This is a genomic window from uncultured Litoreibacter sp., from assembly GCF_947487515.1.
In the GTDB taxonomy this organism is placed as follows: domain Bacteria; phylum Pseudomonadota; class Alphaproteobacteria; order Rhodobacterales; family Rhodobacteraceae; genus Litoreibacter.
In genome coordinates, this window is sequence record NZ_CANKWO010000003.1 from 619,938 (window position 1) to 676,623 (window position 56,686).

At 55.1% G+C, this 56,686-nt stretch carries 54 protein-coding genes, 1 tRNA gene and 2 pseudogenes (2 of these 57 only partly in view); 26 read left to right on the forward strand and 31 right to left on the reverse strand.

What is annotated here, in order from left to right:
- Positions 1–179, forward strand: the 3' portion of a protein-coding gene (locus Q0746_RS12980; protein WP_298260915.1) for a sensor histidine kinase. It extends 1,189 nt beyond the left edge of the window; 179 of the gene's 1,368 nt are visible here — the last part of the coding sequence; its start codon lies beyond the left edge, outside the window; the stop codon is at positions 177–179.
- Positions 158–1,168, forward strand: coding sequence for an ABC transporter substrate-binding protein (locus tag Q0746_RS12985; RefSeq protein WP_298260917.1), 1,011 nt, complete (start codon positions 158–160; stop codon positions 1,166–1,168). Before Q0746_RS12980 ends, Q0746_RS12985 begins: the two co-directional genes overlap by 22 nt.
- Positions 1,169–1,357: 189 nt before the next feature.
- Here Q0746_RS12985 and Q0746_RS12990 read toward each other — a convergent pair whose 3' ends face one another.
- The 5 genes and pseudogenes from Q0746_RS12990 to Q0746_RS13010 form a co-directional block, all read right to left on the reverse strand.
- On the reverse strand, positions 1,358–1,684 hold the full coding sequence (locus Q0746_RS12990) for a thioredoxin domain-containing protein (RefSeq protein WP_298261277.1): 327 nt from the start codon (positions 1,682–1,684) through the stop codon (positions 1,358–1,360).
- Positions 1,685–1,897, reverse strand: a pseudogene (locus Q0746_RS12995) (transposase); the annotation flags it as partial. It lies immediately after the preceding gene.
- 418 nt (positions 1,898–2,315) lie between these two features.
- Positions 2,316–2,636 (reverse strand): hypothetical protein, encoded by a 321-nt coding sequence (locus Q0746_RS13000; protein WP_298260919.1) that lies wholly within the window; start codon positions 2,634–2,636, stop codon positions 2,316–2,318.
- Complete coding sequence (locus Q0746_RS13005; protein WP_298260921.1) at positions 2,633–4,408, reverse strand: hypothetical protein; 1,776 nt, start codon at positions 4,406–4,408, stop codon at positions 2,633–2,635. The genes Q0746_RS13000 and Q0746_RS13005 overlap by 4 nt, the downstream gene beginning before the upstream one ends.
- Positions 4,405–5,484 carry a DUF4123 domain-containing protein gene (locus Q0746_RS13010; RefSeq protein ID WP_298260923.1) on the reverse strand — a complete coding sequence of 360 codons (1,080 nt, stop codon included), beginning with the start codon at positions 5,482–5,484 and terminating at the stop codon, positions 4,405–4,407. Before Q0746_RS13010 ends, Q0746_RS13005 begins: the two co-directional genes overlap by 4 nt.
- A 514-nt stretch (positions 5,485–5,998) precedes the next feature.
- Here Q0746_RS13010 and Q0746_RS16745 point away from each other — a divergent pair.
- From Q0746_RS16745 to Q0746_RS13040, 7 genes are all read left to right on the forward strand, one after another.
- Positions 5,999–6,517, forward strand: a complete 519-nt coding sequence (locus tag Q0746_RS16745) for a transposase (protein ID WP_363322772.1) — start codon at positions 5,999–6,001, stop codon at positions 6,515–6,517.
- Positions 6,518–6,645: 128 nt separating this feature from the next.
- Complete coding sequence (locus Q0746_RS13015; protein WP_298260925.1) at positions 6,646–6,867, forward strand: hypothetical protein; 222 nt, start codon at positions 6,646–6,648, stop codon at positions 6,865–6,867.
- 7 nt (positions 6,868–6,874) lie between these two features.
- The gene (locus Q0746_RS13020) at positions 6,875–7,687 is read left to right on the forward strand and encodes a hypothetical protein (RefSeq protein ID WP_298260927.1); all 813 of its coding nucleotides are present in this window, start codon (positions 6,875–6,877) and stop codon (positions 7,685–7,687) included.
- Positions 7,684–8,592, forward strand: a complete 909-nt coding sequence (locus tag Q0746_RS13025; RefSeq protein ID WP_298260929.1) for a hypothetical protein — start codon at positions 7,684–7,686, stop codon at positions 8,590–8,592. Before Q0746_RS13020 ends, Q0746_RS13025 begins: the two co-directional genes overlap by 4 nt.
- Positions 8,480–9,538, forward strand: coding sequence for a hypothetical protein (locus Q0746_RS13030; RefSeq protein ID WP_298260931.1), 1,059 nt, complete (start codon positions 8,480–8,482; stop codon positions 9,536–9,538). Before Q0746_RS13025 ends, Q0746_RS13030 begins: the two co-directional genes overlap by 113 nt.
- A complete protein-coding gene (locus tag Q0746_RS13035; protein WP_298260933.1) occupies positions 9,519–10,031 on the forward strand; it encodes a hypothetical protein in 513 nt (170 codons plus the stop codon). The genes Q0746_RS13030 and Q0746_RS13035 overlap by 20 nt, the downstream gene beginning before the upstream one ends.
- Positions 10,028–11,170, forward strand: coding sequence for a TniB family NTP-binding protein (locus tag Q0746_RS13040; RefSeq protein WP_298260935.1), 1,143 nt, complete (start codon positions 10,028–10,030; stop codon positions 11,168–11,170). The genes Q0746_RS13035 and Q0746_RS13040 overlap by 4 nt, the downstream gene beginning before the upstream one ends.
- Here Q0746_RS13040 and Q0746_RS13045 read toward each other — a convergent pair.
- Complete coding sequence (locus tag Q0746_RS13045; RefSeq protein WP_298260937.1) at positions 11,167–11,688, reverse strand: hypothetical protein; 522 nt, start codon at positions 11,686–11,688, stop codon at positions 11,167–11,169. The genes Q0746_RS13040 and Q0746_RS13045 overlap by 4 nt on opposite strands.
- Before the next feature lie 118 nt (positions 11,689–11,806).
- Here Q0746_RS13045 and Q0746_RS13050 point away from each other — a divergent pair, with 118 nt between their 5' ends.
- The gene (locus tag Q0746_RS13050) at positions 11,807–12,319 is read left to right on the forward strand and encodes a Crp/Fnr family transcriptional regulator (RefSeq protein WP_298260939.1); all 513 of its coding nucleotides are present in this window, start codon (positions 11,807–11,809) and stop codon (positions 12,317–12,319) included.
- 28 nt (positions 12,320–12,347) lie between these two features.
- Here Q0746_RS13050 and Q0746_RS13055 read toward each other — a convergent pair whose 3' ends face one another.
- Positions 12,348–12,755: a helix-turn-helix domain-containing protein gene (locus tag Q0746_RS13055; protein WP_298260941.1), complete on the reverse strand. Its 408-nt coding sequence runs from the start codon at positions 12,753–12,755 to the stop codon at positions 12,348–12,350.
- Positions 12,756–12,862: 107 nt separating this feature from the next.
- Between Q0746_RS13055 and merF the strand changes: the two genes are divergently transcribed.
- Both merF and Q0746_RS13065 read left to right on the forward strand, forming a co-directional pair.
- Positions 12,863–13,069 carry a mercury resistance system transport protein MerF gene (merF, locus tag Q0746_RS13060; protein ID WP_298260943.1) on the forward strand — a complete coding sequence of 69 codons (207 nt, stop codon included), beginning with the start codon at positions 12,863–12,865 and terminating at the stop codon, positions 13,067–13,069.
- On the forward strand, positions 13,048–13,272 hold the full coding sequence (locus tag Q0746_RS13065) for a GDCCVxC domain-containing (seleno)protein (protein WP_298260945.1): 225 nt from the start codon (positions 13,048–13,050) through the stop codon (positions 13,270–13,272). The genes merF and Q0746_RS13065 overlap by 22 nt, the downstream gene beginning before the upstream one ends.
- Positions 13,273–13,290: 18 nt before the next feature.
- Here the strand turns inward: Q0746_RS13065 and Q0746_RS13070 are convergent, their stop codons facing one another.
- The 6 genes and pseudogenes from Q0746_RS13070 to Q0746_RS13095 all read right to left on the reverse strand — a co-directional run bounded on the left by Q0746_RS13070 (position 13,291) and on the right by Q0746_RS13095 (position 17,499).
- Entirely contained in the window at positions 13,291–13,716 is a 426-nt protein-coding gene (locus Q0746_RS13070; RefSeq protein WP_298260947.1) for a cytochrome c, read from the reverse strand.
- On the reverse strand, positions 13,713–15,011 hold the full coding sequence (locus Q0746_RS13075; RefSeq protein WP_298260949.1) for a multicopper oxidase family protein: 1,299 nt from the start codon (positions 15,009–15,011) through the stop codon (positions 13,713–13,715). The genes Q0746_RS13070 and Q0746_RS13075 overlap by 4 nt, the downstream gene beginning before the upstream one ends.
- A gap of 8 nt (positions 15,012–15,019) precedes the next feature.
- A complete protein-coding gene (locus Q0746_RS13080; RefSeq protein ID WP_298260951.1) occupies positions 15,020–15,868 on the reverse strand; it encodes a CopD family protein in 849 nt (282 codons plus the stop codon).
- A gap of 2 nt (positions 15,869–15,870) precedes the next feature.
- Positions 15,871–16,212 (reverse strand): copper resistance CopC family protein, encoded by a 342-nt coding sequence (locus Q0746_RS13085; protein ID WP_298260953.1) that lies wholly within the window; start codon positions 16,210–16,212, stop codon positions 15,871–15,873.
- Between the two features lie 27 nt (positions 16,213–16,239).
- Positions 16,240–16,674 (reverse strand): cytochrome c, encoded by a 435-nt coding sequence (locus Q0746_RS13090; RefSeq protein ID WP_298260955.1) that lies wholly within the window; start codon positions 16,672–16,674, stop codon positions 16,240–16,242.
- A 73-nt stretch (positions 16,675–16,747) separates the two neighbouring features.
- Positions 16,748–17,499: pseudogene (locus Q0746_RS13095) on the reverse strand (glutaredoxin).
- Positions 17,500–17,609: 110 nt separating this feature from the next.
- Here Q0746_RS13095 and cueR point away from each other — a divergent pair.
- The 4 genes from cueR (at position 17,610) to Q0746_RS13115 (ending at position 21,645) form a co-directional block, all read left to right on the forward strand.
- Positions 17,610–17,993, forward strand: a complete 384-nt coding sequence (gene cueR, locus Q0746_RS13100) for a Cu(I)-responsive transcriptional regulator (protein WP_298260957.1) — start codon at positions 17,610–17,612, stop codon at positions 17,991–17,993.
- Positions 17,994–18,798: 805 nt separating this feature from the next.
- The gene (locus tag Q0746_RS13105; RefSeq protein ID WP_298260959.1) at positions 18,799–19,977 is read left to right on the forward strand and encodes an aspartate aminotransferase family protein; all 1,179 of its coding nucleotides are present in this window, start codon (positions 18,799–18,801) and stop codon (positions 19,975–19,977) included.
- Positions 19,974–20,879 carry an ornithine carbamoyltransferase gene (gene argF / locus Q0746_RS13110; protein ID WP_298260961.1) on the forward strand — a complete coding sequence of 302 codons (906 nt, stop codon included), beginning with the start codon at positions 19,974–19,976 and terminating at the stop codon, positions 20,877–20,879. Before Q0746_RS13105 ends, argF begins: the two co-directional genes overlap by 4 nt.
- Before the next feature lie 244 nt (positions 20,880–21,123).
- A complete protein-coding gene (locus Q0746_RS13115; RefSeq protein WP_298260962.1) occupies positions 21,124–21,645 on the forward strand; it encodes a winged helix DNA-binding protein in 522 nt (173 codons plus the stop codon).
- Here Q0746_RS13115 and Q0746_RS13120 read toward each other — a convergent pair.
- The 3 genes from Q0746_RS13120 to Q0746_RS13130 form a co-directional block, all read right to left on the reverse strand.
- Positions 21,642–22,943 (reverse strand): TRAP transporter large permease subunit, encoded by a 1,302-nt coding sequence (locus tag Q0746_RS13120; protein WP_298260963.1) that lies wholly within the window; start codon positions 22,941–22,943, stop codon positions 21,642–21,644. The genes Q0746_RS13115 and Q0746_RS13120 overlap by 4 nt on opposite strands.
- 3 nt (positions 22,944–22,946) lie before the next feature.
- Positions 22,947–23,471: a TRAP transporter small permease gene (locus tag Q0746_RS13125; RefSeq protein WP_298260964.1), complete on the reverse strand. Its 525-nt coding sequence runs from the start codon at positions 23,469–23,471 to the stop codon at positions 22,947–22,949.
- A gap of 68 nt (positions 23,472–23,539) precedes the next feature.
- Positions 23,540–24,502, reverse strand: coding sequence for a TRAP transporter substrate-binding protein (locus tag Q0746_RS13130; protein WP_298260966.1), 963 nt, complete (start codon positions 24,500–24,502; stop codon positions 23,540–23,542).
- Positions 24,503–24,617: 115 nt separating this feature from the next.
- Here Q0746_RS13130 and Q0746_RS13135 point away from each other — a divergent pair, with 115 nt between their 5' ends.
- Positions 24,618–28,220: a hydantoinase B/oxoprolinase family protein gene (locus Q0746_RS13135; protein WP_298260968.1), complete on the forward strand. Its 3,603-nt coding sequence runs from the start codon at positions 24,618–24,620 to the stop codon at positions 28,218–28,220.
- Between the two features lie 181 nt (positions 28,221–28,401).
- Here the strand turns inward: Q0746_RS13135 and Q0746_RS13140 are convergent, their stop codons facing one another.
- Entirely contained in the window at positions 28,402–29,010 is a 609-nt protein-coding gene (locus Q0746_RS13140) for a glutathione S-transferase family protein (protein WP_298260970.1), read from the reverse strand.
- Positions 29,011–29,077: 67 nt separating this feature from the next.
- On the opposite strand from Q0746_RS13140, the gene Q0746_RS13145 reads away from it, so the two are divergent.
- Positions 29,078–29,761, forward strand: coding sequence for a WYL domain-containing protein (locus Q0746_RS13145; protein ID WP_298260972.1), 684 nt, complete (start codon positions 29,078–29,080; stop codon positions 29,759–29,761).
- Between the two features lie 35 nt (positions 29,762–29,796).
- On the opposite strand, the gene Q0746_RS13150 is transcribed toward Q0746_RS13145, so the two are convergent.
- From Q0746_RS13150 to Q0746_RS13190, 9 genes are all read right to left on the reverse strand, one after another.
- On the reverse strand, positions 29,797–30,870 hold the full coding sequence (locus Q0746_RS13150; RefSeq protein WP_298260974.1) for an NAD(P)-dependent oxidoreductase: 1,074 nt from the start codon (positions 30,868–30,870) through the stop codon (positions 29,797–29,799).
- Complete coding sequence (locus Q0746_RS13155; protein ID WP_298260976.1) at positions 30,867–31,805, reverse strand: glycosyl transferase family protein; 939 nt, start codon at positions 31,803–31,805, stop codon at positions 30,867–30,869. The genes Q0746_RS13150 and Q0746_RS13155 overlap by 4 nt, the downstream gene beginning before the upstream one ends.
- Positions 31,802–34,381 carry a nitrate reductase gene (locus Q0746_RS13160; RefSeq protein WP_298260978.1) on the reverse strand — a complete coding sequence of 860 codons (2,580 nt, stop codon included), beginning with the start codon at positions 34,379–34,381 and terminating at the stop codon, positions 31,802–31,804. The genes Q0746_RS13155 and Q0746_RS13160 overlap by 4 nt, the downstream gene beginning before the upstream one ends.
- A complete protein-coding gene (nirD, locus tag Q0746_RS13165; RefSeq protein WP_298260980.1) occupies positions 34,378–34,713 on the reverse strand; it encodes a nitrite reductase small subunit NirD in 336 nt (111 codons plus the stop codon). The genes Q0746_RS13160 and nirD overlap by 4 nt, the downstream gene beginning before the upstream one ends.
- On the reverse strand, positions 34,710–37,139 hold the full coding sequence (nirB, locus tag Q0746_RS13170) for a nitrite reductase large subunit NirB (protein WP_298260982.1): 2,430 nt from the start codon (positions 37,137–37,139) through the stop codon (positions 34,710–34,712). Before nirB ends, nirD begins: the two co-directional genes overlap by 4 nt.
- A complete protein-coding gene (locus Q0746_RS13175) occupies positions 37,139–38,812 on the reverse strand; it encodes an ABC transporter ATP-binding protein (protein WP_298260984.1) in 1,674 nt (557 codons plus the stop codon). The genes nirB and Q0746_RS13175 overlap by 1 nt, the downstream gene beginning before the upstream one ends.
- A 6-nt stretch (positions 38,813–38,818) precedes the next feature.
- Positions 38,819–39,892: an ABC transporter permease gene (locus Q0746_RS13180; RefSeq protein WP_298260987.1), complete on the reverse strand. Its 1,074-nt coding sequence runs from the start codon at positions 39,890–39,892 to the stop codon at positions 38,819–38,821.
- A gap of 77 nt (positions 39,893–39,969) precedes the next feature.
- Positions 39,970–41,337 (reverse strand): CmpA/NrtA family ABC transporter substrate-binding protein, encoded by a 1,368-nt coding sequence (locus Q0746_RS13185; RefSeq protein WP_298260989.1) that lies wholly within the window; start codon positions 41,335–41,337, stop codon positions 39,970–39,972.
- Between the two features lie 343 nt (positions 41,338–41,680).
- Positions 41,681–42,265 carry an ANTAR domain-containing protein gene (locus Q0746_RS13190; protein ID WP_298260990.1) on the reverse strand — a complete coding sequence of 195 codons (585 nt, stop codon included), beginning with the start codon at positions 42,263–42,265 and terminating at the stop codon, positions 41,681–41,683.
- Between the two features lie 190 nt (positions 42,266–42,455).
- Between Q0746_RS13190 and Q0746_RS13195 the strand changes: the two genes are divergently transcribed.
- Positions 42,456–43,223 (forward strand): SDR family NAD(P)-dependent oxidoreductase, encoded by a 768-nt coding sequence (locus tag Q0746_RS13195; protein ID WP_298260992.1) that lies wholly within the window; start codon positions 42,456–42,458, stop codon positions 43,221–43,223.
- 48 nt (positions 43,224–43,271) lie between these two features.
- On the opposite strand, the gene Q0746_RS13200 is transcribed toward Q0746_RS13195, so the two are convergent.
- Complete coding sequence (locus tag Q0746_RS13200) at positions 43,272–44,354, reverse strand: zinc ABC transporter substrate-binding protein (protein ID WP_298260994.1); 1,083 nt, start codon at positions 44,352–44,354, stop codon at positions 43,272–43,274.
- Positions 44,355–44,440: 86 nt separating this feature from the next.
- Here Q0746_RS13200 and Q0746_RS13205 point away from each other — a divergent pair, with 86 nt between their 5' ends.
- Genes Q0746_RS13205 through Q0746_RS13215 form a run of 3 tightly spaced genes read left to right on the forward strand, consistent with a single transcriptional unit; the run spans position 44,441 to position 46,469 of the window.
- Positions 44,441–44,920, forward strand: coding sequence for a transcriptional repressor (locus Q0746_RS13205; protein WP_298260996.1), 480 nt, complete (start codon positions 44,441–44,443; stop codon positions 44,918–44,920).
- On the forward strand, positions 44,917–45,681 hold the full coding sequence (locus Q0746_RS13210; protein WP_298260998.1) for an ATP-binding cassette domain-containing protein: 765 nt from the start codon (positions 44,917–44,919) through the stop codon (positions 45,679–45,681). The genes Q0746_RS13205 and Q0746_RS13210 overlap by 4 nt, the downstream gene beginning before the upstream one ends.
- A complete protein-coding gene (locus Q0746_RS13215; protein WP_298261000.1) occupies positions 45,681–46,469 on the forward strand; it encodes a metal ABC transporter permease in 789 nt (262 codons plus the stop codon). The genes Q0746_RS13210 and Q0746_RS13215 overlap by 1 nt, the downstream gene beginning before the upstream one ends.
- Positions 46,470–46,492: 23 nt before the next feature.
- Here Q0746_RS13215 and Q0746_RS13220 read toward each other — a convergent pair whose 3' ends face one another.
- Positions 46,493–49,675 (reverse strand): reductive dehalogenase, encoded by a 3,183-nt coding sequence (locus Q0746_RS13220; RefSeq protein WP_298261002.1) that lies wholly within the window; start codon positions 49,673–49,675, stop codon positions 46,493–46,495.
- Here Q0746_RS13220 and Q0746_RS13225 point away from each other — a divergent pair.
- The 4 genes from Q0746_RS13225 (at position 49,669) to Q0746_RS13240 (ending at position 53,941) form a co-directional block, all read left to right on the forward strand.
- The gene (locus Q0746_RS13225; RefSeq protein WP_298261004.1) at positions 49,669–50,511 is read left to right on the forward strand and encodes an HAD family hydrolase; all 843 of its coding nucleotides are present in this window, start codon (positions 49,669–49,671) and stop codon (positions 50,509–50,511) included. The two genes, Q0746_RS13220 and Q0746_RS13225, sit on opposite strands and share 7 nt — an antisense overlap.
- A gap of 77 nt (positions 50,512–50,588) precedes the next feature.
- The gene (locus tag Q0746_RS13230) at positions 50,589–52,145 is read left to right on the forward strand and encodes a trimethylamine methyltransferase family protein (protein ID WP_298261006.1); all 1,557 of its coding nucleotides are present in this window, start codon (positions 50,589–50,591) and stop codon (positions 52,143–52,145) included.
- A gap of 75 nt (positions 52,146–52,220) precedes the next feature.
- Positions 52,221–52,823 (forward strand): heme NO-binding domain-containing protein, encoded by a 603-nt coding sequence (locus Q0746_RS13235; protein ID WP_298261008.1) that lies wholly within the window; start codon positions 52,221–52,223, stop codon positions 52,821–52,823.
- Positions 52,820–53,941 carry a GGDEF domain-containing protein gene (locus tag Q0746_RS13240; protein WP_298261010.1) on the forward strand — a complete coding sequence of 374 codons (1,122 nt, stop codon included), beginning with the start codon at positions 52,820–52,822 and terminating at the stop codon, positions 53,939–53,941. The genes Q0746_RS13235 and Q0746_RS13240 overlap by 4 nt, the downstream gene beginning before the upstream one ends.
- Before the next feature lie 64 nt (positions 53,942–54,005).
- On the opposite strand, the gene Q0746_RS13245 is transcribed toward Q0746_RS13240, so the two are convergent.
- From Q0746_RS13245 to glpX, 3 genes are all read right to left on the reverse strand, one after another.
- Positions 54,006–54,080, reverse strand: a tRNA-Glu gene (locus Q0746_RS13245).
- 102 nt (positions 54,081–54,182) lie between these two features.
- Positions 54,183–55,937 carry a single-stranded-DNA-specific exonuclease RecJ gene (gene recJ / locus Q0746_RS13250; protein WP_298261012.1) on the reverse strand — a complete coding sequence of 585 codons (1,755 nt, stop codon included), beginning with the start codon at positions 55,935–55,937 and terminating at the stop codon, positions 54,183–54,185.
- On the reverse strand, positions 55,937–56,686 hold the 3' portion of the coding sequence (gene glpX / locus Q0746_RS13255; RefSeq protein ID WP_298261014.1) for a class II fructose-bisphosphatase. It continues 219 nt past the right edge of the window; 750 of the gene's 969 nt are visible here — the last part of the coding sequence; its start codon lies beyond the right edge, outside the window — the gene reads right to left on this strand; the stop codon is at positions 55,937–55,939. Before glpX ends, recJ begins: the two co-directional genes overlap by 1 nt.

A 56,686-nucleotide genomic window follows, 5' to 3' on the forward strand; every position in this document is an offset into this window, starting at 1 on the left:
TCTTGGTCAATGAGATGGACATGCTCGCCGGGCGGTTTGTTCGTGGCGGTGATACCCAAGGTCACATCGGTTCCGGACTTGGGCTGACAATTGTGCAAGACGTGGCGATGGCCCACGACGGAACCATGGTATTGTCCAATAGATCTGAAGGCGGCGCATGCGTTACTTTGCAATTTTAATCCTTTCCTTTTTGCCGTTGTTCGCCCTTGCGCAAGAATGGGAGGATCAGCGCGTATTCGGGTCCGAAGATGCCCCTCATTCCATGCGGATATTATCAAGCACAGACACGTCGTTCTTTGTCCCGATTATCGAGAGTTTCATAACTCAGCGTCCGGATGTCTCCGTTGAATATCTTGTCACCGGCACAGCCGACCTCGACGATCTGTTCCGCCAAAGCCCCGATCAGTTCGACGTTGTCATCTCAAGCGCGATGGATCTACAACTCAAGCTGACCAACGACGGCTTTGCGCAGCGGTTGGACGGCCTGACCCACCCGGACTGGGCACAATGGCGGAGCAGCTTGTTTGCCTTCACCACCGAACCGGCGGCCATCGTTATAAACACAGCCGCGTTTGAAGGTCTGACGATACCATCCACACGGCAGGACTTGATCGAAGTCCTACGTGGAAACACCGAGCTCTTTCAGGGAACCGTCGGCACTTATGACGTGCGCTTATCGGGGCTGGGGTATTTGTTTGCCACGCAAGACGCCCGCGCATCCGAAACCTTTTGGCGGTTGTTGGAGGTGATCGGCAGTCTGGATGCGCAGCTTTACTGTTGTTCGGGTGAGATGATTGACGATCTCGCGGAAGGGCGCATTTTGGTGGCCTACAACGTATTGGGCAGTTACGCGTTGGCCCGCGCCGACATCGAAGATGTACTCACTGTAATCTTGCCATCGGATTTCCCAACGACGATGATGCGAACCGCCCTCGTTTCGAAATCCACCTCAGATCCAGCCTTGGCTGAATCGTTTGTAAGCCACCTCATTCGCCTGCAATCTCAAGGATCGGTTGAAAATTTGCTGTTGCCATCACTTGACGCTTTTCAAAACACAAATGGCCGCTCGTCCATTCGCCTCGAACCCGCCCTGATGACCTATCTTGATCAACTCAAGCGGCAGGTATTTATTCGTGAATGGGAAAACGCGATCATCCAAAACCAGTAAATGTATTGCCGTTTTGGGAAGATTCCGGACGGTTGCCTTCGCAAGGTTCTCAACGAAGAGTCGCAAAAGTTCGCCGAACCAGACATTCGTGCGAACCCAAGCTTCAAGCAGTTTGGGCTCTTTGCAGTCATTAGCTGCAACACGCGCGGATGACTGCTATCGCTCCACCGCAATTCAATCGATACCATTCTACGAAGAAATTGATGCCTCGAGCCAAGTTTGAAGAATTTGCTTTGAAGCGGCTCCTGTCCTGTGTGCTGACACCTTACCATCACGAAATACAAACAGTGCCGAGATACCGCGTACACCTAGATTCATTGCGACATTGGGTGTCGTATCGACGTCGACCTTGAAAACTTTCAATCTGTCTTTGAGTTCGCATTCAAGTGCGATCAACGAAGGTTCGATTTGCTTACATGGTGCGCACCATTCGCTCCCAAAATCGACCCAAACGGGTATGTCGGATTGGTATACTTCAGTGTCAAATGAACTGTCGGTCACGGTAGGTAAGGGCATACCTGCTTCAAGGAACTCTTTTGACCAGCTGTAATACAGGCTCTCCGCTATGCCTTCGCGACGGCACAGAACGGCGATACTCTCCTCGCGACGCAGGCCAGCCAAAACAATCCGGATCTTCTCTTCAGATGAATAAGTTTGGCGCGCCTTACGCCGGATGTTCTTAACCACCTTGTCGGCGGCCTCTTTCGATGTGGTCGACTTCTTCGTCATCTCGATCTCCTAATCGATAAGATGAACCAGAAACTCTCTTTTATTCAAATCCTCAAATCTGTCCAACGGGTGCTGACGTCAGACACTTCTCGAGTCTTTGCCTCCATATTCTTGTGGGTAGAAACTTGCGTTGAGTTTCGTCAACCAAACCCTCGACTTTTTCAGCTATACTTTTCCTGAGTTTTTTCCCTAAGTCTTTGACCTTTGATATGATCTCAGCGAGATCATCCATGACCCGCAATAGTTTGCCGACGGCCTCGCTACCGTTGATAGCCTTACGAATAGAGGCTGCAATGCGTAAGCACCGTGCCGCTAGTATTCCTGATGTTGAGCCAGCACTCAGGGCCGCAATTATAGATACTATGGCCCAGATGATAAGCTCGGGCGCAATGAAACCAACACCTTCGCTCAAAGACTTTTATAATAAAATTTCGCCGACGTCGGGCTGCGATCTATTCGGATCAACCACAAAAAGTGCTAGTGACCTAAGGAAGTCTCGTGCGGCAACTTCATCGCGTACATCGTCACCGATACGTTGACCTAACCACTCTGCAACCTTGCTCTCCGAACTGACTAAAGCATGCAACTCTTGTTCGACGTTCTGCCTATCGAAGTCAGTCCATCCGTTCATGCATACCCTGGCATCAGGCTCTCCCTGATCAGGCTCAAGAGTTTCGGGATGAAAGGCACCCAATAGAGTGCGCAAACGAGTAGATATCAGGAACGTGTCTTTGATCATGGCTCTGGATACATTGTTATAAGTTTGATGATACCATTTTCGCGCTTGAATCGCACAACTACTTTGGCATTTTCGGAGAACACTGTACGAATTATAGTCGGTTGCCTTCCAGTCCGTCCAGATGCACGAGTAAATCCCCTTACTCGAGCTTGGAATTTAGGGCCGAAAATATCTGACATTGGTATTTCAACTTGTTGGCGATCAAGAGCAGAATTGCTCTTAAAAGACTTAAAGTCTGGGTGCTTCAGAGCTTTCTCATAGGCGCGGACGTAGTCAGCAGGGGTGTGAAACTTAGTCGAGTGCTTACCGACACCTCGAATACGTCCTCTTCTGTCTGTCGGGTGCATGCGACCTGTCGCTGGGTCTTTGCCTCGATAAACTCGGTCAAAAAGAGCCTTATCTGTAACGTCGCCTTCGTGCCTCTGCGGTCCATGCCCTTGTCTGGCAAGATCATCAAGCTTGCCTCTGTAATATCGGCTCCGACGAAACAGCTTCTGAGTGGTATCGACAATCCCAGTTCGAATTTCATTGATGCTCTGTCTCAGTTTCTTGGCTAAGTCAGCGATCAAATTAATAATGGGCATTAATTCATCAAGAAATGACAACAGCCTTGATACGTGCTGCGATCCTTTGATCAAAGAACGTATTTTGGAAGCGATCCCAGCACACCTTTGTGCTAATAAAAAAGATCCCGCTCCCGTGCTCAATGCTCCAATGAGTATTGTAATCACCCAGATCAAAATCTCTGGAATCACAAAACCAACACCTTCGCCAATTACTTTTGCCCAATAATTTGGCGTCATCAGCATTATGCATCGCATTGCTGTATTCGCTATAAGGCCCAATACTGGTGTCCGCCGGATCATTTCGATCATATCTCGGATCCAGTCGATACCATCGGCCATTGCATCTTTCAGCATTTTGCCAAAGTCACCGATAGCGCCCGGAATATCCTCTAAGCCTGTTAGAGTTTCCAACTCATTAATTACTCCATCAATATCACCAATTAATAGAGCACGCATCAATACGGTGAGGTTAGCGAGAAAGTCACCGACACTTTCAGAATTCTCACTAAACCACTCTGCAAGCGATTGGCCCGCACGCATCCCTAATTTTTGGGCATGGATCATGTAACCCACCGGGCCCAACAATAGTTCAGGGTTCGACCTAGTGTACTGTTCGACTGCTGCAGCGGAACTTTTTAGGGCTCCCCAAGCTGATCCCCAAAAGTCTTTCTCGCCATTCCACCAGCTCGTAATTCCTTTCCCAACTCCTCTATAATAGTCCGCACCAGCTCCGAGCAGCCCGTCACGTTCCCACTCATCAACATAAGGCTGGAACTTAGTGAGCATCGACTGCTCAAATCTCCAAAGCTTGCCAACAATGTCTTGTTCGATAACCCATGCATCATCTGCAGCAGACTCAATGTCTTGAGATGGATTAGTTGTTGCGGTAACCGCTCCAACCGAGAACGGAACTTCGCCATGCAAAACTCCACCGAGTTCCGAACGCACCGCCCTGACACCAGAAGTGGCATCTTGCAGTCCGCGAGAGACAGGAGCTTCCGTCGTGATCGCCTCTACAAGCGTCCCGCCTGACATATCGGCGAGCTTTACCTCTAAGTCGGTTATGGGCGTATTCAGCGGGTCGTCATAGAAAAACTGCACCCCAACAGCTCGAGCGCAGATTTGGCACTCAGACCCCATCTCTCCCGCATTTTTCATCCCACTGTGTTCCGAGCGTGCGGTCACTTCTCCCGGCTCGAGGCTCATACCTGCTCCTTTCGCGTTCCAAGCTCGTCCATACGCAATTTGAGCGCTTTGAAACGGCTAACCTCTGGCTCTTGAGAGGCACAAATGGATTGCAAGCGACCGTCAGGGTCTTTCTCGTCAAACTCCGGACCAAAGAACAAAGCCCACGCGGCGATGACGTGTAGGTGCTCGCGGCGTTTGAAGCCAAAACGCATGAACCTTGAGATTGCTGGTCGCACATGACGTTTAATCACTTCTGGTCTGTAGGCGCTTAGTTCAGGAGCAAAGTCAGACTTCAATGTCTGTGCCATCTCTTCGATGTGACGATCAAGAGCGCTCGCTTTGAAGGGTTCAAGCTCCCACTCAGTGAGGACAACCGGAGGTAAATGGGCATTGCTATCCAGCCGACTTGCAGCCACGCCATCAAAAACACTTGCTTGCTTGCCGAGTTCTTCTTCAATCACGATAGTCTGTACGAGACCTTGTCCAAACCATTGCGCGGCCCGGACCGGATCATGCTCGATCGCACGGAAATACACCGACGCAATCGCGGGATCCCAAAACCGGAAAAGAAACCAACGTTCGTCCCGTTCGCGTTTGAGTCTTGTAAACTTGCGGAAGTGTCGCTTAAGTTGATCGAGATTAACCGAGGACGTAATGAGTATGCCCGTCCCTTGCCCCCAATGCTTAGCAAAAAACTCTCGATGGAAACGTGGGATCACGTCTCCGATCAGAGTTAAATCTACCAGATAGGGAGCAACTTCTTTTTGCTCACCTGCCGCATCGCCGTTGAAAAGACATGCAACTGGTACGTCCAGAACATCCAAGTCAAACAACCCGACTATCGAAGTTCGAAGAGTAGAATCGACTAACAGGTATGTTCGTATAGGCTCTGCCCCGTCAGGGAAAAGAAGAGTTTTCAATGCCGTTGGAATCCAGTCGTCTGTGGTTGCTCGATCATCATGCACCTCAAAGACTGTTGAAGTGGATATCGGAGGTTCATTGTCGCGTGGATTGGTCCCATCCAACAACCAAATTTCATCACTGACGCCTTGCACTGTATAACCTTTGAAAGAACTGCCGTGGATGTCTGGCATCAATTTAATTTAGCGACTGCTTCAAAATACCTAACCGTCATAGTTAATGTATCGCCCATATGCCCGCAAAGCTTAAGGCAGGAATTCCTTACTTGATCCAATCCCGGAAATCAGAGGCCTTCAATTCGATTGTGTATATTGGGCTTTCTATGCCGACTAACCGTACAAGGTTTTGAAACCGCAAGAATTCCTGCACATCCCTCAATCGGAATTTGCAATTGATACTATGTGTGAGCGGCAAGATATTGTGAGGAGCAATGGCAAACGTATCGCTCAGATTAATTGCTCCGTCGGGTAGCAACAGGTAGTGGATCGGAGGCTGGGCACTGAAAAAAATGTACTGCGAATGGCCGCTCTCCAGAGCGATCCTAGGTGCCCTCGCACTTACAGCGAATGACCGGCATCCGCCCCCCTTGCAGCATAATCCATGTTGTGGACGGACACTTCTCTCCTTATCGATTGTCTTATGACGGCAAGCATCAGACCTGCAGCAAACACTCTGCGTATTCACTGGATGACGCTATTTCTTCAAGTCCCGGAGCCTGGAGTCGCCTCTACTTTTCCAAGCGTAGTATCCTGCAACCAACGACTCGCCAAAGTCAGATGGCCCGAGGGGCCGGTTTGTGTGGGATGCCAAGGCGGCGAAGTTGGTTTTCTTGAAAGTCGGCAAATTTACTATTGCCGGAGCTGCAATTACCAGTGTTCTGTGAAAGCTAAGACGTTTCTGCACCGTTCCCGTCTGGATCTTCGGACCTGCTTTCTTGCTGGAGAAGACATAATTCGTTGTCATGCACACGGGAACGAATGGTCTGAGCTTACAGGTCATGCGTTCGCAGAGCGGCTGGGTGTTTCATACGTGGCCGCCCGTCGGATCAAGAAATCATTAATCGAAGACTTAAGTCAGGTTGGCGGCGGATTGATGGGAAAGTGCATTTGTACCAACCCAATTCCGAAGCCCGAAGATATCAACAAAAACAGCCGGGAACATTACTTTTGGCTATACGATCAGTTACCGCCACCACAGCAACGATAAAACTAGCTTATTGAGTTAGCGATACAGCCAATCCCCACCGTAGTACGCGCTATCTGTGTAAATCCATTTTTTGGGGTCCTAGATCTGTTTTGAGGCACCGCACCGATTTGATCTGGAGATACGAGAAAATGAAAGAAATCATGCTTGAAGAACTGTGTGGTTGCGAAATTAGAGACTGCAATAATTTTCGCAAAGCATTGAGATTTAACAATAATTTGACTCGAATCGATTTCTCGCAAATCAATGCCGTTAAGGGAAATTTAAGAGACATCGCAGTGCGCAAAGCTATCAGCGCGCGCAGAGTTTGGATGAGAGAGGCGGGCGAGATGACAACCGCACTGTTTACATGACATGACGATGGAAGTTCAGACACACTCAGGCAGCGCCTCATCGGACGTCCTAATCCAGATGGATGTTGACCTGATGGAAACGGACGGAGGATATTTAAGGGTGCTGGTCGGCCGCCCTGAATATCTGGGGTACGAGAACCTCGATGAGTTATTACCATATGACGGTACGCGCGGTGTCGTGGGGCGCAGTGCGTCTGCAAAAACGGGTGCATTTGTCGCGAGGACCGAAGAGGATGGGTATATTCCCAGGGTCGTAGGCCATGAATCGAGCCTTGAGCGTGCGACAGCTATCCGATCGCTATTACACCCAAATGTTTTCGGCTTAAAATGCCAGCCCAGAAAGGTGTATTTCTCAAAGCCGATCGCAAAGTTGAAGTCCAATACACTAGACTACCTCGTCACGCTTAAGACGGGTCAGAAATACTATCTATATGTGAAAAACGAAGAGTCGTTGAGTAAGCCAAAACATGCGCTGATCTGTGAAGAAATCCGTAAGCAGCTACCGGCTGGCTATGGCTTCGCAGCAGTTTCCGAGGCTGAGTTCCCACCATATGTGCGTGGCAACAATGACCGAATGTTCTTGGCCAAGAGGTTTCCAGATCCTGACGCGGATCAGCGCCTGTTGGCGGTCTTGTCTGACCTGATCGACGTTGACAGGTTCACAGTTGAGGAGCTGGTTTTTCGGTGCGAATTGGGGCCTAAAAACACTGACAAGGGACGTGCTTTTGACGCAGTGCTGCGGGCGATTGCTGACCATAAACTTGTCGCAAACCGGCGAGAATTGATCGATTATCCGACTGTCTTAGGTTTGCCGGGATGAATGTTTGCGTCCAGAGATTCCACTTTGAGCCTGGAACGCTCATTGAATATGATGGCTATTCAGTCATTGTGGCGGGCTCTGGAAAAGCTGGGCTGATTATTCGTGATCGTTTCGTCGGCGACGATGAAGTCGTAAAGTACCATGTTCTGACCGACGGAAAGATCCAAGAGATCCTGAACCGTTTTGACGTCGTTATCGATACTGATTTCAGCAAGAATGATCCGAATGATCCTGGTTTTGATGTCGCTGAGGGCGGCGAAATACCTTGGGAGAACCGGTCCGAGGCTGACAAGAAGACAGCTTTCCAACGAGAGGCTTGGTGCCTTGCCGCAAGGAGTGTCCTGGGGCTGCCGCCGTATACTGAAACCCTGGTCGAGAACCACTACCGTGATATCAAAGAAGCGGCACATGATCGACAGCGCCTAAATGCGCTCGGTGAGGACAAAAATGGTGAGTTCTTGGCGCGTTCATGGGGCGCGAAATCGGTTTCCAATTTTTGCACAACATATTTTACCGCAAAAGTCCCGCACCCAAAGCTACTGTTGTCCAAAAAGCTGAAAGGTAACACTTTCTCTGATCTTACCAGTGCTCAAAATGCACTTCTCGACAAATGTTGCCAAGCGTACCTTAGCAAGGCACAGCGCTTCAAAAGCGTCGATCGTCAGGTTCGTCGAAAGAGCTTTCCGGCAGGCGACCAGAGAACGACTTGCAAACGGCGATGCGCGTCCCCTAAAGGCACCTCACACGAATACAGTCTATCGGAGACTGAAAAGGTTTACGCGGCTTCAGTTGGTGATCAGTCGCGAAGGATACCGCGCTGCACAAAAGGAGTTTTCGCCGACACAGCATGGTGTCCGTGCTCTGAAACCTGGCGAGCTCATCGAACTGGATTTCTGGAAAGGTGATGTTTTCACCTTGAGCAAGAAGGGCGAGTTTTGGGACCTTCTCGCCCCCGATCTGCAAAAGAAGTTGAAGGAAGGCGAGGGCAAGGGAAAAAAGAAAACTCGTCAACGGTTGTGGGTTTGTGCTGCCATCGATGTTGCCACAAGAATGATCCTCGGTGTCGGTCTGGCTGCGACACCAAATGCGCGCACCGTCATCGAAGTGCTAGATATGGTGACCCGCGATAAGAGCGACGTCAGCCGGATCGCGGATTGCAAAATGCCGTGGAGCCAGCGTACCGGACTCGGGACAATCGTCGTGGATACCGGTGCTGAGTTCTTCAATGAAGAGGTGCAAGCCGCTATCCTCGCGATGGGGGGTGCAATCGTCTTTGGACGTGCGGGGGTGCCGATGGACAAGCCATTCATCGAACGTTTCTTTGGCGGCCTCCGTACCATGTTTGCAGACGAGCTCCCCGGCAAGACGGGTTACTCGATTGACTGTTTGATTGACTATGACTCACAAGGAATGGCTGCATTTAATTCTGATGAGCTCCGCCACCTTTTAATCAAGTACATAGTCGACTCTTATCCGCTGGAAGAACATGGAGGTCTGCTAGGACAGCGTCCCATCGAAGCCTGGAAAAAGGCGCAGAAATACGGTGCGGTGCCAACACCATTGCCGCGCGTGCGCCGGAATGCGACGGTCCTCAAGGTCAAGAGGCTGATGTCTAAAGAAGGCATCCGCATCCTTGGAATCCCCTTTGGTGATGCCGATCTCTTCCCAAAACATACATCGAACGGAAAGTTCGAAGTCGAAGTGCGCATTGATCCTAATGATCTGCAAGAAGTCACCGTCTTGATTGAAGGCAAACAGGTTCACCTGGAAAACCAACGTAAAGACCTAGCCCACCATTCGCTCAGAACCCTGATGGCCGCTATCAAAAAAAATGAGATCGACGAAACCTAAAGACCAGATTTTCTATGAATACGTTCTTTCAGATTACGCAGACTGGTTCGCGGACAAAATTGCAATTGGGATTGACGCGCATGGGCTCCCATCGACCGAGATTTCTGCGGAAACGCTGGAATATTTCGAGCAAAGCTTTTGCATGAAATTGCATATCGACAAAAACCCAGATCAGGTGACGTCAGTCGACTTTGACCAACTGCTTGGTGGTGGAACAGGGCAAGGTATCTATTCCGCAGACGATATTGCTGAAGAGCAAGAAGAAAATGCGCAGTTGTGTCGGGAGGGGGACGGCAGCCCCGATGAGATGGAGGCCGCCGAACGGATTGATGAAACCCTTCGGGATGAAAAGCTAGACGTTGGCGGCTCTCTTCGGCGGTCATCAAGCGATCCGCCTAAGAAGAAAAAGCCTAAGACCACAATAGCCAAGTCAGGAAGTGCTCCTACCGGGCGTTATTCCGGAAAACCCAAAGGAAAAGGACGCTTCACTTGAAGATCATTGATATACCTAGGCACCTCAGCAAGGTGCGCCGTCTCTCAATGTTGAAGTCAATGTACTTTTACATGTCCCGGGCCGAAGAACTCGATGAGGTCCTCGCATCGGTGGTAGATGAGTACGATGCTGGCGCTTTGACCAGCCAGCACTTTGAAGGTTGTGGTTTGGTTGTGGTTGGCGAAAGCCATTCAGGGAAAACCTGGGAGATTGATCATGCGCTTGCCCGTATGGCTGAAGGAGGTGATCTTCTTGAGTGTGGGCGTGAAAAGCGCTTCACGCAATTTGCTTTGAACGGGGAAACAACGTGGAAGGCGATGGGACTGCAGATCACCAAAGAACTTGGCTATGAGATGTCACCACGCTGTACTGAGCACGTCATATGGTCCGAGATTCGCAAGCGTTTACAGCAGGATGGGGTTTGGCTTCTGCATATTGATGAATGCCAACACATGTTCCAGACCCTCGGGGAAAACGAGACCAGGAAGGTTCTGAATTCAATCAAGACTTTCATGAAGCACAGAGATTGGCCGATTGTCGTGGTTCTCAGCGGGATTCCCGAACTTATGGATAAAGTTAACCTTGATCCTCAGCTTCGGAATTTGATCACGCCTTGTTTCTTGCCCCCTCTGGACCCGCTGGCAGAGGATGCATTTGATGAAGTGGATACCGTCCTTTGTGGCTTCTCGCAGGCGACAGGTATCGGTGTGAGCGACGTCCGCAACGAAGATGTGTATGCGCGCCTGTGCCATGGGCACGGCAACTTGTACGGCCGTATTTTTCGATTTTTGATGGACGTCTTCGCTGCGCTACCGGCTGATCAATCAGAGCTATCAGTGGAGTTCCTAGCCGACCGCTATGCATCAAGAACCGGCTGCGTTCCTTGCCACAACGTTTTTTTAGGGATGACTATTTGGGATGCGATGTCGAGGTTTTGTTGGCGGGAACTTAGTTGGGCTGTGTTGGAGTTGAACGAGGTCATATTTGGCGTTGTGGGTCACCAAACAGGTCGAGACCGCGCAAAAGGCCTTCCGCCGCAAGAAGGAGACGTTCGCTGCGTCGCGTGGCGAGGTCAATTCTGCGGACGAAGCAACCTTTCCGTATTTGTCCACGAACGCCTGCTTTTCACTGTTTTTTAATGCGGTGATTGTCCTGCTGCTATCATAAGATGGTGCTGTTGATGATGCGCACCGACGGTCATCAACCCAAAGAAACCCAGTCCCAGCACTTGGTTCAACTCTTCCTCCGAAGCTGTCTGAACCAACATTGATGCGCCGCCTCCCACTTCTTCCGCGATGAATGTCCAATCCGATGATCGCTGCAGCATTGGGCTATGTGCCAAGACCATACGCCTGATGGATTCTGCGACTACTTCATCTCCCGTGACTTTGAATGTCACTCCCAAGCCATCGACCCTTCGTTCAACCAACACTTTGGTCGTCACGTTGTCCATATCCACGAGGTGATCACGCAGTGCTTTGATATCTACCTGCGTCCAGTCCGTGTCTGTGTCGTCACGCAGCAATGTCACGATCTCAGAAATCGCTGCGAACTGGGACTGTCCCGCTTCGTTTGGTGACCCCGACGTATGCGCATGTTGTGCCATGGCGTTCGATGCGGCAAACATCAGGGCTGCTGAAAAAAGTCCTAGCTTCATTGAATCCTCCTGTTTCTTGATAACCCTATCCAACTTCACTTTGGCCGCTTATGATCTCGATCATATGATTACTGATCCTTTCTCCCATCTACCCAAGACTGCGTGTCGCGCAATTGACATGCAAAAAGGTGACGTGCTGTTTCGCCAGGATCAGACAACATCGGGGCTTTACCGTGTCGTTTCTGGCTGCGTGACGCTGCAACGCACTGGACTGGGTGGCGACACCTTGACCCTTCATAGAGCGGTGTCGGGCGGGCTGTTTGCGGAGGCATCAGTCTTCTCAGAGACCTACCATTGCAATGCGATTTGCACTGCGGCTGGCAGCGTCACAAAGATCGCAAAGGCAGATGTCGTTGCAGCGATCCAATCCAATCCTGCGTTCTCCGAAGGCTTCACAAGGTTGCTGGCTGTTCAGGTCCAACAGTACCGCGCACATATCGAGTTGCTGGCAATCCCGTCGGCCAAGGACCGCATCTTGGCTGCGGTTCAGGCAGGGTACTTCGATGCTACGGTGACCGAGTTGGCCACCCGCATCAATCTCAGTCAAGAAGCCTGCTATCGCGCACTGCGGGCCTTGTGTGATGACGGTCGTGTGGTTCAAACAGGACGTGGACAGTACAGCCTAACGTAATCATTCAGATCAATTGGCTGATAGTCAGCTAAAGTGGCACCGTTGGAGCCTCGCTCATCAAGCTGTCCAGCATCGGGCATGAAGATGTTCCCTCATCACAACTCGCAGACAGGCTCTGTAAGGCTGCACGAAGTCGTTCAAGACTTTCAATCTTGGCATTGATCGCAACTAGTTGGTCTTCGGCCATGCTCTTCACTTCCTTACAAGAACGGCCTTGCTCGTCGTTCAGTGAAAGCAACGTTTGGATGATCGACATCGGAAACCCAAGATCACGGCAACGCTTTACGAAACGCAACTTTGCGATTTCATCAGCGGTATACAGGTGTCGCCCTGCCGCCGAGCGATCAGGTTTCGGAACAAGCCCCTCACGTTCGTAATATCGGATCGTCTCAATGTGGACGCCGCTCTTCTGCGAAGCTTTCCCGATGGCAAACATTTCTTTTGCTCCTGTAGTCGCTACAAGAGCTATGATTGGATGACGGGTGCCAATGCAAATCAAACTTTGGCGATAACCGCACAGTCAGGACGACAAGGGATAGTAATATGAAAAATAAACTGCTGGCATTTGGCATTGGGGGAACGCTGCTTGCTGCGCTGTGTTGCTTTACGCCGTTGCTGCCAATCGTTTTGACCGCACTCGGTCTTACTGGGTTGTTGGGTGTGCTGTATAACGACGCAGTTTTGCTGCCAATTTTGGCAGGGTTTCTTATTCTTACGGGGTACGCGATATGGCAACGACGGAAACAGTAGTTGCTCTTGAGTCCACACTGACCTGTCCCGACTGTGGGCATGTCGAAACTGAAATGATGCCAACAGATGCGTGTCAGTGGTTTTATGAATGCAAGTCATGCCAAACTGTACTCAAGCCACTGAGCGGTGACTGCTGCGTTTACTGTTCATATGCGACGGTTCCTTGCCCGCCGATACAAGAGGGCAAGTCCTGTTGTGGATGAAGCGACTCCACTGAATTGTTAGTGGGGAGGGTTCCTGCTGGCTTGGACTTCGCGTTCCCGCTCAGACCAAGTTGATCTGATGTAGGCGAGGATATCCCATATCTCATCATCTGTGAGTGTTCCGCCTAAGCCTGGCATCCCGCTGTTGAACCCAGTGACACCCCTAACCTCCAATGCAGCAGTGCCACCGAGCTTGGTATATTCGAACAGCAGTTCATCATCATGGTGCCACGTGTGACCTGTCCCGTCATGAGGCGGTGCTGGAAGCACACCATCAGCGTTTGAGGATTGCCAGTTCGGCTGTCCCTCAAGGTTGGCACCGTGGCACGATGCGCAGTTGTCTGAATAAAGGCTTTGACCCGCAACGATGTCGCGGTGATCCCAGTTGTGATCAGCGGCGATTGGGGATGCCAAAGACAGCAAGATTGTGATCACCCACCTCATGCCACATTCACCCATGTACGCATTCCACCAACGGCGTGGCTGAGCATGTGGCAATGGATCAACCAGCGACCAGGGTTATCGAAGACACAGATGACATCACGGCTTTCACCTGCGTTTACCAAAGTTGTGTCGCGCAGGTCGCCCAAGGCACCATTCTCATCGACTTCATAGAAGTGGTGACCGTGCAGGTGGATGCCATGCGGGAACAAGGTATCGTTTGCAAATGTAATCCGTACCGTCTCGCCATTCTGAAATGATCCAAACGGGTCGCCTTGTAGGTCCGAGACGTTGTTGAACGCCCAGATATTGTCGCCATCGTGGCGACCGCCCATTGCCCCCCCCATCATCGTCAACGTCAGATGTTGCGTGGGATCAGCAGGTGTTGGCAGATTAGGCGGCGACAGGGCCATGATCGGCCCACCCAACCTATCCGTATTTGTGCCACTCACAGCCAGATCAGCCAACCGATATGATCCCTGACGGGTCAGCATATCAAACCCAACGGGGCCAGCGACATCAACGATCAAGTCTGCCCGTTGTGCAGGTGCGAGGGTAAGCTCGGCCATAAGACGTGGCTCCGATAGAGCCATGCCATCCAAGGCCACAAGCAACCCGCTGACGCCGCTTACCGCTACAGGAAAAATGCGATTCGTTGCTGCATTAATCAACCGAAACCTAACACGATCTCCAGTCTTCACCTGACCTTGGGACAAGAAAGCACGGGCGAAATTCCCCATGTAACCGCCATGGGCGACACTGTGCATATCGGTAAACTCTTTGGACAGGCTACCATCTTCCTGCATCTGCCAATCTGCCATCAACACGGTGATGTCATGGTCAATATCAGGAGGAGTTTCATCCTCAACAATCAGTGGTCCCATCATGCCACGTGCGACTTGTTCATGAGAAATGTAATGCGAATGATACCAATAAGTGCCTTCGTCTGGCGGGACAAAGCTATAGGTTTTGGTATCGGAGGGTTCAATCAACTCCTGTGTCAGCATCGGCACTCCATCCATCTGGTTTTCCAGCCTGATGCCGTGCCAATGCACTGCGGTGCCTTCTTCAAGACCGTTCTCAACATCGATGTTCACACGCTCACCACGACGCACCCGCAGTTCAGGACCTGGCATTGATCCGTTGAAGCCCAGCATGGATGTCACGCCATTTCCATCTGGTAGGATTTGTTGCGTCACCGCTTCTGCCTTCAATCGTAACGTATCTTCGGCTGCGAATGTGGGCATAGGCAAGATCGCGGTGGCTGAAACGGAGGCCAAGAAGTGTCGTCTATTCATGTGGTGTCTCATGCTGGCAGAGTTAGGTGTGTTGTCAAAACAGCGGTCGTGCCAAGCACAACAAGGATGACCAGCCATTCAAACGATATAGATTTGGATAGGTGGCTTGCAGCGGCTGGATCACCTGCTCGGAGCGCGGGAACGAACCAAAGTTTGTTGGCCGCAGCCAACCCCAGCAGGCCACCTACGAGAAGAACCTTGATGATCAATGCCTGTCCGTATCCAGTCCCGATAAGTGCGGTGAACGATCCAACAAGCTGGTAGCCCATGTAACCACCAACGATGATCAGCACGGGGACTGTAGCGGACGCAACAACGCCAAATCGATGCCCCACGTTCGCAGCCATGTTAAAGGTGTCGGGTAACGATGCCAGGCGCTTCAATGGCGTGAGAACACCGATCCACAACGCGACAGTCAGCAAATGCAACGTCAAAGCGATGTCGAGCAGCGTCGTGTCTCGGCTAGAGATGTGTCCGACGTGATCGAATGACCAGATCGCCACGACTCCACCCAGAGCCGAGACCCAAGCTCCAACACGCCCCATGAACAAGCCAACGAACAACAGGCCGAGACCCACCAAACGCAATAGCAATGCCGTACCGACAGGCGTCGTCCATAGCAGACCCAGCATCTCTGGATCTGTCATACCGCTGAGATCACCCGTCAGGTTGGCTCCGCGTAATGAGAAGGCAAGGATGGTCGCCGCCATCCCTAGAACAGCGAATGCTGCGGCCAAACCATGTGTGCGATCTAGCCGAAACATCAGCGTCGCCATGACAGTGCCAGCCGCAGTCATCACGCCAAGGTATAGGGCAAATTTTGTGACGATGGCCGCCAGACCGAACGCATCAGGCATCGTTATTCGACTGTGAAGCTAAAGGTGCCGTTCAGGGCATGGCCATCTACACCAAGCCCACGCCATTCAACCACATAGGTTCCTACTCCCATGTCGTGCATTGGCAAGGCAAACTCCTGCGTGAAAGCCGTTTGTTCGCCAAGGTCCATGTCCATGCTGTGTGTGCCGGCATGTGTGATCGCGACCCGCGTCAGACGGATGTCACCTTTGAAGTTCATCAAAACTTCGGTCGGCATCTCTGTGACGATGGCCTCGTTAGCTGGTATCGTTGTATCGAGGGGGGAATGCGCCATCGCACCCGTGCCCCAAATCCCCATCATGCCTGCAAGTAGAATAGCTTTCATTGTTGTTTCCAGTCTTGTTGTAGGAGATCAATTGATCCCGTTGGCCCGTTGCAGTTCCCGAATGTAGGCGATGATCATCGTGACATCGCCTCGTGTTACCCCCTCAACAGGGGGCATGTCGCCAAACGGCCAATGGTGTCCCCGAACGCCCACAGCAGCGGCCCGTTGGAACGCCTCATCGCCGTGATGGCTTGGCTCATAGATAACGTGGACCAGCGGCGGTGCAACGCCATCTTGGCCCGCAGCGTTCCCCCCGTGGCAAGCCACGCATTTGGCCTCGTAGGCGAGTTGCCCGATCTGGGCATTCTGGGACAGCGTGTCAGGCAGCAGGACATTTGCAATAACTCCGTCTTCCATGGCGATGGCAACGTCTGTCGTTGTGGTGTGGGGTACTGTGGGCCACATCGCGTAGCCCACACCACCTGCAACCAAAATAGTAGCAATAGCGATGGTCGATTTCATTGAAGGCACTGATCCTCACATCTTTCTGCCATCGCTAAGCCTTCCAGTTGGTGGAGGGTCAAGCGTTTTCTTATCACAGCTTTGAGAGCATCCAGATCGCCATACCGATCATCATCAGGTTCTCGGTAAGCGACGCGGACCCAAGTGGAACTTTGCTGTCACCGCCGACACACAGGCGCACTTGAGTTCGCGTTTGTCGATGTAGACCGCCTTGAACACACTGATCGCGCCGATGCTTGCCACAAACAAAGCGGTTGGTGCAGACAACCAGGTGAGAACGCCCGCCATCATGAGCAGCCCCGCTCCCGTCTCAACGAAAGGATAAACGTAGCCGTAGGGAACCCATCGCTGAGCAAGCAGGTCGTAGTTCAGGAACTTGGTGGCGAACCGGTCAACATCTTGCAGTTTCTGTAGACCCAACAAGACCATTGAAATCGAGATAAACAACTCAACCGTCCGCCCAGTGAACATGGTGCCAAGGATGAGCCAAGTGTCTGCAACAGCCATCAACGCAGCAACCGTGAACAAGGCAACCACGGGCTTATAGGTCGTGGCATCATCAGCCATGGTGGCTTTCCCAAAGTATGCATTCAGATCGTCGAAGCCACCAATGCGGGTTTCACCAATGAATGTCTGCGGCGTCGTCCTTACTTCATGCTTGGCCTTGAACGCATCAACCTCGTCACGGCTGGTGAGGTGGCGATCATCAACTTGATAGCCCTGACGTTCCAGCAAGTCTTTCGACTTCAATCCGTACGGACACATGTGATCGGTCATTACCATCCTAAAGAGGGTCGCAGTTTTGTTGGCGGTATACTTGGGCATGGTCATTCTTTTCTTACGCAGGTGCGGGCATCCATCCGACTGGCGCCCTTGAAACTCATTCAGCATCAACCTAATCCCTCCAGTAACTAGAAGGTTAAGAGGTGAGTTCGGTGAATATTTCTGCTGCATCAAAGGCTGCGGGTCTCCCCGTCAAAACTGTGCGCTATTACGCTGACATTGGCCTCGTTCAAGCTCCGTCGCGTTCTGATGCAGGGTACCGCACTTATGACGATGCTTCTGTGCGAAAGCTGGTCTTCATCCGACGATCACGAGAGTTTGGCTTCACCATCGAAGAATGCCGTGAACCTCTCGGACTATACCAGGATCAAGATCGCACCAGCGCAGAAGTGAAACGTATAGCATCCAAGCGGCTGGAAGAAATCGAAGAGAAGCAACGTGAGCTGCAGTCACTGCATGACGAATTGGCGCATTTGGTGACAACTTGCCGTGGTGATCATATGCCTGACTGTCCAATTATTGATTATCTTGGGTAAAGTTAGCAGCTCCGTATTTCTCATAAGCCGACCTTCGCTGCGTAACAGAAAAATGTAGGTATGGGCTCCTAGCGGACATTCTCTGCGCAAACCATGAAAGTCTGTTCTCAGCAGGTGAAATTGACAAAGTGGCTGTAAAATGGACGAACATGAGCAGAACTCACCGGAAATTGTAGGGTGTTCAAAAGAAAAGCTACGGTGTGCTTCAGACAAAGAAAATCCAATGAAATCAATAGGCATCTTTTGCTGCTTGGAAAAGTTATGATGTGTCTAACAGGATTGTTGGAAATAGATGAGTGCTTTCGCATCTATTGCGGTTCTATACAACGCATCTGCAGCACGGCCAGTTTCGATCCGGCAAGAGCATTTGGAACGTTTGGGTAGGTGGGGCGCTGACACCAAGTTGACCGCCCCCTTTGGCGCGACACGGCCCAAAGCATATCTTTTACTCAGGCTTTAGGATAAATCCGTCTTGGGGACGGGGAAGCTGAGCCTCAATCAGCTTATGCAACAAAGCTCCCTCTCAACCTTGCATCGCAGCCACCGCCTCCACCAAAGGACGGGGGAGGCCCAAAGCAATGGTATGGCGCTGTTGAGCAGTTTCATCTGGACAGAAAGAGGATTGCGCCTTAGACGCATTCCCATGATCAAAACCGCACATATTACCATTTTGCGACGCCGACGCTGATTTAGCGTCTGATCACCTGTGCGCATTGCGCGCCTTCTCTTCCCTCTATCAAATTGACTTGTACCGGAACTTCCTAACATATCTGGATTTCCGCTGCGTATTAAGGAAACAAACGCGATGACATCTGCTGTACTGCCGACCTATTCACGGGCGAATATGAGCTTTGAAACCGGTGAGGGGAGCTGGTTGATCGCGCGAGATGGCACGCGATATTTGGACTTGGGCGCTGGCATTGCGGTAACGGGGCTTGGGCACGCCCATCCGGCTTTGGTCAAGGTGCTGCAAGATCAGGCGGGCGCGCTTTGGCACACCTCCAACCTTTACCAAATTCCACACCAAGAGGCGTTGGCCCAGAAGTTGAGCGACGCGACATTCGCAGACACGATGTTTTTCACCAATTCGGGCGCCGAAGCGATGGAATGCGCAATCAAGATGGCGCGCAAATACTGGTACGACAAAGGCCAGCCGGACCGGGTGAACATCATCACTTTCACGGGCTCCTTTCACGGACGGACATTGGCGACGATTTCCGCCGCAGGAAGCGAGAAACTCACAAAGGGGTTTGGCCCGTTGGTTGAAGGTTTCATAAACTTGCCAGCGGGGGACCACGAGGCCCTGCAAGACGCGTTGGACGACACCATCGCTGCGGTGATTGTGGAGCCAGTGCAGGGCGAAGGCGGGATTATTCCATTGCCAGACGCCTGCCTCAAAGGGTTGCGCGACATGTGCGACACGACCGGTGCGCTGTTGGTGTTCGACGAAATTCAATGTGGCGTCGGCCGGACAGGCAAACTGTTTGCGCATGAGTGGGCTGGCGTTACCCCCGATATCATGGCCATCGCCAAGGGCATCGGCAACGGCTTCCCGTTGGGCGCATGTTTGGCGACCGAAGAGGCGGCAAGTGGCATGACTGCGGGCACGCATGGCTCCACCTATGGAGGCAACCCCTTGGCCTGCGCGGTTGGTAGCGCAGTGATGGACATCGTGGCGGATCATGACTTCTTGAGCGAAGTGTCGCGGAAGTCAGGTTTGTTGCGTCAAAGTTTAGAAGGATTGGTGGCGTCTCATCCGACGATATTTGAATTGGTACGCGGGGCAGGGCTTATGATTGGCCTGAAATGCGTGGTGCCCAACAGTGACGTGGTGAATGCCTGCTATGACACGCATCTGTTGACCGTTCCAGGCGGCGACAACGTCATTCGGTTGTTGCCTGCCATGACGATCAGTGACGACGAAATTAAGGAGGCCGTGGCACGACTGCATCGGGCCGCGACAGCCTTGGAGGGCACACAGTGAATCATTTCCTAGACATCCATAAAACAGACCCAGCCGATTTGCGCCGGATCATCGACACTGCGCTGTCGGTCAAGCAGGCCCGCGCGGGCAAACCCAAGGGTGCTTTGGATGCGGATCAGCCTTTGAAAGACCACATGGTCGCGTTGATTTTCGAAAAACCTTCGACGCGCACGCGTGTCTCCTTCGACGTAGGTGTGCGTCAAATGGGCGGGCAGAGCATGGTGCTGTCGGGCACCGATATGCAGCTCGGCCATGGCGAGACGATTGCCGACACCGCCCGCGTTCTGTCGCGCTATGTCGATATGATCATGATGCGTACGTTTGAAGAAGACACGCTGTTGGAGATGGCCGAATACGCCACCGTTCCGGTCATTAACGGGCTGACGGACCGCACACACCCGTGCCAGATCATGGCTGACATCCTGACGTTCGAGGAACACAATGGCCCGATCAAAGGTAAAAAGGTCGTCTGGGCGGGAGATGGCAACAACGTTTTCGCCAGCTTCGCGCATGCCGCCAAGCAGTTCGAGTTCGATCTGGTGTTCTCGGGGCCGCAGCCTCTGGACCCTGAGGAGGCTTTGGACGGGCTATACACCACCGAGCGCAACCCGCGTGAGGCCGTCGAAGGGGCCGATTTGGTCGTGACCGACACTTGGGTGTCGATGCATGACCCGCAATCCGCGCGCGAACGTCGTCACAACCAGCTGCGCGGCTATCAGGTGAACAAGGACCTGATGGATCACGCCAAACCTGATGCACTCTTCATGCATTGCCTTCCCGCGCACCGCGAAGATGAGGCAACGTCGGAAGTGATGGACGGGCCAAATTCAGTGATCTTTGACGAGGCCGAAAACCGTCTGCACGCCCAAAAGGCGGTGATGCGCTGGTGTCTGGAGGGGTAACGCCTGCAGGCCGCAACCAGAGCCCTAGGAGGCTTAGCGGATATGACCTTGTCTGCTGTGCCGAGGCCGTCGAAATCTTGGGGGGCTTTCCCATCCCTATATGTTGACAGGGATGCAGCCTCGGGGCGGCGATCTGCAGTCTGACCCAGAACACAATATGCCGTTGCGACGGCCTGAGTTACGGCGCTTTCATTGACGAAACACATGCTTTATGTTCATAAAACATAAATGAATGGATGATGAGATGTCTGAGAACGCCGACCCCAAGCGCCGTATCGTTTCCTCGCGCCACCTGTCAGAAGGTGAGGGTTGGGAGGCCTCTGAAGTCGAATACGGTATGATCATTGCCTATAACGCGTTCTCGCGATGGATGACCCGCTGTATGTCGGCGGCTGGGAATACGGACCTTACGCCTCTGGAAATTCTCGTGTTGCACAACACAAATCATCGAGGACGGGACAAGCGTCTGACGGACATATGTTTCCTCCTGAACATCGAAGACACCCACACGGTGAACTATGCGCTAAGAAAACTGATGAAGATGGAGCTTCTGTCATCTGAAAAACGCGGCAAGGAGGTGTTCTACAGCACCTCAAAAACGGGGGCAGATCTTTGTGAAGCCTACCGTCAGGTGCGCAATCGCTGTTTCCTTGACGGGTTGTCCCATCTCGATATGACAGGCAACGAGATGCGCGAGATCGCGGCCAGCTTGCGTACCCTTTCCGGGCAATACGACCAAGCCAGCCGCGCAGCAGCGTCTCTTTAACCCCCCATTAAGTTTGGCAATGCGGTCACGATTTGCGGGAACACCGTGATGAGGATGACCCCCAGTAAAAGCAGCAAGAAAAAGGGAAAAGCCGCTTTGGCTATCCGCAAAATGTCGATCCCCGTCAGCCCCTGAATGACAAAAAGGTTGAAGCCTACGGGGGGGGTGATCTGGCTCATCTCAACCACAATCACCAGATAGATACCGAACCACAACGGATCGATGCCCACGGCCGCGACCATCGGCATGATGATCGATGTGGTAAGTACGATGACCGAAATCCCGTCCAAAAAGCAGCCCAAAACGATGAAGAATATCGTCAAGGCGAACAGCAAAGCCGTTACGGATAAATCCATGCTGGATATCCACGCCGCCAGATTACGCGGCAAGCCCGTGAACCCCATGGAAACGGACAGGAACGCTGCCCCCAGCAAAATCAACGCGATCATGCAGGAAGTGCGTGTCGCGGACATGACCGCCGCCCCGAAGAGGGACCAGCTAAATGATCCAGATGCCCACGCCAGAATAGTAGCAAGAACCACCCCCAATGCGGCCGCATCCGTTGGGGAGGCAAGGCCACCATAGATGGACCCGATGACACCACCGATTAGTAGGGCAACCGGCACCAACCTGCGCGAAGCCCTGAGCTTTTCACGAAGCGAGAACCTCTCATGGATTGGCGGGATCAGTTCGGGGTTCATCCACGCTCTTACCGCGACATATCCGGCGAACAAGGTGATCAGCATAATTCCAGGCAAAATGCCTGCGATGAATAACCGCGCGATAGATTGCTCGGTTGCGACGCCGTAAACAATGAGGATGATTGAAGGCGGGATTAAAAGGCCCAAGGTGGCAGAGCCCGCAAGAGTTCCCAAAATCAGGCTTTCAGGGTAGCCACGTTTGGTCAGCTCTGGCACAGACATCCGACCGATTGTCGCGGCAGTGGCAGCCGAAGATCCCGACACAGCTGCAAAGATCGCACAGCCGAATATATTGACGTGTAAAAGCCTTCCGGGCGCTCGGCTCAGCCATGGCACCAGACCTGTGAACATGTCATCACTCATGCGCGACCTAAGCAAAATCTCTCCCATGAGGATAAACAGCGGCAGTGCCGTCAGCGCCCAGCTGTGCGAATGCCCCCAAAACGTGGTCGCGATGATCAGGCCGGCGGGGGCGTTGGAGAAAAACACCAAGCCCACAAGCCCGACGATTGACAAGGAAACGGCAACCCAAACCCCGCATGCAAGCAGTGCGATCAGTAAGGATAGAAGTACCAGTGCAACTATTGGATCGGTCATGGGCTACACCTCGTCCGGAGTTGAAAGAACGGGTTTTCCCGCCCGAATAAGGTCAAAGAGCGTGTGCAGGATCGCGACAAAAAGCAAAGACACCCCGAAGGCCGCCACACTTTGCGGTATCCACAAGGCTACGGGAATGATGCCATTAGAGACGTCACCATAGTGCACACTCTCTTGGACCAAGCCGATCATAAACCATGCAGCAAAACCGATAAGGCCTGCCGCGGTCAGCAGAACGAAACCTTCTGCGAAGGTCTGAATATGTACAGGCAATCGTGCGGTAACGAGGTTCACCCGAATATGGCCCCCCGCGCGCAGGGTATGTGCCATCGCAAGAAATGTGGCTCCTGCCAACATGAAGCCTGAAAAGTCGGCATAGGACGGGATCGTTGAAGGAAGCGTTCCTGGGCTCAATCTTCCGGCAGCATTGAGCAAAATCTGGGCGCTGATCAGCAGGCAAATGCAAAGGATTAGCCCCCCGGAAAGAGCCGCGCATATGTCATAGAGACGTTGTAGTAGACGGCCCATATGGCGTCCCCCTTGCAGTAAAAAATGGCCGGCAATACTCGAGGTATCGCCGGCCAGTATGGAGGTTATTATTGGTTCGTGTAAGCGCCAAGAATGGCCTTGGCAGAATCCGACGCATTGGTTTTCCAATTTGTCAGCATCGTTTGGCCAATGCCTTGCAATCCTTCAGAAAGCTCCGAGCTGGGCTCATAAACCGTGATGCCATTCTTGGCGAGTTCCTCGGTTTTGCTCTTGGCTTCGGCTGCTGACATTTCCCATCCACGGGTCTCGGCGGCCTCAGCTGCAGCAAGGACGGCTGCCTGTGTTTCGGCATCAAGGCCATCGAACATACGCTGGTTCACCACCACGATGTTCTTTGGAACCCAAGCATTGATTGGCGTGTAGTGGGTCAAGAAGTCCCAAGCGGTGGAGTTAACGCCGGTGGAGGGCGATGTGATCATGGCCGCAACTTGCCCTGTGGCGAAGGCTTGGGGAATATTCGACGCTTCGATCTGAACTGGCGCTGCACCTGCCAATGTTGCGAATTCTTCCAATGCAGCGTTATAGGCGCGGAACCGCAGGCCATTCAGGTCATCAACAGTTGCGATCTCTCCGGTTGTATAGAGGCCTTGCGCTGGCCACGGCACGGAAAAGAGCGGCACCAGACCTTGTTCGGCCAGTAGCTCAGTTACAACAGGGCGCTGTACGCTCCAAAGTTTGCGTGCGTCATCGTAGCTGGTGGCAACGAAGGGCTGGCTGTCGAGGCCGAATGCCAAGTCTTCGTTAGACAGGCGCGACAAGAAAAACTCGCCGATTGGAACTTGGCGGTTGCGTACTGCACCTTTGATTTCGGCATGCGGGAAAAGTGATCCTGCAGAGTGAACTGTGATGTCCAACCCGCCGTCTGTTGCGGCGCGAACGTCATCAGCAAACTGGCTGATATTCTGTGTGTGGAATGTTGAATCGCCATAGGGCGTTGGCATGTCCCAGCTCTCGGCGGTGGCGGATGTCGCAGCAGCGATGGCAGCGGCGCAGATAAGTAAGTGCTTCATTTTTAGTCTCCCATGTCGGTCCGGATTGGCCCGAATCCATTCATCTTCATAACGTTGACAATTTGTCAGCGTTATAACCATAAAGCAACAATAAACTGATTCGAAGGGTTTGGTCATGGAAATTTCCGACAAAAACAAATGGCAATTTTGGGTGGACCGTGGCGGCACCTTCACCGATGTCGTGGCGCGGACACCTTCAGGCGCGCTAAAAACCCACAAATTGCTATCAGAAAACCCCGAAGTTTACCCCGATGCTGCTGTTCATGGGATTAAGTCGCTTCTTGGACTAGAGGGCAAAGCCGAAATTCCGTCTGGGCAGATTTCAGCCGTAAAAATGGGGACGACGGTTGCCACCAACGCGCTGCTAGAGCGAAAGGGTGAACGCACTCTATTGCTGATAACCAAAGGGTTCGGTGATCTCTTGCGCATAGGATACCAGAACAGACCTGACCTTTTTGAACTGGAAATCAAGTTACCTGAGTTGCTGTATAGTGACGTGATTGAGGTCGAAGAACGTGTGGAGGCCAATGGCGAAGTTATTACTCCGCTTGAGCTGGGCCAAACACGAGAGGCATTATCTCGGGCCTATGGAATGGGCTACAGGTCCGTCGCGGTTGCACTAATGCATGGGTACCGCTTTACCGAGCACGAAGAAAAAATCGGGGAGATGGCCCGCCAGTCGGGCTTTACGCAAATCTCCCTCAGTCACGAAGCAAGCCCCTTGATTAAACTCGTCTCGCGTGGGGATACGGCGGTTGTTGATGCCTATCTCTCCCCAATATTGCGGCGCTATGTTGATCAGGTGACCACCGCGCTCAACGCCACGAATGGCGGCTGCGACCGTCTGATGTTCATGCAATCGAATGGCGGGTTAACGGATGCGCGCCTGTTTCAAGGAAAGGACGCCATCCTGTCGGGCCCTGCAGGTGGGGTCGTTGGCATGGTCCGTACGGCTGCTGAACAGGGCTTCGACAAACTTATCGGCTTTGACATGGGCGGCACCTCGACGGATGTCTGCCACTACGCAGGGGAATTTGAACGCTCTTTCGAGACCGAAGTCGCGGGCGTGCGAATGCGGGCACCAATGATGTCCATTCACACCGTCGCGGCGGGGGGCGGGTCTATCTTGTCGTTCAGTGACGGGCGCATGCAGGTCGGACCCGAAAGCGCGGGTGCCAATCCCGGCCCTGCGGCCTACCGCAAGGGCGGGCCGCTCACCGTGACCGACTGCAACGTGTTGCTTGGTAAACTCCAGCCCAGCCAGTTCCCGTCAGTCTTCGGCCCCAATGCGGATCAACCTTTGGACGCTGACGTGGTGCGCGAGAAATTTGACGCCTTGGCGCAGGAAATCGGCGGCAACAGATCGGTTGAAGACATCGCTGAGGGCTTTTTGCGCATCGCTGTAGAGAACATGGCGAATGCAATCAAAAAGATCAGCGTACAACGCGGGTATGACGTCACGAAATACACGATGAATTGTTTCGGCGGGGCCGGTGGGCAGCATGCCTGCCTTGTCGCGGATGCCTTGGGTATGGAAAGTGTGTTTATCCATCCCTTTGCAGGGGTGCTCTCTGCCTTTGGCATGGGGCTGGCGGATGTGAGGGCCATCCATGAACATCAATTCGCGCAGCCCTTGGAGGCAATCGAACAGGCGCAGCAGGCGATGGCGTCCTTGGCCCTTCGCGTGCAGGAAGAAGTCGTCGGGCAGGGGGTGCAGCCAAGCGATGTGTCCGTTGTTAAAGTTGCCCACATCCGTACAGATGGCGCACATCAAACTCTCGAGGTGCCCTTTGGCTCACCCGCCGAAATGACGGCGTCCTTTGAGGCCTCGCATCGCCAACGTTTTGGCTTTGTCCCGAGTTATGCGGGCTTGATCATTGATCTGCTGACTGCTGAGGCCATCGGGGCTACGGGTGAAACTGTAACATTGAGCGAGTCTCTGGGCGACACCGCCGATCCGCAGAACGCCAAGATGTTCAGCCATGGCGAGTGGCGCGATGTGCCCTTGGTAGACCGCGCAACACTTTGTGTCGGTGACAAAGTGGACGGTCCGGCGATACTGACAGAACCGACAGGCACGAATATCCTAGAGGCTGGGTGGCAGGCGGAATGCGCTCGCGGTGGAAATCTGGTGTTGACGCGGGTTGTGCCTTTGGATCGTCAAGAAGCCATCGGGACTTCGGTAGACCCCGTGATGCTGGAAGTTTTTAACAACCTCTTCATGTCCATCGCAGAACAGATGGGGGCCACGTTGGCCAACACTGCCTATTCGGTGAACATCAAAGAGCGGTTTGATTTCTCTTGCGCCATTTTTGACGGAAACGGCGATCTTGTCGCGAATGCGCCGCATGTTCCGGTACATCTTGGATCGATGTCCGACAGCGTACGCACCGTGTTGCGCCAAAATGCAGGTAAAATCCGCCCAGGCGACGTTTATATGATGAACAACCCCTATAATGGCGGCACGCATTTGCCAGACGTCACGGTTATCACACCGGTGTTCGATGATGCCGGAAAAGACATTATATACACTGTCGCCTCGCGGGGGCATCACGCGGATATTGGCGGAACAACGCCTGGATCGGCCCCCCCTGATAGCCGTCACATCGAGGAAGAGGGCGTATTGATCGACAACGTCTTGCTGGTGCAAGAGGGCGTTTTGCAAGATGAGGCCGCGCGGGCTTTACTGGCGTCGGGCAAGTATCCATGCCGGAACGTAGATCAGAACATGGCGGATCTCGCAGCGCAGGTTGCGGCCAATGCCACGGGTGTGCTGGAACTTACAAAGATCACTCGGCACTTCGGCTTGGAAGTGGTGCATGCCTATATGGGCCATGTCCAAGACAATGCGGAAGAAAGCGTGCGTCGCGTACTTGATGTCCTGAAGGACTGTGATTTCACCTATCCGCTTGATAGCGGGGCGCACATCAAAGTGGCGATCTCCGTTGATCGTCAGGCGCGTGAGGCGACCATCGATTTCACAGGCACATCCGCACAAGATCCGTTTAACTACAACGCCCCCAAGGCAATCTGCCATGCCGTTGTTCTATATGTCTTCCGAACCCTTGTTGGGGCGAATATTCCAATGAACGAAGGCTGCTTGAAACCCCTGAACCTGATCGTGCCAGAAGGGTCGATGATTAACCCCAAGGCACCGGCCGCGGTCATTTCTGGGAATACCGAGGTTAGTCAGGCCATTGCCGATACTCTTTACGGCGCTCTGGGGGTGATCGCAGGTAGCCAAGGGACCATGAACAATTTTGTGTATGGCAACGAGGAGTTTCAAAACTATGAAACCATCTGTGGAGGGACCGGTGCAGGGGACGGCTTCAACGGGGCAAGTGGCGTTCACAGCCATATGACCAATACGCGGATGACCGACCCTGAGGTACTGGAAACGCGTTTTCCGGTCCGAGTTGACGAATTTTCCATCCGCCATGGCTCCGGAGGGGACGGGCAGTTTTCGGGCGGCGAAGGAATTATTCGCAAGTTGCGCTTCTTGGAGCCAATGACCGCGACCGTTTTGTCCTCGCATCGCCAAACGACACCGCATGGGGCGTCGGGTGGTCAATCCGGTGCACCGGGTGAAAACTCTGTCCTTCGCGTGGATGGCACCATTGAGCCGCTCCAAGGGAATGATGTTGCGCAAATGAACAAGGATGATGTGTTTGTTCTGAAGTCCCCCGGTGGGGGTGGATACGGCAAACGCGTGCAGTAAGCGTGGGCCAACGCCGATCTCAGAGCGGTATCGGGCGTTCGCGTATGGACGCCGGATAAGCCCCGTGATCCTACGCGCATACGCCCCATCCAAAAGATGGGGCGTATGTCATTTGGAATGCAACGGCTTTGATCGAGATGTGCATGCGGCCAAGCCGAAGGGATCCCTCGCGTATCGGTGACTAGGCTTGGGTGTTCGCGCCCTCTTTTTGCATCACTTTAGCCAGCGCTGGACGGTTGGCGCATCGCTTGATCCAGTCTTGAATTGGCGGCAGCGGTGGAACGGCGTCAGGCAACCAGTGGAAAGGGCTGGAAAGCAACAGGTCGACCGCGGAGTAATCCTCTCCAAGAAGGTAGGGTTGATGCGCCAAGGCAGTCGTCAAACTTGCAGTCACAGCGTCCATGTCGCGAAAGGTCTCGTGCAAAAGCGGGTGTTCGATCTTGGCCGAAGAGAGAAGCAGAACAGGTTCCACCACGCCTTGGTAATAGAACAGCCAGCTTAGAAATTCCCCTCGTTGAGGATGCCCCACGGGTCGGCCCAGCCCTGTGTCGGGAAACATATCGGTCAAATAGGTGACGATTGCTCCACGTTCACGCAGATGGTCCTCGCCGTCGATCAAATAGGGCACTTTCTTTTCGGGATGAGGATTGCGGGTATCGGCCGCTTCTGTGTCAACTTCTCGGACAATATTAACCTTGAGCACGTCGATCTGATCGGCGATGCCCATTTCTTCGATCAAGTGAAGGATCGACGTCGAGCGAGTGTTCGGGGCGTGATAAAGTGTCGGCATTTAGCGGGTATCCTGAAATTACGTTATGCCTTGATCTAGCTGAGGCCTGCTGACAGATTACGTCAGTATGGCCCGAACTGATCGCCTTATGCGCCTTATGGATGCGCTGCGCCGTTTACCGGCGCCTGTCACGGCTGCGCGGCTGGCGACCGAGACAGGCGTGTCGCCTCGGCAGTTGTATCGGGACATTGCTACATTGCGCGCAGGCGGTGCTTTGATCGATGGGGAAGCGGGGGTCGGATACCGGTTGACGGAAGATCCTGCCTTGCCCCCGCAAAGCTTTTCGCAACTCGAGATCGAGGCGCTTGTCCTTGCCGTAGGGGATCTGTCGCATACTGGTGACGCGACGTTGGAGGCTGCCGGTCGCTCGGCTCTTGCGCGGATCATCGCGACATTGGCTGACCGGCAGTCACGCCAAGCGATGCACACCGTTCTGCGAAGTTTCAGAGCCCCACCTGCGGAGTTTAAGCTGGATGTAGACATGGCGTTATTGCGTCGTGCTTGTTGGGAAGAACTGGCGTTGAACGTGCGGTACAGGGACCTCAAGGATTGCGTCACAGAGCGCGAGGTCTGGCCGCTTGGCATCAGCTATTCAGACCGTGCGCTAATTGTGCTGGTTTGGTGCTGCATGCGTAAGGATTGGCGGCTGTTCAATGCGTCGAGGATCGAACAGGCCTCTCTGAACGGGCGCAGTTTTAGGCCACGCCGTGTGCCTTTGTTACGCGATTACGCTTCGTTGCAAAGGCGATGACCTAGCGCGAAATTTTCGTCACCGGTTTTTGGGCCCTAGCTTGATGAAAGAACCGCAGGGCGTTCATATGTAAGCTCTTTATGCAATTGCGAGCATCCTTTGGGTTTGATCGTTTGGCTGGCCACGCTGGGCACAATTTCCAAGGGAATTCCGTTGGCCGCGAATATATCCGTGGCGACTTTAGACGCATCATCTGTGCCGCCGCACTGCACCCTGACAACACGCTTCCCTTGCCGCGCGGCGGCCAGCAAAACGCCCGATGTGTTTGCTTGTGACAGCTCGGCTGTCGCCAATGCAGGGGTGATGACAACGCGTTCGGCATCGCGCCGCGCAAGGTCAAGTATGTCTTGGGGCAACGCGCGGTCATAAAAGATGACATCTGCTTCTTGCAAGCGCTGCACCGCGCGCAATGTGATCAGGTCTTTTGCGTCGGGATCGGCCTCTATCAATGTGACGGAGCCTGACTGCTCGGGCCCAAAGTTTGCGGTGTCGATCGCTTGTTTGATGATCCGTGCGGCTTCGCGTTCACTGCCGCGGGCATGCGCCTTTCGAGCAGGCCCCGCAAAGACCCAACGCCACAGATCACGACGGGCACGCGGGGACAGTCGGTCATAGGCACGTGCGCGCAATCGACCTGCAAGGGCCGCCAGTTCGCCCAGCCGAGGTTCTAGAATTTCTTCAACGCGTGTTTTGATCTGGCGCGCGAGAACCGGCGCGGTCCCTTCAGTGCCAATAGCCACCACAACCGGCGAGCGATCAACGATTGAAGGCGTGTATGCGTCGCATAAATGCGGTTGATCAACTACGTTAACCGTCGCGCCCGCGCATTTGGCCAACGCATGTAAGCTGGCATCAATCGCAGGGCAGCCGGTCGCGATGAACACGAGGGCCGCGTCGGAGAAATGAGAGGACGAAATGGGGGCGCTGTTCCAATCGATGCGCGCTTCATTGAAAAGGTCGGATAGCTCGGGGTCTAGCGCAGGGGCCAATATGGTAATCGCGGCTTCGGTCTTTAGGATCAGGCGGCACTTTTGAGCGGCTTGCTCTCCGCCCCCAACAATGACGACGCGACGTCCCTGCATTTTCAAGAACATGGGAAAGGTTTTCATCTGGCGCTCCTGATTTTCGGGTGACGGTCAGCCCAGATTTCTGTCGCAATGGCCGAAGCTTCGGGGATTGTGGGGGCTGCATCCAAGGTCCACAAAGCCAGCGCCGCCGTGCCGATGACAACATCCTTCGCGAAAGCGTCGGTTTGTGCGCCGCTCCAGAGCGCGCCCAGATCAACCGCGCAGGCAGAGGGCAAAGGTCGGCTGCCCGCGCAGCTGGCCACGGCGCGTTCATTCAGCTCGATCCCGTTTCGAAGCCCAAAAACCGCGATGTCTTTTGCCGGATTGCGTTCGAATTCGCCGCCGCCGCCCTTGATGACGGTGAGGTTCCGATCCCCCAGCAGATGTGCGGCCCGTGACTGCAACCCGCGGTAAGACGGGTGAAACACCCCTTGCACCGATGCTGATGCTGCGGTCGGGTTCCACATTCGCAACACGGTGTTTATGCAACTTCTTAGACCAAAGGTGTCTCGCAGCCTCAACAGATGAAAGGCTTGCGGGCTGACGGTCTCGAGCGGCAGATAGGTTAGCCCATCACCTTCAAGCTGCAACTTGTTCAAAACGTGCCGGGGATCAGCCCCTTGGCTTTGATGCGAATTCCATCCGTGCAGGGCCACGCGGTAGCCAGCCTGTGCCACAAGCTTGGCGGCCAGAAGAAAAAGCGGGGCTCCGCGTGTGCGGCCTGCGGCGTAGCAAGGCCAGTCCAAATCCGCCGTTACCGCCTGAGGGGAAGCCGCGCGCAGGGCGGCAGTGAACCCTGCGATTTCGCATGCGGTCTCCCCTCGCAGTCGCAAGACCATAAGAAGCGCGCCCACGGCTTCGGGCGCCGCATTTCCGGATAAGATCAACTCCATTGCTTGCGCGGCTTCGTCCTGCGTCATGGCGCGGGCGCGGCCTTTGCCTTGGGCAACGATGCGAACAAACGGCGCGAGGCTCATTCTGCCACCATAGGGAGGCGGGCGCTGCTGAGAAGATTGGCCAACTCTGGCTTGCAAGACCCGCAGTTGGTCCCCGCGCAGGTCGCGGCCCCCAATGCGTCGATGCCGTCGGCCCCTGATGCAATGGCCCCGTGGATTGTGTTGATCCCGACGTTCATGCAGGCGCAAACAATAGGGCCGGGGTCGGGTTGATCAATATCACCACGCCCCGCGAGGGCACGGAGCGATGGGGTTTGAGTGCCAATAAGCGATATCGCTTGAGTGCGCGCCAAAGTGACCGGAGTAGGGCCTGCGAAGAACAATCCCTTTAGCAGTTCGCCATCGTGAAAGGCGATGCGGGTTTGCCCGCTTCGGCGGTCGCACATTTCTGAGGCAACCCCTAGGTCCCCTCCTAGCAATCCCCGCGCCAATCCTTCCCAATCTTGAGGATGCGAAAGACCTGCGTACTCTGCTTGCCAGCCTGTCAGCGACCGCGCGATCGCGGAATAGCTGGCCGTTGCTTGGGGTTTGTCGAGCACCGCCGCGAAAGCAAACCACTGGGCGGGGTATTTGCGCAGCGCCACCTGAGCGATCTTGGTTGCAGGTTGACCTGAAACAGGGTCGACGGCGGGGGGAATTACCGCATTTACCCAGCTGGCACTGCTGTGCTGCCGCGTCCAGTGAATGGGGGCGAACAACTGGCCTTTCGCAGTGCGTTCGGTGATCAACGCGCGAAGAATTGACGCGCCGTGGGGGCTGCTCACTTCAAGCAGGTCTCCGGTGCCGACCTTCAATTGATCTGCGTCTTGGGGATGAATTTCCGCATAGGGTTCTGCCAGATGCGCCCCCAGTTTCGGAGCCTTCCCGCTGCGTGACATCGTGTGCCATTGGTCACGATTGCGCCCAGTGTTGAGCGTAAAGGCGGTGCGTTCCACAGGTGTGGGGTCCTGAATCGGCAGCATGCGTGCCTTGCCATCAGAGTGGTAGAAATCGCCATCAGCAAAGAAACGTTTGCCCTCCTGCGGCCATTGGGTGGGGATCAAATTTGCGTAATCCACATCGGCAAAGATGCTCAAATCCAGATCCCGTCCGAAATCAGAGGTGGCGGACGACAGGGCAACATACTCGGCGAATATCTGTGCTGGGGTCTCAAAGTTGAAGGCTTTGGACCAGCCCATGCGCGATGCCACGTCACATATTATTTTCCAGTCGGGGCGCGTATCTTTAGGGGCAGGGAGGAACGCGCGTTGGCGCGAGATGCGGCGCTCTGAGTTGGTGACAGTGCCGTCCTTCTCTCCCCAGCCAGTGGCGGGCAAAAGCACATCGGCAAGATCGCCGGTATCGGTCTGGGCCATGATGTCAGACACGGCCACAAAGGGCACGTTTGAGATAGCCCTTGCCACTTGGTCCGCATCTGGCAAGCTGACGGCAGGGTTGGTCGACATGACCCAAAGGGCTTTGATTTTTCCAGATGCGCAGGCGTCGAACAGATCGACAGCCTTCAACCCAGCAGCGGTTGGGATATTTGGGCTGGCCCAAAACTTTTGAACACAGTCGCGGTGTTCGGCGTTCTCGATGTCCAGATGATTGGCGAGCATATTGGCAAGGCCGCCCACTTCACGCCCGCCCATGGCATTGGGCTGACCGGTAACCGAAAACGGCCCACATCCGCGTTGCCCAATTCGCCCTGTGGCGAGGTGGCAATTCAAAATCGAATTGACCTTATCGGTGCCGCATCCAGACTGGTTCACCCCTTGCGAATAGACGGTAACGACCTTTTTGGTCTCCGCCCAAAGCTGGTAGAAATGCGCAAGCTCGCTGGCGGACAAGCCACTTTGCAACGGATCGCTCAGGTTGGCCTGTGCAATGGCCTCTGGGCTGCCCGAAACATGAGCTTGGAGAAAGTCAGCATCGGTTTTCCCCGTTGCGACCAGATGGGCCAACAGCCCGTTAAACAATGGGATGTCGCCGTCGGGCAGGATCCTCAAATGGTGGTCCGCGATCGCGGATGTAGCGGTTTTGCGTGGATCAACATTGACGACCGTAAGCGACGGACGGGCACTCTTCGCCGCTTCAATCCGTTGATGAAGCACGGGGTGGCACCACGCCAAGTTGGAACCCACCAGAACGATCAAGTCGGCCTCTTCCAAGTCCTCATAGGTGCCCGGGACGGTGTCCGACCCAAAGGCGCGCTTGTGCCCTGCTACCGATGAGGCCATGCAAAGTCTTGAATTCGTGTCAATATTTGCCGATCCAATGAAACCTTTCATCAGTTTATTCGCGACGTAGTAATCTTCGGTAAGCAGTTGGCCCGAGACATAGAACGCCACGCTATCTGGGCCATGATCACGGATCGCAGCGCTAAATTTTTCTGCCACCCTATCCAAAGCAGCATCCCATGTGGCCTCTGCCCCGTTTACCTGAGGAGCAAGAAGGCGACCTTCAAGGTCGATGGTGTCCCCCAGTGCCGTGCCTTTGGAGCACAGCCTGCCAAAGTTGGCCGGATGGTCAGGGTCGCCTTTAATGGTGCCATCTGGGCCCGCAAGAATGCCGCAACCAACCCCGCAATAGGGGCACACGGTTTTGGTCAAAGTCATGCGACCGCCCTGTGTTGCAAAAACTCGGTGTCCAGATAGATGCGCCCGTCTGTGACCTTTGCGCGGTAGGTCGCGACTTGCCCTTCATCTGCGCCTTGGGCCATGCCTGTCTCCAGTGAGATGACCCAATTGTGCAGCGGGCAAGTCACCTGTGTGCCGTGCACGATACCGTCAGCCAAAGGGCCGCCTTTGTGGGGGCAGGCATTGTCCAAGGCGTAAACCTCATCCGTGGCGGTGCGGAAAACCGCCACGCACCCGAGGGGGGTTTTTACCAAGCGCGCGCCGCGTTGCGGGATGGCATCAAGGGCGGATATTTCGATCCATTGGCTCATTCCGCGGCCTCCAAGGCTAAGTCTGTAAGGGGGTGGTAGGCGTCGTCTTTGGCGACATGCTGTGCCCATGGGTCTTTGCGATAGACTGTTTGGGACAGGTCAAATCGTGCGGCAAGGGCAGCACGGGTGTCGCGATCGTTGATCTGCTCTTGAATCCATTCAAGTCCGACCTTCGCCATCCACTTGTAGATGCGGTCAAGATATTTGGCGTTCTCTCGGTAGGACTGAGTGACGGCCTTGACGACCTCTATCACGTCCTCTTCTGTGGGGACCTGACACAAGGGCTGTGTTTCGCGCACATCCATGCCCGCGGCCCCGCCGATGCTGATTTGAAAGCCGCTGTCGACACAAACGATGCCAATGTCTTTGCAGGTCGCCTCGGCGCAGTTTCGGGGGCATCCAGAGACAGCCAGTTTCAACTTGTGAGGCGTCCACGAGCCCCAGAGTATTTTCTCCAGCTTGATCCCCAAACCGGTGCTGTCTTGTGTGCCAAACCGGCAATGATCTGTACCGACGCAGGTTTTCACCGTACGCAGACCTTTGGAATACGCATGCCCCGAGACCATGCCAGCCTTGTTCAGGTCGCTCCAGATTTCTGGAAGATCTTCGCCTTTGACGCCCAACAGGTCGATGCGTTGTCCGCCGGTCACCTTCACCGTTGGCACCTCGAATTTGTCGGCGGCATCGGCAATCGCACGAAGTTCGTCTGGGGTGGTAATCCCGCCCCACATTCGCGGCACGACGCTAAAGGTGCCGTCTTTTTGGATATTGGCATGTTTACGTTCGTTGACGAAACGCGATTGCGGATCATCAAGGTAGTCCAGCGGCCAGTCCGACAACAGATAGTAGTTCAATGCAGGGCGGCAAATGTGACAACCGCAAGATGTCTTCCACCCGCATTCCTGCCATACAGCGGGCATTGATTTCAGGCTTTGGCTCTTGATCATGCGCCGCACGTCTTCATGGGTCATGTCGGTGCAGCCGCAGATGGAAGCAGCGGCAGGGACAACAAAGTCATCCCCCAAGGTGACAGCCAGCACTTGTTCCACCAATCCGGTGCAGGTGCCGCAGGACGCGGAGGCCTTGGTTGTGGATTTGATCGCGTTTAGGTCGGATGCTCCGGCGGCGATGGCGTCCTCAATTTGCCCTTTGCAAATGCCGTTGCAGCCACAAATCTCCGCATCACGCGGTAAGGCTGCAACGGCTAAGAGCGGGTCCGAAGGGGTTCCCCCTTGGAACGCAGGTCCGAAAATCAACGTGTCGCGCATGTCCGTGATGTCGACCTTGTCGCGGATTAATCCGAAGAACCAGTTGCTGTCTGCGGTGTCGCCATACATCACCACCCCGATCACCTGATTGTTGGCAATGACCAAGCGCCGGTAAACCCCGCGGGCAGGGTCGCGAAACACGATGTCTTCACGGCCCTCACCTTCTGCGAAGTCGCCAGCGCTGAACAGATCGCAGCCGGTTACTTTCAGCTTGGTGGATAGTTCCTTTTGGACGAACTGGGCCTCTTGTCCCATCAAAGTCGACGCCGCGACCTTGGCTTGGTCATACAGCGGTGCCACAAGGCCGAAAATCGCGCCGTTGTGCTCGACACATTCTCCGACCGCCAGAATATCCGCGTCCGAGGTCACCATGTGATCGTCCACATGTATGCCCCTTCCCACCGCCAGATCAGAGTCTGCTGCGAGCGCCACATTGGGGCGGATGCCCACGGCCATAACCAGCAAATCGCAGGGCAATTCGGTTCCGTCGTCCAGCCGCAAGGCTTTGACATGCCCGTCTTCGCCAAGAATTTCAGAGGAGTTGGCCGAGCATTTGACCGTGATGCCTTTGTCTACAAGCGCCTTGCGCAGCAGGTAGCCTGCGGCTTCATCCAACTGCCTTTCCATCAAGTGCCCCATGATATGGACAACGGTCACATCGACGCCGCGTGCAGCCATTCCCGCGGCCGCCTCCAGCCCCAGCAGGCCGCCCCCGATGACCACACATTTGTTATCGGGTCCCAGACCCATCATGCGTTCAGTGTCCTCCAAGTCGCGATAGGCGATAACACCTTCTAACTCGTGACCGGGCAGTGGGATCATAAACGGGTTGGATCCCGTTCCAAGCAGCAGTTTGTCGTAAAACAAAACCTCGCCATTTTCTGCGGTGATACTCCGCTCGGCGCGATTGATCGAGGTGACCTTTTCGCCGAAGCGACAGGTGACGTTGTTGTCACTATACCACTGGGCGGTATGGGTTTCGATGTCGTCGTAGGTCTTTTCGCCCGCGAGGACAGGGGACAACATGATGCGGTTGTAGTTGCCGCGGGGTTCCGCGTTGAACAGCGTGACGTTGACGTCTGCGTTGTTGTCTAAAAGATGTTCCAATGCGCGGCCTGTGGCCATGCCTGCGCCGATGATAATCAGATTCTGGGTCATTATTCTGCCGCCAGTGCTGGTTTGGGTTTAGGTTTCGCGCCGTGCTCATATTCCTCAAGGAAATCGAGAACTTCTGCGCGGTAATTGTAGTAATCCGGATGCTCGAGCAGTGCTTTGCGCGTGCGAGGACGCGGGAGATTTACATCCGTGATCTTGCCGATTGTGGCCTGCGGCCCATTGGTCATCATCACCACGCGGTCGGCCAGCAAGATCGCTTCGTCAACGTCATGGGTGACACAAACGGCGGTGACTTTGGTGCGCGACCAAACCTCCATCAGAACCTCTTGCAGTTCCCAACGGGTCAGGCTGTCGAGCATGCCGAAGGGTTCATCCAGTAGCAACAGCTTGGGCGACAGGGCGAAGGCGCGGGCGATACCAACCCGCTGCTTCATGCCGTTGGACATGCTGGAGGCCTGCTTGTCCATGCTGTCGGCCAACCCGACGCGTTCAAGGTAGTACTCGATGACGTCTTGGCGCTCGGATTGCGACGCGCGTGGGTAGACTTTATCGACCCCAATGGCGACGTTTTCCTTGGCCGATAACCAAGGGAACAGGTTGGGCGATTGAAACACCACCGCGCGCTCTGGGTCGGCGCCTTCGACGTTCCAGCCATCAAGGCGAATTGCCCCTTTGGAAATTGGGTTGAGGCCCGCGGCCATGGTCAGAACCGTGGATTTCCCGCAGCCCGAATGGCCAATCAGGCTGATGAATTCGCCTTTGTTCACCTTCAGATTGAAGTCCTCCACAACCGTAAGCGGGCCTTTGGGGGTCGGGTAAACTTTATGCAGTTTGGAAAACACAAGGTAGCGGTCCTCGATCCCCCCTTTTTGGGCCTCTTTGACAGCTGCTGGCACCGAATGGATCGGCGTCACATCTGGAAGAACACGCGTGTCCCCAGTCTTCGCGGCAATGCCAACATCCATCAGGTATTTTGTCACCTGTGCCCGCAGCGTTTTGAAGCCTTCGTCGTCATTCATCGCCCCACGATCTCTGGGGCGCGGCAGGTTTACCTCAACGGGATCAGCCAAGGTGCCATCAGGGTTCAACGGGATGATCCGGTCCGCCAGCAAGATGGCTTCATCCACGTCATTGGTGATCAGCAAGCAGGTCTTCCGCTCTGTCTCCCAAATATCAAGGATTTCATCTGCGAGATTGGCACGGGTTAACGCATCCAGAGCACTCAGCGGCTCGTCCAGCAGCAAAACTTCGGGGGTCATGGCCAATGCGCGCGCCACCGAGACCCGCTGACGCATGCCACCGGACAGCTCTGACGGGCGACGGGAGATCGCATGCGACAGCCCAACCATGCCGACATAGTGGTCGATTTTTGCCTGCCGCTCTTCGCGAGACAACTTTGGGAAGACCGCGTCCACAGCCAGCCCGACATTTCCGCCCACTGTCAGCCACGGCATCAAAGAATAGCTTTGAAACACCAATCCGCGTTCCGGACCGGGGCCGGTGATCGGGGCCCCTTTGAAGCTGACCTTGCCGGCGTCGGGCATCTCTAGCCCTGCGATCAAATTCATCAGGGTCGATTTCCCCGTGCCCGAGAAGCCCAAGATCGCGATGAATTCCCCATCTTTGATCTCTAGGTTCACATCCTTCAGGACATCGATGCGATTGGTGCCTTGCCCGAAGGATTTCGAGACGTTTTCGAGTTTCAGAATGCTCATGCGGGCCTACCGGTTTTCTGTGAAGGTGAACATGGACTGAAGGGCAAACATCACCCGATCCAAAAGGAAGCCGATAATCCCGATGGTGAAGACCGCAACCATGATCTTTGCCAAGGATTGAGAAGAGCCGTTTTGGAATTCATCCCAAACAAACTTCCCCAACCCTGGGTTTTGCGCCAGCATTTCGGCGGCGATCAGCACCATCCAGCCGACCCCAAGGGACAGGCGCAGACCGGTGAAAATCAAAGGCAATGCAGACGGCAGCACAAGCTTGGTGATTTTGGCATATGTGCTCATTTTCAGCACCTTCGACACGCTGACCAGATCGCGATCAATCGAGGAAACCCCAAGGGCGGTGTTTATCAAGGTAGGCCACAAAGAGCACAGGGTGACCGTGATGGCTGATACCAAAAATGACTTGGAAAACATGCCGTCATTGGTGGCATAGGCCGCCGATACGATCATTGTCACAATGGGAAGCCACGCCAGCGGGCTGACGGGTTTGAATATTTGAATGATGGGGTTGATGGCGGCGTTTGCAGTCGGGGACAGCCCCGCCATAATCCCCAAGGGAATGGCAACGAGGGAGCCGATCAAGAAGCCAAAGAACACCGTTTTGATAGATGTCCAAATCTGTTGGTAATAGGTTGGTTTTCCTGTGTAGACACGGCTGCGAATGTCGTCTTCGCGCCCCTGTGCGATCAACTTGGCGTTGCGGGCGTCCTGACGTTCGTAGAAGGCGGCTTCCTTGCCCCGTTCGCGGACGGCGTCGGCGTTTAGATTGACGGCTTGTTCCCACACTTGCACGGGGCCGGGGATGGCGCCAAGCGATGTGTGAACTGTCGGAGCCAAGGTGGCCCATGCCGTGATGAACACTACGATGGCCAACAAGGGCACGCCCAATAGGCGCCAGATCTCCGACATTTGCCCGCGCGGATTGTCCCCTGCGGCCGCTTTCAGGATCGGCGTCAGCCACGCAACTCCGAACACCTGAAACCAGGCATCTGCTTTGTTAATTCGCGTGAAGCGTCTGGCGCGACGAGCTTCTTGCTCGATGCTGTCTGGATCAATGGCGGTCATGTTGAAGCCTGTCTTAGAAGATGATGAAGGAGGAAGGCTCCACCGCGCGGTAACTCTGCGCGCGGTGGAAGAAGCGTTTAGTTCTGGATGTTGGACCCTGCGATGACCTGATCGCCTTTGAGCCCGATCGGCAGGCTCTCTAGATAGGCGTTCGGAGTGCGCCCGTCGTAGCCGATACCGTCGATGACATCTGCTGCAGGGGTCGGGGCTTTGAACCCGTCGCTATCCCATGGGAAATCAGCTTCATTTGCCAATTCCTCGTCGACCAGCAAGCGGGCCGCTTGCAAGTAGATATCGGGGCGGTAGACGGATTGCGCCGTTTCAACGAACCATTCGTCGCTTTTGGGTTCAGCGATTTGCCCCCAACGGCGCATCTGGGACAAGTACCAGATCGCATCGGAATAGAACGGGTAGGTCGCGTTGTATCTGAAGAATACGTTGAAGTCGGGGACGTCGCGCACATCGCCTTTTTCATATTCGAAAGTGCCGGTCATAGAGTTGGCGATGACATCCGCATCGGCCCCAACATATTCCGAACGCGCAAGGATTTCGACGGCTTCTTCACGGTTGGCGTTATTGTTCTCATCCAGCCAGATCGCAGCGCGGATCAAGGCTTTGGTCAAAGCAATGGTGGTGTTGGGGTTTTCTTTGGTGAACTCCGCGGACAGGCCGAAGACCTTTTCGGGGTTGTTGCGCCATAGTTCATAATCGGTGATGACTGGCACGCCGATCCCTTTGAAAACGGCTTGTTGGTTCCAAGGCTCACCGACGCTGTAGCCGAAGATTGTGCCTGCCTCCATGGTGGAAGGCATTTGCGGGGGCGGGGTTACGCTGAGGAAAACATCTGCCCCGATTTGCCCGCTCACATCTTCCGGAGAGTAGTATCCAGGTTCAATACCACCTGCCGCCAACCAGTACCGCAACTCGTAGTTGTGCGTGGAGACCGGAAACACCATTCCCATGTTGAACGGAACGCCTTGGTCCTTGTATTCTTCTACCACCGGAGCAAGAGACGCCGCTGAAATTGGGTGTTGGGGGCGTCCGTCTTCCATCAACGGGACATGGGGGCGCATTTGCTCCCAAATATCGTTGGAAACGGTGATCCCGTTGCCATTCAGGTCCATCGAAAACGGGGTTACGATATGGGCCTTCGTGCCGTAGCCAATGGTCGCGGCGAGCGGCTGGCCCGCCAACATATGCGCGCCATCCAGTTGGCCATCGATGACGCCATCCAGCAGAACTTTCCAATTGGCCTGCGCTTCAAGCCGAACGAATAGGCCCTCGTCTTCAAAGTACCCGTTTTCATAGGCGACAGCCAAAGGGGCCATGTCAGTGAGCTTGATGAAGCCGAAGGTCAGTTCATCTTTCTCGAGATCCAGCATTTCGGCCATGGCTGGGCTGGTGCAAAGAATAGACGAAGCAAGTAGCCATTTGAGTGTGTTCATTTTTTGAGTCCCTGTGGAAATGCAAAAAGCCGCACGATTGACGCACGCGGGAGGAGGTGCATGCACAATCGAGCGGCGTTGCTCATAAATTCGGTAGCCAACGGCGTTGTTGGCCGGAACAGGCATCGTTGCCTTGAAGTTAATTCTGGCCTGTTTCTTAAGCGAAGGCGACGCAGGGGGCAGCTTTTTGCGCCGCAATGCAGCAATTGATGATTTTTTTGGCATTCTTTGGGCGTGGAAGCCGAAAAAACTGCCCCAAAGAAGCCGGATCATCCGAAGAATCGGACAGGCGTTGAAGCTGAAGGAATCGTCGATAGGGGGATCGTTTGCGGTTAGGGCAGTATCACTGCAAGAGATCGGCGGTGGAGACAATGGCGGTTGCTACGTCAATCACTTTGCGCCCTTGATCCATCGCGGTTTTCCGCAGCAGGTTATAGGCCTCTTGCTCCGAAACCTGACGTGCAGAGATAAGCACGCCTTTTGCGCGATCGATAGTTTTACGGTCGATCAGGGCCTGCTTGGCTGCGTCCAACTCTGTTTGCATCTTGTCGATCACTGAAAAGCGGATGATCGCGGTTTCCAGCACAGATTTGACCCGATCCGCCTGCATTCCGTTGACCACATAAGCGCTCAGGCCTGCAAAAATCGCGGCCTGCGTTCGTGCCGCGTCAGTTTGCTCTACAAACACAGCAACCGGTCGCTGATGCGCGCCGGACATCTTCCCAATCTGTTTCAACATATCACAATCGGGATTGGAGAGGTGAATGAGAATGGCATCAGGGTCTTGCAGCGCCAGTGTTTGCTCCAGCGAGGCCAAAGACGACAAGAGAGTTACAGTGCCCCAGGCGTCATGCTCCAAGGCGTCACTGATTTCGCGAGCAACGGGCGCAGCGGGGTCAACCACCAGTATGTTCAGATTGCGGTGCACCCAATGTGCCTACGCCCAACCAAGACGTGAAAACACAAGATCCCCTGCATGACATCGCCAAGTAGCGTGATTCTCGCCCCCTGCCGCATAAAGCTGCGGCGCTTTGTCCAAGGAGTGATCACATTGAAAACTCCTGCGTGCGAAGGTAACTAGTGCCCGACGGTCGCTGGGGCCGATGAGGAGGACTAATATGATTTTGGGAAACAACATGGCTGCGGTCGTAACAGGCGGTGGGTCTGGCTTGGGAGAAGCCACAGCACGTGCATTGGCGGCAAAAGGGCTCAAGGTCGCGATCTTTGACCGTAACGCCGAGGCTGGTGAAGCGGTTGCATCTGAGATCGGTGGGCTGTTTTGCAACGCGGATGTGACAGACAGTGACAGCATGAACGCGGCCTTCGAAGCCGCGCGCGCCGCACATGGGCAGGAACGTGTTTTGGTGTGCTGCGCAGGCATCGCACCTGGTGCCAAAACTGTGTCCAAAGGCGAGCCACACGACGCACAGCTTTTCCGCACCGCGCTGGATGTGAATTTATACGGGGTCTTTTTGGCCTCGTCTCTGGCGGCCGCAGGCATGTCGGAAGCCGAAGCTATCAACGAGGATGGCGAACGCGGCGTTATCATCAACACGGCCTCCATTGCGGCCTTTGACGGGCAAATGGGGCAAATTGCCTATGCGGCTTCTAAGGCGGGAATCGTTGGCATGACTTTGCCAATGGCGCGCGACCTTAGCCGCTCGGGAGTTCGGGTGATGGCAATCGCACCTGGGCTGTTTGGAACCCCGATGATGAAGGGCTTGCCACAAGAGGTTCAGGATTCACTGGCGGATAAAACACCATTCCCGCAGCGTCTTGGGGATCCGGCAGAGTTCGCGTCTCTGGTGTGCTCCATCTGTGAGAACGCCATGATGAACGGTGAAGTTATTCGTTTGGATGGCGCAATTCGCATGGCGGCCAAGTAAATCAAAGAGCCGCCCAATGACCCAAAGGTCTTGGGCGGCTCGACGGCGTTAACAGTCAGCGATTGCGGTCGCCATGTTCACCAGCAACTTGCCATAAAGATCAGCGCCATTCTTCAGACTGGCGCCAAGCGGGTCAAGAATTGCGGTGTTCGCATCTGTGCCATCCAGCACGGTATTCACCAAACCATCAGAGAATTGAGGCTCCGAGAAGGCGCAGGTGACCTTCAGTTCGTGCACCTGCTTTTGGATTTCCTCGACGCGCGCCGGCCCGGGGCTGGAGGCGTCACTGATAGAAATCGCAGCACGGGCTTCGATGCCGAAACGGGCTTCGAAGTAGTGGTAGGCATCGTGGAACACGATGAAGTTCTTCCCTTTGGCTGGGGTCAGGATGTTCTCTACTTCGACGACTGTGGCGGCCAGTCGTTCCTTGGCGGCCTTCGCATTTGCAGCATAGGCCGCGGCGTTGGCTGGGTCGTGTTCTGAAAGTTCGGAAGCAATAACGTCCAACCATGCCGACGCATTATCCGGATTTAGCCATGCATGCGGATCGACACCGTCGTGATTGTGGTCGTCATGGCCCGCGTGATCATCGTGACCTTCATGTTCTTTATGGTCGTCATGGCCCGCGTGATCGTCGTGACCTTCATGCTCTTTATGGTCGTCATGGCCCGCGTGATCGTCGTGGCCTTCATGTTCTTTATGGTCGTCATGGCCCGCGTGATCATCGTGACCTTCGTGTTCTTTATGCTCTTCGTGATCCGCATGATCGTGCGCAGCAAATGTCACGCCTGTTCGAAAGTCCAACGTCTGGGTTTGCGGCAAATGAAGAAGTTCCAGATGTTCGGCCTTAGATGCGACGCGGTCCAACACCGGTTCTAACCAAGAGGTCAGATCCTCGGCAACGAAGATTACCAGATCTGCCTGCTCCAGCGCGTGCGCCTGAGACGGGCGAAGGGAAAAGCTATGCGGGGAGGCGCTACCTGTGACAAGAAGGTCCGGCGTGCCAAGATCGCCCATAACTTGCGCAACCAAAGAGTGAACTGGGGCGATATCTGCGACCACTCGCGGCGTTTCTGCCAGAGAAATCGCGGGGAGGCTTAGAAAAAGTGACGTTAGCGTGGGGCGGAGCATGAAAGGACCTACGTGATTGTATAACATATCGCGCTTTGTTAATTGTTATTTTATAACACATCAACCCCAAGTGTTCAGGAGCCCCCATGGATTCGTTAGGATTCAAACACCACGACCATTCCAGCTGCATCGCAGAAGGCGTGGCAGCCGTCGCCAAGACCTGCGAAGAATCGGGTTTGCAGCTGACACCCGTGCGCAAACGGGTTTTGGAAATATTGCTGGAACGCCACCGCGCGATTGGAGCCTATGAAATACTGGAAAGCCTGCGCGAGGAAGGTCTGGGTTCGCAGCCTCCGGTTGCCTATCGGGCGCTAGACTTTTTGGTGAAAAACGGATTCGCTCATAAGATCGAGCGCCTGAATGCCTTCCTTGCCTGCGCACATCCAGGGGATTCTCATGTGCCAGCCTTTTTGATCTGCCGCAGCTGTGACGCTGTCGCAGAGGAGAAAACGGCAACCTCGGGCGGGCGACTTGGGAAAGCGGCTCAAGCCACCGGCTTTACGATTGAGCGCACGGTTCTTGAGGCCGAAGGCATTTGCCCGAACTGCCAAGGAAAACCTGAATGAGTGTATTGGTCGAGTTTCGCAATGTGGACTTGAGCTACGGGGCGCATAACGTGCTGGACGGCGTCAACATGCGCATCTCTTCGGGAGAGATCGTTACAATTGTCGGACCAAACGGATCGGGGAAATCATCCTTGCTGCGTGCATTGATCGGGGCGCTTGTGCCGTCTTCGGGGACGATCACCCAAGCTTCGGGGCTGCGGATTGGCTATGTGCCGCAAAAACTGCATATCGACCCGACTTTGCCGATGACCGTCACCCGCTTTCTCAGCCTTCCGCATCGCGTACCCAACTCCCAAGCGGCGGATGCTTTGACCCATGCGGGTGTGCCTGAACTTGGACGCCAGCAAATGTCGAGCCTGTCGGGTGGCCAGCTTCAACGCGTGCTGCTTGCGCGAGCCTTGCTACATAGGCCCCAACTGTTGTTGCTAGATGAGGCGACCCAAGGGCTGGACCAGCCCGGGTCAGCGGCATTCTACCAGCACATCGAACAGGTTCGAAATGACTTGAATTGCGCGGTGCTGATGATCAGCCATGAATTGCACGTCGTGATGAGCGCCTCTGACCGCGTGATTTGCCTGAATGGCCACGTGTGTTGCGAAGGCAAACCCGAAGCAGTGGCCTCGGCACCGGAATACCGCGCGCTATTCGGATCCGGCACCGGAGGGGCATTGGCGCTATACCGCCACGACCACGACCACGACCACGTGCATGGCCACGGGGAAGACTGCGATCACAATCATTCCCATGAGGCAGCACAGTAATGTTTGATAGTTTCCTTGTTCGCGCGGCATTGGCTGGTCTGGGCGTCGCATTGGCCGCAGCACCATTGGGGTGCTTTGTTGTTTGGCGACGAATGGCTTATTTTGGCGATGCAACGGCGCATGCGTCCATCCTTGGGGTGGCATTGGCGCTGAGTTTCAACATGTCGGTATTTGCGGGCGTTTTGGTGATCGCATTGGTGATGGCCACGACAGTGTCGACCCTATCGGGGCGGGGCTATGCGATGGATACGCTTTTGGGGGTCTTGGCGCATTCGGCCATTGCCTTTGGGCTGGTTGCGGTGTCGTTTCTTGAAGGTGTGCGCATTGATCTGATGGCCTATTTGTTTGGGGATATACTGGCCGTTGGTCGTGTTGATCTTGCGGTGATTTGGGGCGGCGCGATATTGGTTCTGGCTTTGGTCGGGTGGCGTTGGCAACAGCTTCTGGCGGCGACGGTGAGCCCGGACTTGGCGCAGGCCAGCGGGATCGACCCGAAGAAAGAACAGCTGATTTTGACGATCGCTTTGGCAATTGTCGTTGCGGTGGCAATCAAAGTGATCGGGGTGTTGCTGATCGCGGCGCTGTTGATCATTCCTGCCGCCGCCGCGCGCCCCTTGTCCCAAACGCCAGAAAAAATGGCTGTCATTGCGGCCGCCATTGGTGGGGTATCTTCCTTAGGCGGCTTGAAGCTGGCCTATGACTACGACACGCCAGCAGGCCCCACGATTGTCTGCGTCGCCGCAGGGCTATTTGCGCTGACCAGCGTGTTTGGCCTGCGGCGAGGTTGACCGCCGAGGTGTGGCTGCACCTGCTATAGATCGATCTCCACCACGCCGTTTTCGTCGCGCGCGCGCGACTGGCACAAGATAATAGTCTTGGTGCGGTCCGCATTCGAGAGCACGAAGTCGCGGTGCTCTACCTCGCCAGACACGAGCCCGCATTTGCAAACACCGCACAATCCGTCAGAGCATTTGACGTCCACATGTATGCCCGCCCGCAGCAACGCGTCCGTGGGGGCTTCGTCCTTGCTGACGGCAATATCGCGACCAGATTTGGCCAACCTGAGGGTAAAGTCGTGGTTCACGTAGTCAGGTTGCTCTGGCACTGAAAAAAATTCCAGATGACGGGCGTCCTCGGGGAAGCCATTGGCCTGTGCGGCATCCATGACCGCGGCCATGTAGACCTCTGGCCCGCAGGTGTAGGCATGGACATTTTCGCGGTACTTCAAGGTCGCGGCAAGATCACAGCGCGTGCCCTCGTCCGAGAAATGGTAATGAACTTTGTCAGCCCATGGCATGGTTGGTAGATCCTTCAAGAACCCAGCTCCCGCCTTGGACGAGCAGGAGTAATGCAGCGCGAAGTCCCGCCCCAAAGCATGCAGTTGATGAGCCATAGCAATCATTGGAGTAACCCCAATGCCCCCGCCCATAAGATAGCTGAAGGAGGCGTCTTGATGCAAAGGGAAGTGGTTGATCGGCTTGGATATATGAACGCGCCGTCCTTTCTCAAATATCCGATGCATCAACTTGGATCCGCCACGCCCTTGGTCCTCGCGCAGGACTGCGATCTGATATTTGCTGCGATCAGCCGGATCGCCGGACAGCGAATATTGGCGTAAGAACTCCGGGGCCACGACCACGTCGATATGGGCCCCCGCCTCAACCGGAGGCATGTCCGAGCCATCGGGCATGGAGAATTCGTATTTGGTCACCCCTTCGGACATTTGGTCCACATGCGAGATTACGGCCCCCATGACGGGGCTTTCGGTTTGATCCGCAGTATAGATGTGTTCAGGCGCAACTCCCTTGGCGCGTCGCGCTTTATGCGCCTCTGCCGGTATCATCGCTTCATAGGCTGCAATGCCGGCCTCGCGGTCCATCGGATAGGGGTAGGCATAGGGCGGCGGGGCCAATGGGGCAGGGTAGACCGCCAGTGTTTGGTCTTCGAACTTGAGGTCCAAGTCCTTTTGCAACCCACGGGCATTCACCGGATGCGCAGAAGGGCGGTAGGCCCCGTCGTCGACCATCTCCAAATCCCACCACCATTTTTTGACGGGGTTAATTTCGCCCTTTCCGGCCATGTCGTCCAGCTTGGCCAACGCCTTCGCGGCCTGCGGCACGGTCATGGCCAGCTTGCGAAAGGGGGCTTCGGCAAACAGGCCTTCCAAGTTCCAAGGGCAGGTTTTCATGCAGCGCCCACACATCGCGCCGTTCTTTTGGCTAACGCGGTAGGTCGTGCATTTCTGGCTGTCGGACTTCCATATCTCATAGCCGTTGAACATGAGCTTCGGCCCTGCGGTGATCGCCCCTGAAGGGCATTCACGGGCGCATTTGTTGCAGGCATCGCAGAATTTTTGCAGGCCGAAGTCGATAGGCTTGTCGTGGGTCATCGGCATATTGGTTGTGACAACGCCGGATTTCAGACGCGGGCCGAGGAAGGGGTTCAAGATCACTTCGCCGATCCGAGATACCTCCCCCAAGCCCGAGAGCAACAAAAGCGGCGGGTGCAGAACCTCGTCGTCCATGACCGAATGCACGCGAGCGGTGTAGCCAAGGTTGCGAATATGCTGTGCCAAAACCCCGCCCAACAGCGAAAACCGAAGATAGGCCCGCATAGATTGGGCGCAGGCGATCCAGTCGTCGCCGGATGCCCCTTCCATAGTTTCATGACCTTGGTCGATGATCATGGAAATGGCGTTAGAGTGATAGGGGGTGATGGGCTGCCCCGCAGCGTCATGGCTGTAGTAGGCCCAATCGGGACAGGCGCTGAGCCCTGCGGCATCAACGCCAAGCCAGTAAAGCGCCGCCTTTATGTTCGCTGCATTGCGGTCGGGATCACGGGTGCTGCTATGCACCGCCGAGGCATCGCCGTCTTGCAATAGCACGAAGGCCCCAAGGGATGGGCGAAAGGCATATGCGGCTGCGGATTTACGGACGTAATTACCGTTTTTGGTGGCATCTTGAACTGATTTTCCCATGTCACCGAACAGGCCGCGCGCAAACAGATTGGCCCGCTTGGGCACCCGCGCCACATTGGGCGTGTCGATGTAGGTGGTCGGGCTGTCGACGCGATTTAGGGTCTCAAAGGGGTGCGGGCCGTCGACAAAGCGACGCTGGGCATAGGCATCGCGGGTGCGGGCTGTCTTGGCTTGTTTACCCAGCCCCAACCGCCATTCGCGTCCGGGCTTGGCCGTGCGGGCCAATGGCCTGTCAGAAGCCATCGCTAAGGTGGTCGTCACCACAGCCAACCCGTACCGGTCCCCGACAAATGGGTTCTTGCCTGTCTCATGGTTGATCCCCGCCGCCACAGCCAGCTTGCCCATGTGAACATCACTTGCTGCCATAGAATGCGCGCGGGCGTCATAGCCAAGGGTCCGAATATAAGAGGCAAGGGTCACTGCCGTCTCCATCCCGCGCAAACAGGCGCGCTGGTCTTGGGCTCCCTTTATCCAATCGCTGCCCTCTTCGCCGGCCTCCGGATCACGGGGCATGTCGTAAAGGAACACCAAGGCATGGGTGTGGTGATCGCAGGCCTTTGGCGGGGCTCGCATACTTTCGCGCAGGCCTGCCATGATGACGTCAATACCGGCCGCCAGCGTTTTGGGCTGCAAGGTCCGTATCTTTTCCGCCAACCGGTCTACGTCGGGGTTACTCATCGGGGCGTCGAGCCATGCTTCGCGCGGAATTGCACAGGTCCCCACCATGGAGGCATCACAGTAGTAGCCAAAGGCTTTCAGATGATGTGTGCGCTCTGACAGGCTCGTAGGGATTTCGGCGATTTCCTTTTTGACCATCCCCTCTCGGGTCGCATCCAGCATCGCCTGATAGTCCTGCATGGCGTTCACGATGCTCATTGGGTCATCGGCGCGGCGAAAACTGGTTTGCCGCATATCTGGCACTTGATCCAAACAGAGATGATCTGCCCGAGCCAGCTTTTCCAATGGGTAGGGACCCAAGTGCATCGGGCGATCCCGATAGGAGAAAAATTTTGTCATTTAACTTGCTTCAAGGGTTTGGCTGCCCGCCGCGCATTGGGCTTGTTCTTGCGGCTGTTACTTTGCACTGTCACGAAGCATTCATTGCGGGTCAAGAGAGGAACGGGCGGGATATGACAGGGCAGATCAAAGGCTTGCTGTTCGACAAGGACGGCACATTGCTAGATTTCGACGCGACATGGGGGCAATGGGCCACCCGATTTTTGTCAGATCTGGCACAAGGCGATACGAAGCTTTTCGCACGACTGTCCGATGCCGTCGGCTTTCAACCCGAGAGCACCAGCTTTCATCCCCACAGCCCAGTGATTGCTGGGACTGCGGATGTCGCAATCGATCTTTTGCACCCTTTGGTGCCGCATTGGGACTGGCAAGAGCTGATGAACCACGCCAATGAAATGGCCTTGAACGCCGATTTGACCCCCCCGTGCCCGCTGCCTGACCTGTTCGACCGCTTTGACGCCATGGGGCTTGTATTGGGGGTGGCGACAAATGACACCGAAAGTGCTGCGCATATGCATATGCGTAAATTGGGAGTGGAAGGCCGTTTCGCCCGCATATTGGGGTTCGATTCAGGGTTTGGGGGGAAACCTGCGCCCGAAATGCTGTGGGCCTTCTCTAATCAGTGCGGGCTTGCTCCGAATGAGGTGGCGATGATCGGCGACAGCACGCATGATCTTCATGCTGGGCGCAATGCGGGGATGATATGCGTGGGCGTGCTGACGGGCCCTGCGACCCGAGCTGATCTGGAACCTCATGCGGATGTGGTTTTGCAAAGCGTGGCAGATATTCCAGATTGGTTGGCGACAGGACCGCTTTACTCCAAAAACGACCCATGAGCGTCGGAAATCGCCCAACCTGAGGGCCCACCAAACGGCAAGCTGGGGGAGCTGCAAACCTCGGAGGCCGGATCGACATGGCAAGTGAACCCCTAAAACGCAAACGCGGCGGTGGCCGCGCAGGGAACACCAGACGCACGGTCTCCAAACTGCCTAAGCAAATGCCTTGGCGCCTTCCCATCAACACGGACAAACCGACCGAGCCGCTGGACGAGGAAGGCATTCAAGCCATTCACAAAGGGGCTATGCGCATCTTGTCCGAGATCGGGATTGAGTTCCTAAATCCGAAGGCCTGCGACTGCCTGAAGGCCGCAGGCTGCAAAGTCGATGGTACAAACGTCAAAATGGACGAAGACTTCGTGATGGAAATGCTGGGGCATGCACCAGCGCAATTTGATATCACCCCCCGCAATCCTGACCGTATGATCACCATGGGCGGGAGGCATATTCTTTTTGGCAATGTCTCCTCTCCTCCAAATGCGTGGGATTTAAAGCGCGGCAAACGCTCCGGTGACTTTGAGACCTACAAGGATTTCCTCAAACTAACCCAGTTTTTCAACTGCATTCACTTTGCCGGCGGCTACCCTGTGGAACCCATCGACCTACACCCGCGAGAGCGCCACCTAGACTGTTTGTTTGAAAAGCTTACGCTGACCGACAAAGTCGTCCACGCCTATTCCTTGGGCAAAGAGCGTGTGGAGGATGTCATGGAAATGACCCGCATCGCTGGGGGGATGACCCGCGAGGAATTCGATGCCAAGCCGCATATGTACACCAACATAAACTCGGTCTCGCCATTGAAGCATGATTTCCCGATGCTGGAGGGCGCGATGATCCACGCGCGCCGCAACCAGCCGGTGATCGTCACGCCGTTTACACTGGCTGGCGCTATGGCCCCCGTCACCATGTCAGGCGCGGTGACCTTGTCTTTGGCCGAAGGCCTTGCGGCGATTGTGTTGTTGCAAGTGGTCAACCCAGGGGCGCCCTGCGCCATAGGCACATTCACATCCAATGTAGACATGAAAACCGGTGCGCCGGCATTCGGGACACCTGAATACATGCGCGCGACGCAAATGACAGGGCAGATGGGGCGCTTTTACGGGGTGCCGATCCGGTCGTCTGGTGTCTGCGCGGCTAATGTGCCTGACGGGCAGGCCATGTGGGAGACGTCGAATTCTTTATGGGCCGCGGTGCAATCGGGCACGAATGTCGTCTACCACGCCGCAGGCTGGCTAGAGGGCGGGTTGATCGCCAGCCCAGAGAAATTCATCATGGATTGCGACATAATACAACAAATTCAACGGTATATGGAGCCTGCCACCTATGCAACCACGCCAGAGGACATTGCAATTGACGCCATCCGAGAAGTGGGGCCGGATGGCCATTACTTCGGCTGCCAGCACACGCAAGATCGATATGAGAATGCCTTCTACGCGCCGTTGATCTCGGATTGGTCAAACTATGAAGCTTGGGACATGAATGGTGGTGTTTGGACCGCCGAGCGCGCACATGAGATGTACAAAGGAATTATCGAAGAGTTTGAGGCTCCGGCGATGGACATTGCCATCCGCGAAGAACTGACGGATTTTGTTGCGCGCCGAAAGTCTGAAGGTGGGGTGCCCACGGATTTTTGAGAAATTGCCGACCTCTTTGGCGTTTTTTAACGATTTTGCTTCAGATGTGTCTTCAGAACTTTGAAGGGGCATCACATGTACGGTTTGGTCCATCGCGCGTTGCAATGCTTTGCGCAGGATATCTATGGGGAAGATATCTGGGAAAAAGTTGTGGTCGAAGCGGAGCTACCGTTCCATGAGTATGAAGCGATGTTGCCCTATCCGGATCATCATCTGGATGATGCTTTAACCTCCCTTTCCAACTTGTTGGAACGTTCGCCGGCACAAGTCGCGGAAGATGTTGGAACCTATCTGGTGACCCATGAACGTATGGAAACCGTGCGGCGGCTTTTGCGGTTTGGGGGCACAACTTATGTGGAGTTCATTCTTTCCCTCGAAGACGTTCATGATCGCGTTAAACTTGCTTTGCCTGATCTGGAACTCCCTCGGTTTGAGGTGGAAGTTCATTCAGAAACCTCTTTCAGCGTTGTGTTGGATTGGTCGCGGCAGGGATTCGGTGAAGTTCTATTGGGCGTCTTGCGGGCGATGGCGGATGACTATGGAACATTGGTCATGCTGGAGGTGGGGCGCTCCTTCCGCAGCGGTGAAGTGCTAGAGGTTGTGAAGGTGGAATTGTTTGAAGTCGATTTCACCACAGGGCGCGAATTTGGTCTGATTGCTGGGGGCACAGCATCATGAGACGTGAACAACCCACCGAACCAAGCACTCGCTACATTCCCTTTGATGAGGATGTGTTGGGAACACTGATGCCAATGCATTTGCACATCTCCCCGACGGGTCACATCCTATCGGTGGGCCCGACCTTGGCGAAGTTGAAGCCCGATCAAAGCCTGATTGGTCAGCGCTTCCTTGAAGTGTTTGAAGTCAAGAGACCCCTGAACATCGACAGCTTTGGTGACCTTCTTGAACACGAAGGATGTGTTATTAGAACGCGGTTTCGTCAAGGGGATAGGCTGGGGATGAAGGGGCTATTTGTCCCCCTGACACAGCAATCCGTAATGCTGCCTGATCGCCGAGAAGAAGGGGGCTCAGCACCGGTTTTGCGACCTTTGCTGCGCGATCATCCAGGCAGTGTTCGCGGCGCGACACGAGGTGCTTTGATCAACCTCTCGCTTGGGGTCAATGTGGTAGAAGCCGTGCAACGGTACAAGCTTAGTAGCGCGGATTTTGCGCCGGCAGATCCCACGGTAGATATGTTGTATCTGATTGAGGCAAAGTCAGTCGCTCTTGAAGAGTCCAAACGCCTGAACATGCGATTAGAAGGTGCGCGCGATGAAGCTGAAGCACAGGCCTACACCGACACGCTGACAAATTTGCAAAACCGCCGCAGCATGGATGCCATGTTGTATCAATTGCTGCGCTCTGATCAGCCGTTTGGATTGATGCATTTGGACTTGGACTACTTCAAGCAAGTGAACGATACCTTCGGTCATGCGGCCGGCGATCATGTTCTCAGACATGTTGCCGGCGTTCTGCAAGATGAGACGCGCGTTGGCGATTTAGTGGCGCGGGTCGGTGGTGACGAATTTGTTCTGATCATCAGGGGATGTGTCGATCTTTCCGTATTAGGCGGGATCGCTTGGCGCATCATCTCGCGACTGGAGGAGCCCATAACCTACGGTGATGATCTGTGTCAAATTTCAGCCAGTATCGGAACGACTCTCTCTAGTTTTTATGATCGCCCCGTGGCGGATCAGATGCTCAATGATGCAGATCGCGCTTTGTATTCATCGAAAGATCAGGGGCGGGCGCGCCACACAGTCTTTGATCCAAAACAGTTTTCCGCGCTGGGTTAGCGAATAATCAACACAGACGGGCAAACGCGGGCTCAAAAGTTCAAAATTCGGGAAAGATACGATCTGGTACTCCCTAGGGGAATCGAACCCCTCTTTTCAGGTTGAAAACCTGACGTCCTAACCGATAGACGAAGGGAGCACCGGGATCGTGAGGCGCTGTCTAAGTAACCCGCGCCACGCTGGCAAGAGGAAAATGTCCACTCGGTGCGGAAAATTTTACTCAACCCCAAATCATGTGGTTTTAGGCCGGTGCTTGCACCAATGCTGCGTCCTCCAAACGCAGTTGCACAGAGCGGCGGCCCTGCCATGTGTTGATCTCTACGCGACCTGCCAAATGGAAGCGGCGACCGGCATGGGCTTCGAGAGTAGGGCCTAGTTCCGAATTGAATGCTCCGAAGGCGATTGCATCCATTTTGGATGGATTGCCGTCTCCGAAACTGATCTTCAGATGTCCTTCACCGACGGGTTTGGTGAACAATATGCGCTGGTCTGGAAACACAAATCGAGGCCCCGCGGCACCAGCGCCAAAGGGGCCGGCTTGCTCGATCAATTCAATCAGCTCAACGGAGGCAGCGGCGGGCATCATTATCCCGTCCAACCGCAAATCCGACGGCCCCAACAGCCCTGCTCCTTGTTTGTCCATCATCTCGGTCAGACGGGCCATGGCGGGTTCCAGCTTGTCCCGCGAAACGGTCAAGCCCGCGGCCATTTTATGCCCTCCGCCCTTGATCAAAAGCCCCTCGGAGGCCAAGCGCTGTATTTGCGCACCCAGATCAATACCCGAGACCGAGCGACCGGAGCCCTTGCCTTCCCCGCCATCCAACCCAATGACCACCGCAGGTCTGTTGCTGGCTTCTTTCAATCGGGCAGCGACAATGCCCACTACCCCGGGATGCCACCCTTCGCCAGCAGCCCAAACCAGTGGCGCGTCCAATCCGCGTTCTTCGGCCTGCTCCAGCGCAGATATGCGTACGGCGTTTTCGATTTCGCGGCGCTCGGTGTTCAGGGCATCAAGTCGCTCGGACAGGGCTTGGGCTTCGTGTTCTTGGTCTGTCGACAGCAGGCGGGCACCTAAATCCGGTGCCCCGATGCGACCGCCAGCGTTGATCCGAGGCCCCAACAGAAAGCCCAGATGATAGGACGTCGGAGCCGTATCCATGCGCGCCACATCAGATAGCACCCGAAGGCCGACGCGCCGCCGCCCAGCCATAACCTTGAGGCCCTGACGCACAAGCGCGCGATTGACACCAATCAGGGGGGCTACATCCGCCACTGTTGCGAGTGCCACCAAATCCAGCATCGCCATAAGGTCAGGGAGGCTGCGCTCCCCGCGCATCACGCGGTTCACGGCCACTAACAGCAAGAACACCACGCCAGCCGCACATAGATGCGCCAGCGTGCCGTCTTCGTCTTGCCGGTTGGGGTTGACGACCGCAATCGCCGGAGGGAGCGTCTCGCCGCCCAAATGGTGGTCCAAGACGATGACATCAGCCCCTACCGCCGCCGCCAAGGCATCGTGAGACAGGGTTCCGCAGTCAACACAGATTATAAGATCGTGGTTCGCCGCCAATTCCGACATTGCGGGGGCATTCGGGCCGTACCCTTCGTCGATGCGGTCGGGGATATAGAGAGACGCTGCAAGCCCCATGTCACGCAGCCAGCAGATCAGCAGGGCAGCAGATGACCCGCCATCCACGTCGTAGTCGGCAAAAATGGCGATTCTTTCGCGCGCCCGAACGGCGGCGGCGACGCGGTCAGCGGCGGTGTCCATATCCTTCAGAACAGAAGGATCGGGCAGCAGATCGCGCAAGGCGGGGGTAAGGTAGGCTTCGGCGGCAGCAACCGGCACCCCCAAACGTGCAAGCGTGGCACATAGCGGGCGCGGCAGCGGTGTCTGTTGGGCCATAGCCTCGGCTTGGCGAGACTGCTCAATTGACAGGCCCACCCAACGGCGGCCTGTCAAAGAATGCTCTACGCCGAGGAAGGCCTCGGCCATTAGCTCACCGGATTGCGGTAGCTCATGCGACGCACGGAACCGGTTTTGGAGCGCATCAGGATGGTTTCAGTCGTCAGATAGCCGACTTCGCGGCGAATGCCGTGCAGAATCGAGCCGTCCGTAACGCCAGTCGCCGCAAAAATTACGTCCTTGGTGACCATGTCGTCACGGGAGTAAATCTTGTCGAGATCGGTGATGCCAGCCTTGGCTGCGCGGCCACGTTCGTCATCGTTGCGGAACAACAGGCGGCCGTACATCTGCCCGCCCATACATTTCAGCGCCGCCGCAGCCAGAACGCCCTCAGGTGCCCCGCCTTCGCCCATATACATGTCGATGCCGGTTGTGGCGGCCTCGGCGCAATGCATGACACCCGCAACGTCACCATCGGTGATCAGGCGGATCGCCGCACCGGTGGAGCGGATGTCCTCAATGGTTTGCTCGTGACGTGGGCGTTCCAGCACACAAACAGTGATGTCTTGCATCGAGCACCCTTTGGCCTTGGCCAATGCGGCCACACGCTCTTTGACCGACATATCCAGCGTCACGGTATCCTCAGCATAGCCTGGTCCGATCGCGAGCTTATCCATGTAGACGTCAGGGGCATGCAACATCGAGCCGCGTGGCCCCATAGCAATCACCGTCAGCGCGTTTGGCATGTCTTTGGCCGTCAGGGTGGTGCCTTCCAGCGGGTCCAAGGCGATGTCCACTCCGGGGCCGTTGCCGGTGCCGACTTCTTCTCCGATGAAGAG

Excerpts from the sequence above, each read along its gene's own strand:
- Q0746_RS13240 (WP_298261010.1), top strand. The coding sequence starts at position 52,820 with ATGAGACGTGAACAACCCACCGAACCAAGCACTCGCTACATTCCCTTT.
- Q0746_RS13175 (WP_298260984.1), bottom strand. The coding sequence starts at position 38,812 with ATGAGCATTCTGAAACTCGAAAACGTCTCGAAATCCTTCGGGCAAGGC.
- Q0746_RS13140 (WP_298260970.1), bottom strand. The coding sequence starts at position 29,010 with ATGCCGACACTTTATCACGCCCCGAACACTCGCTCGACGTCGATCCTT.
- merF (WP_298260943.1), top strand. The coding sequence starts at position 12,863 with ATGAAAAATAAACTGCTGGCATTTGGCATTGGGGGAACGCTGCTTGCT.
- Q0746_RS13160 (WP_298260978.1), bottom strand. The coding sequence starts at position 34,381 with ATGACTTTGACCAAAACCGTGTGCCCCTATTGCGGGGTTGGTTGCGGC.
- Q0746_RS13115 (WP_298260962.1), top strand. The coding sequence starts at position 21,124 with ATGTCTGAGAACGCCGACCCCAAGCGCCGTATCGTTTCCTCGCGCCAC.
- Q0746_RS13155 (WP_298260976.1), bottom strand. The coding sequence starts at position 31,805 with ATGAGCCTCGCGCCGTTTGTTCGCATCGTTGCCCAAGGCAAAGGCCGC.
- Q0746_RS13120 (WP_298260963.1), bottom strand. The coding sequence starts at position 22,943 with ATGACCGATCCAATAGTTGCACTGGTACTTCTATCCTTACTGATCGCA.
- Q0746_RS12990 (WP_298261277.1), bottom strand. The coding sequence starts at position 1,684 with ATGCCCTTACCTACCGTGACCGACAGTTCATTTGACACTGAAGTATAC.
- Q0746_RS13005 (WP_298260921.1), bottom strand. The coding sequence starts at position 4,408 with ATGAGCCTCGAGCCGGGAGAAGTGACCGCACGCTCGGAACACAGTGGG.
- Q0746_RS13135 (WP_298260968.1), top strand. The coding sequence starts at position 24,618 with ATGGAAATTTCCGACAAAAACAAATGGCAATTTTGGGTGGACCGTGGC.
- Q0746_RS13200 (WP_298260994.1), bottom strand. The coding sequence starts at position 44,354 with ATGCTCCGCCCCACGCTAACGTCACTTTTTCTAAGCCTCCCCGCGATT.
- Q0746_RS13215 (WP_298261000.1), top strand. The coding sequence starts at position 45,681 with ATGTTTGATAGTTTCCTTGTTCGCGCGGCATTGGCTGGTCTGGGCGTC.
- Q0746_RS13230 (WP_298261006.1), top strand. The coding sequence starts at position 50,589 with ATGGCAAGTGAACCCCTAAAACGCAAACGCGGCGGTGGCCGCGCAGGG.
- Q0746_RS13015 (WP_298260925.1), top strand. The coding sequence starts at position 6,646 with ATGAAAGAAATCATGCTTGAAGAACTGTGTGGTTGCGAAATTAGAGAC.
- Q0746_RS13210 (WP_298260998.1), top strand. The coding sequence starts at position 44,917 with ATGAGTGTATTGGTCGAGTTTCGCAATGTGGACTTGAGCTACGGGGCG.
- Q0746_RS13070 (WP_298260947.1), bottom strand. The coding sequence starts at position 13,716 with ATGAGGTGGGTGATCACAATCTTGCTGTCTTTGGCATCCCCAATCGCC.
- Q0746_RS12985 (WP_298260917.1), top strand. The coding sequence starts at position 158 with ATGCGTTACTTTGCAATTTTAATCCTTTCCTTTTTGCCGTTGTTCGCC.
- Q0746_RS13025 (WP_298260929.1), top strand. The coding sequence starts at position 7,684 with ATGAATGTTTGCGTCCAGAGATTCCACTTTGAGCCTGGAACGCTCATT.
- Q0746_RS13195 (WP_298260992.1), top strand. The coding sequence starts at position 42,456 with ATGATTTTGGGAAACAACATGGCTGCGGTCGTAACAGGCGGTGGGTCT.
- Q0746_RS13065 (WP_298260945.1), top strand. The coding sequence starts at position 13,048 with ATGGCAACGACGGAAACAGTAGTTGCTCTTGAGTCCACACTGACCTGT.
- nirB (WP_298260982.1), bottom strand. The coding sequence starts at position 37,139 with ATGACCCAGAATCTGATTATCATCGGCGCAGGCATGGCCACAGGCCGC.
- Q0746_RS13020 (WP_298260927.1), top strand. The coding sequence starts at position 6,875 with ATGGAAGTTCAGACACACTCAGGCAGCGCCTCATCGGACGTCCTAATC.
- Q0746_RS13000 (WP_298260919.1), bottom strand. The coding sequence starts at position 2,636 with ATGATCAAAGACACGTTCCTGATATCTACTCGTTTGCGCACTCTATTG.
- Q0746_RS13205 (WP_298260996.1), top strand. The coding sequence starts at position 44,441 with ATGGATTCGTTAGGATTCAAACACCACGACCATTCCAGCTGCATCGCA.
- Q0746_RS13235 (WP_298261008.1), top strand. The coding sequence starts at position 52,221 with ATGTACGGTTTGGTCCATCGCGCGTTGCAATGCTTTGCGCAGGATATC.
- Q0746_RS16745 (WP_363322772.1), top strand. The coding sequence starts at position 5,999 with ATGACGCTATTTCTTCAAGTCCCGGAGCCTGGAGTCGCCTCTACTTTT.
- Q0746_RS13035 (WP_298260933.1), top strand. The coding sequence starts at position 9,519 with ATGAGATCGACGAAACCTAAAGACCAGATTTTCTATGAATACGTTCTT.
- Q0746_RS13080 (WP_298260951.1), bottom strand. The coding sequence starts at position 15,868 with ATGCCTGATGCGTTCGGTCTGGCGGCCATCGTCACAAAATTTGCCCTA.
- Q0746_RS13055 (WP_298260941.1), bottom strand. The coding sequence starts at position 12,755 with ATGTTTGCCATCGGGAAAGCTTCGCAGAAGAGCGGCGTCCACATTGAG.
- Q0746_RS13045 (WP_298260937.1), bottom strand. The coding sequence starts at position 11,688 with ATGAAGCTAGGACTTTTTTCAGCAGCCCTGATGTTTGCCGCATCGAAC.
- nirD (WP_298260980.1), bottom strand. The coding sequence starts at position 34,713 with ATGAGCCAATGGATCGAAATATCCGCCCTTGATGCCATCCCGCAACGC.
- Q0746_RS13145 (WP_298260972.1), top strand. The coding sequence starts at position 29,078 with ATGGCCCGAACTGATCGCCTTATGCGCCTTATGGATGCGCTGCGCCGT.
- Q0746_RS13075 (WP_298260949.1), bottom strand. The coding sequence starts at position 15,011 with ATGAATAGACGACACTTCTTGGCCTCCGTTTCAGCCACCGCGATCTTG.
- Q0746_RS13085 (WP_298260953.1), bottom strand. The coding sequence starts at position 16,212 with ATGAAAGCTATTCTACTTGCAGGCATGATGGGGATTTGGGGCACGGGT.
- Q0746_RS13180 (WP_298260987.1), bottom strand. The coding sequence starts at position 39,892 with ATGACCGCCATTGATCCAGACAGCATCGAGCAAGAAGCTCGTCGCGCC.
- Q0746_RS13220 (WP_298261002.1), bottom strand. The coding sequence starts at position 49,675 with ATGACAAAATTTTTCTCCTATCGGGATCGCCCGATGCACTTGGGTCCC.
- recJ (WP_298261012.1), bottom strand. The coding sequence starts at position 55,937 with ATGGCCGAGGCCTTCCTCGGCGTAGAGCATTCTTTGACAGGCCGCCGT.
- Q0746_RS13010 (WP_298260923.1), bottom strand. The coding sequence starts at position 5,484 with ATGCCAGACATCCACGGCAGTTCTTTCAAAGGTTATACAGTGCAAGGC.
- Q0746_RS13185 (WP_298260989.1), bottom strand. The coding sequence starts at position 41,337 with ATGAACACACTCAAATGGCTACTTGCTTCGTCTATTCTTTGCACCAGC.
- Q0746_RS13105 (WP_298260959.1), top strand. The coding sequence starts at position 18,799 with ATGACATCTGCTGTACTGCCGACCTATTCACGGGCGAATATGAGCTTT.
- Q0746_RS13125 (WP_298260964.1), bottom strand. The coding sequence starts at position 23,471 with ATGGGCCGTCTACTACAACGTCTCTATGACATATGCGCGGCTCTTTCC.
- Q0746_RS13130 (WP_298260966.1), bottom strand. The coding sequence starts at position 24,502 with ATGAAGCACTTACTTATCTGCGCCGCTGCCATCGCTGCTGCGACATCC.
- Q0746_RS13050 (WP_298260939.1), top strand. The coding sequence starts at position 11,807 with ATGCAAAAAGGTGACGTGCTGTTTCGCCAGGATCAGACAACATCGGGG.
- Q0746_RS13090 (WP_298260955.1), bottom strand. The coding sequence starts at position 16,674 with ATGAAATCGACCATCGCTATTGCTACTATTTTGGTTGCAGGTGGTGTG.
- Q0746_RS13150 (WP_298260974.1), bottom strand. The coding sequence starts at position 30,870 with ATGAAAACCTTTCCCATGTTCTTGAAAATGCAGGGACGTCGCGTCGTC.